This window comes from Fodinicola acaciae, assembly GCF_010993745.1.
Lineage (GTDB): Bacteria > Actinomycetota > Actinomycetes > Mycobacteriales > HKI-0501 > Fodinicola > Fodinicola acaciae.
Genome location: NZ_WOTN01000002.1, coordinates 1,708,901 through 1,766,571 on the forward strand (window position 1 = coordinate 1,708,901; position 57,671 = coordinate 1,766,571).

47 protein-coding genes, 1 tRNA gene and 1 pseudogene (2 of these 49 running past the window's edge) are annotated in these 57,671 nt (G+C 66.8%); 17 read left to right on the forward strand and 32 right to left on the reverse strand.

Annotated elements, in window-relative coordinates:
- On the forward strand, positions 1-2,511 hold the 3' portion of the coding sequence (locus GNX95_RS23240; protein ID WP_163509497.1) for an AfsR/SARP family transcriptional regulator. The gene continues 123 nt to the left of window position 1, outside the view; the window shows 2,511 of its 2,634 coding nt (coding positions 124-2,634); the start codon falls outside the window, past its left edge; the stop codon is at positions 2,509-2,511.
- On the opposite strand, the gene GNX95_RS23245 is transcribed toward GNX95_RS23240, so the two are convergent.
- Entirely contained in the window at positions 2,492-3,589 is a 1,098-nt protein-coding gene (locus GNX95_RS23245; RefSeq protein ID WP_163509498.1) for an FAD-dependent oxidoreductase, read from the reverse strand. The two genes, GNX95_RS23240 and GNX95_RS23245, sit on opposite strands and share 20 nt — an antisense overlap.
- Positions 3,590-3,658: 69 nt before the next feature.
- On the opposite strand from GNX95_RS23245, the gene GNX95_RS23250 reads away from it, so the two are divergent.
- Entirely contained in the window at positions 3,659-4,348 is a 690-nt protein-coding gene (locus GNX95_RS23250; protein ID WP_163509499.1) for a TetR/AcrR family transcriptional regulator, read from the forward strand.
- On the opposite strand, the gene GNX95_RS23255 is transcribed toward GNX95_RS23250, so the two are convergent.
- A complete protein-coding gene (locus tag GNX95_RS23255; protein WP_163509500.1) occupies positions 4,306-5,250 on the reverse strand; it encodes a GlxA family transcriptional regulator in 945 nt (314 codons plus the stop codon). The genes GNX95_RS23250 and GNX95_RS23255 overlap by 43 nt on opposite strands.
- Positions 5,251-5,321: 71 nt before the next feature.
- Between GNX95_RS23255 and GNX95_RS23260 the strand changes: the two genes are divergently transcribed.
- Both GNX95_RS23260 and GNX95_RS23265 read left to right on the forward strand, forming a co-directional pair.
- Positions 5,322-5,639 (forward strand): cupin domain-containing protein, encoded by a 318-nt coding sequence (locus GNX95_RS23260; RefSeq protein WP_163509501.1) that lies wholly within the window; start codon positions 5,322-5,324, stop codon positions 5,637-5,639.
- A 38-nt stretch (positions 5,640-5,677) separates the two neighbouring features.
- The gene (locus tag GNX95_RS23265; RefSeq protein ID WP_163509502.1) at positions 5,678-6,004 is read left to right on the forward strand and encodes a cupin domain-containing protein; all 327 of its coding nucleotides are present in this window, start codon (positions 5,678-5,680) and stop codon (positions 6,002-6,004) included.
- Here the strand turns inward: GNX95_RS23265 and GNX95_RS23270 are convergent.
- Positions 5,977-6,555: an HNH endonuclease signature motif containing protein gene (locus GNX95_RS23270; RefSeq protein WP_163509503.1), complete on the reverse strand. Its 579-nt coding sequence runs from the start codon at positions 6,553-6,555 to the stop codon at positions 5,977-5,979. The genes GNX95_RS23265 and GNX95_RS23270 overlap by 28 nt on opposite strands.
- Positions 6,556-7,346: 791 nt before the next feature.
- On the reverse strand, positions 7,347-8,192 hold the full coding sequence (locus GNX95_RS23275) for an EamA family transporter (protein ID WP_163510180.1): 846 nt from the start codon (positions 8,190-8,192) through the stop codon (positions 7,347-7,349).
- Between the two features lie 107 nt (positions 8,193-8,299).
- On the opposite strand from GNX95_RS23275, the gene GNX95_RS23280 reads away from it, so the two are divergent.
- Positions 8,300-9,181 carry a LysR family transcriptional regulator gene (locus GNX95_RS23280; protein WP_163509504.1) on the forward strand — a complete coding sequence of 294 codons (882 nt, stop codon included), beginning with the start codon at positions 8,300-8,302 and terminating at the stop codon, positions 9,179-9,181.
- A gap of 63 nt (positions 9,182-9,244) precedes the next feature.
- Here GNX95_RS23280 and GNX95_RS23285 read toward each other — a convergent pair whose 3' ends face one another.
- The 8 genes from GNX95_RS23285 to GNX95_RS23320 form a co-directional block, all read right to left on the reverse strand.
- Positions 9,245-10,705: an alpha-amylase gene (locus GNX95_RS23285; protein WP_163509505.1), complete on the reverse strand. Its 1,461-nt coding sequence runs from the start codon at positions 10,703-10,705 to the stop codon at positions 9,245-9,247.
- Positions 10,706-10,774: 69 nt separating this feature from the next.
- Positions 10,775-12,136, reverse strand: coding sequence for an ABC transporter substrate-binding protein (locus tag GNX95_RS23290; RefSeq protein ID WP_163509506.1), 1,362 nt, complete (start codon positions 12,134-12,136; stop codon positions 10,775-10,777).
- A 119-nt stretch (positions 12,137-12,255) separates the two neighbouring features.
- Positions 12,256-13,095 (reverse strand): carbohydrate ABC transporter permease, encoded by an 840-nt coding sequence (locus tag GNX95_RS23295; protein WP_163509507.1) that lies wholly within the window; start codon positions 13,093-13,095, stop codon positions 12,256-12,258.
- Positions 13,092-14,033 carry a carbohydrate ABC transporter permease gene (locus GNX95_RS23300; protein WP_222853834.1) on the reverse strand — a complete coding sequence of 314 codons (942 nt, stop codon included), beginning with the start codon at positions 14,031-14,033 and terminating at the stop codon, positions 13,092-13,094. Before GNX95_RS23300 ends, GNX95_RS23295 begins: the two co-directional genes overlap by 4 nt.
- Before the next feature lie 181 nt (positions 14,034-14,214).
- Positions 14,215-14,871 carry a response regulator gene (locus tag GNX95_RS23305; protein WP_163509509.1) on the reverse strand — a complete coding sequence of 219 codons (657 nt, stop codon included), beginning with the start codon at positions 14,869-14,871 and terminating at the stop codon, positions 14,215-14,217.
- A complete protein-coding gene (locus tag GNX95_RS23310) occupies positions 14,868-15,920 on the reverse strand; it encodes a sensor histidine kinase (RefSeq protein ID WP_163509510.1) in 1,053 nt (350 codons plus the stop codon). Before GNX95_RS23310 ends, GNX95_RS23305 begins: the two co-directional genes overlap by 4 nt.
- A gap of 4 nt (positions 15,921-15,924) precedes the next feature.
- Positions 15,925-17,343, reverse strand: coding sequence for an FAD-dependent monooxygenase (locus GNX95_RS23315; protein ID WP_163509511.1), 1,419 nt, complete (start codon positions 17,341-17,343; stop codon positions 15,925-15,927).
- Positions 17,340-17,909, reverse strand: a complete 570-nt coding sequence (locus GNX95_RS23320; protein ID WP_163509512.1) for a TetR/AcrR family transcriptional regulator — start codon at positions 17,907-17,909, stop codon at positions 17,340-17,342. The genes GNX95_RS23315 and GNX95_RS23320 overlap by 4 nt, the downstream gene beginning before the upstream one ends.
- 93 nt (positions 17,910-18,002) lie before the next feature.
- Between GNX95_RS23320 and GNX95_RS23325 the strand changes: the two genes are divergently transcribed.
- Together GNX95_RS23325 and GNX95_RS42235 are read left to right on the forward strand one after the other, a co-directional pair.
- Positions 18,003-18,074, forward strand: a tRNA-Arg gene (locus tag GNX95_RS23325).
- 672 nt (positions 18,075-18,746) lie between these two features.
- Positions 18,747-20,813: a hypothetical protein gene (locus GNX95_RS42235; RefSeq protein WP_187369677.1), complete on the forward strand. Its 2,067-nt coding sequence runs from the start codon at positions 18,747-18,749 to the stop codon at positions 20,811-20,813.
- 18 nt (positions 20,814-20,831) lie between these two features.
- On the opposite strand, the gene GNX95_RS23335 is transcribed toward GNX95_RS42235, so the two are convergent.
- Positions 20,832-21,272: a DUF4383 domain-containing protein gene (locus GNX95_RS23335; protein ID WP_425483910.1), complete on the reverse strand. Its 441-nt coding sequence runs from the start codon at positions 21,270-21,272 to the stop codon at positions 20,832-20,834.
- Between the two features lie 349 nt (positions 21,273-21,621).
- On the opposite strand from GNX95_RS23335, the gene GNX95_RS23340 reads away from it, so the two are divergent.
- Positions 21,622-23,115 (forward strand): family 43 glycosylhydrolase, encoded by a 1,494-nt coding sequence (locus GNX95_RS23340; protein ID WP_163509514.1) that lies wholly within the window; start codon positions 21,622-21,624, stop codon positions 23,113-23,115.
- 174 nt (positions 23,116-23,289) lie between these two features.
- On the opposite strand, the gene GNX95_RS23345 is transcribed toward GNX95_RS23340, so the two are convergent.
- The 4 genes from GNX95_RS23345 to GNX95_RS23360 form a co-directional block, all read right to left on the reverse strand.
- A complete protein-coding gene (locus GNX95_RS23345) occupies positions 23,290-24,651 on the reverse strand; it encodes an XRE family transcriptional regulator (protein WP_163509515.1) in 1,362 nt (453 codons plus the stop codon).
- Between the two features lie 108 nt (positions 24,652-24,759).
- Positions 24,760-26,088 (reverse strand): helix-turn-helix domain-containing protein, encoded by a 1,329-nt coding sequence (locus GNX95_RS23350; protein ID WP_343034936.1) that lies wholly within the window; start codon positions 26,086-26,088, stop codon positions 24,760-24,762.
- A 60-nt stretch (positions 26,089-26,148) separates the two neighbouring features.
- Entirely contained in the window at positions 26,149-27,996 is a 1,848-nt protein-coding gene (locus GNX95_RS23355) for a glycoside hydrolase family 9 protein (protein WP_222853835.1), read from the reverse strand.
- A gap of 326 nt (positions 27,997-28,322) precedes the next feature.
- Positions 28,323-30,458 (reverse strand): alpha-N-acetylglucosaminidase, encoded by a 2,136-nt coding sequence (locus GNX95_RS23360; RefSeq protein ID WP_163509518.1) that lies wholly within the window; start codon positions 30,456-30,458, stop codon positions 28,323-28,325.
- 794 nt (positions 30,459-31,252) lie between these two features.
- Here GNX95_RS23360 and GNX95_RS23365 point away from each other — a divergent pair.
- The 7 genes from GNX95_RS23365 (at position 31,253) to GNX95_RS23395 (ending at position 43,951) form a co-directional block, all read left to right on the forward strand.
- Entirely contained in the window at positions 31,253-31,786 is a 534-nt protein-coding gene (locus tag GNX95_RS23365; protein ID WP_163509519.1) for an FKBP-type peptidyl-prolyl cis-trans isomerase, read from the forward strand.
- A 188-nt stretch (positions 31,787-31,974) separates the two neighbouring features.
- Complete coding sequence (locus GNX95_RS23370; RefSeq protein WP_163509520.1) at positions 31,975-36,450, forward strand: LamG-like jellyroll fold domain-containing protein; 4,476 nt, start codon at positions 31,975-31,977, stop codon at positions 36,448-36,450.
- Positions 36,451-36,571: 121 nt separating this feature from the next.
- A complete protein-coding gene (locus GNX95_RS23375; RefSeq protein WP_163509521.1) occupies positions 36,572-37,084 on the forward strand; it encodes a hypothetical protein in 513 nt (170 codons plus the stop codon).
- A 17-nt stretch (positions 37,085-37,101) separates the two neighbouring features.
- A complete protein-coding gene (locus tag GNX95_RS23380) occupies positions 37,102-37,833 on the forward strand; it encodes a DJ-1/PfpI family protein (protein WP_222853836.1) in 732 nt (243 codons plus the stop codon).
- 100 nt (positions 37,834-37,933) lie between these two features.
- Positions 37,934-40,555, forward strand: coding sequence for a DUF7402 domain-containing protein (locus tag GNX95_RS23385; protein WP_163509522.1), 2,622 nt, complete (start codon positions 37,934-37,936; stop codon positions 40,553-40,555).
- Between the two features lie 170 nt (positions 40,556-40,725).
- Positions 40,726-42,603, forward strand: a complete 1,878-nt coding sequence (locus tag GNX95_RS23390) for a S53 family peptidase (RefSeq protein WP_222853837.1) — start codon at positions 40,726-40,728, stop codon at positions 42,601-42,603.
- Between the two features lie 199 nt (positions 42,604-42,802).
- The gene (locus GNX95_RS23395; protein ID WP_163509523.1) at positions 42,803-43,951 is read left to right on the forward strand and encodes a serine hydrolase domain-containing protein; all 1,149 of its coding nucleotides are present in this window, start codon (positions 42,803-42,805) and stop codon (positions 43,949-43,951) included.
- Positions 43,952-43,954: 3 nt separating this feature from the next.
- Here the strand turns inward: GNX95_RS23395 and GNX95_RS23400 are convergent, their stop codons facing one another.
- Both GNX95_RS23400 and GNX95_RS23405 read right to left on the reverse strand, forming a co-directional pair.
- Complete coding sequence (locus GNX95_RS23400; protein ID WP_163509524.1) at positions 43,955-45,193, reverse strand: RNA polymerase sigma factor; 1,239 nt, start codon at positions 45,191-45,193, stop codon at positions 43,955-43,957.
- A 20-nt stretch (positions 45,194-45,213) separates the two neighbouring features.
- On the reverse strand, positions 45,214-45,633 hold the full coding sequence (locus GNX95_RS23405; protein ID WP_163509525.1) for a YciI family protein: 420 nt from the start codon (positions 45,631-45,633) through the stop codon (positions 45,214-45,216).
- A 179-nt stretch (positions 45,634-45,812) separates the two neighbouring features.
- Here GNX95_RS23405 and GNX95_RS23410 point away from each other — a divergent pair, with 179 nt between their 5' ends.
- Together GNX95_RS23410 and GNX95_RS23415 are read left to right on the forward strand one after the other, a co-directional pair.
- Positions 45,813-46,232, forward strand: coding sequence for a DoxX family protein (locus tag GNX95_RS23410; RefSeq protein ID WP_163509526.1), 420 nt, complete (start codon positions 45,813-45,815; stop codon positions 46,230-46,232).
- A 12-nt stretch (positions 46,233-46,244) separates the two neighbouring features.
- On the forward strand, positions 46,245-47,105 hold the full coding sequence (locus tag GNX95_RS23415) for a phosphotransferase (RefSeq protein ID WP_163509527.1): 861 nt from the start codon (positions 46,245-46,247) through the stop codon (positions 47,103-47,105).
- On the opposite strand, the gene GNX95_RS23420 is transcribed toward GNX95_RS23415, so the two are convergent.
- The 13 genes and pseudogenes from GNX95_RS23420 to GNX95_RS23480 all read right to left on the reverse strand — a co-directional run.
- Positions 47,092-47,571, reverse strand: coding sequence for a DinB family protein (locus GNX95_RS23420; RefSeq protein WP_163509528.1), 480 nt, complete (start codon positions 47,569-47,571; stop codon positions 47,092-47,094). The genes GNX95_RS23415 and GNX95_RS23420 overlap by 14 nt on opposite strands.
- A gap of 21 nt (positions 47,572-47,592) precedes the next feature.
- Entirely contained in the window at positions 47,593-48,882 is a 1,290-nt protein-coding gene (locus tag GNX95_RS23425) for an FAD-binding oxidoreductase (protein ID WP_163509529.1), read from the reverse strand.
- A 3-nt stretch (positions 48,883-48,885) separates the two neighbouring features.
- A complete protein-coding gene (locus GNX95_RS23430; RefSeq protein WP_163509530.1) occupies positions 48,886-49,224 on the reverse strand; it encodes a YciI family protein in 339 nt (112 codons plus the stop codon).
- 36 nt (positions 49,225-49,260) lie between these two features.
- Positions 49,261-49,857 (reverse strand): dihydrofolate reductase family protein, encoded by a 597-nt coding sequence (locus GNX95_RS23435; protein WP_163509531.1) that lies wholly within the window; start codon positions 49,855-49,857, stop codon positions 49,261-49,263.
- A 194-nt stretch (positions 49,858-50,051) separates the two neighbouring features.
- Complete coding sequence (locus GNX95_RS23440) at positions 50,052-50,246, reverse strand: hypothetical protein (RefSeq protein ID WP_163509532.1); 195 nt, start codon at positions 50,244-50,246, stop codon at positions 50,052-50,054.
- A gap of 805 nt (positions 50,247-51,051) precedes the next feature.
- Positions 51,052-51,285: pseudogene (locus GNX95_RS44375) on the reverse strand (DUF222 domain-containing protein); the annotation flags it as partial.
- A gap of 40 nt (positions 51,286-51,325) precedes the next feature.
- Positions 51,326-51,865: an RNA polymerase sigma factor gene (locus GNX95_RS23450; RefSeq protein WP_163509533.1), complete on the reverse strand. Its 540-nt coding sequence runs from the start codon at positions 51,863-51,865 to the stop codon at positions 51,326-51,328.
- 85 nt (positions 51,866-51,950) lie between these two features.
- Complete coding sequence (locus GNX95_RS23455) at positions 51,951-52,961, reverse strand: acyl-CoA dehydrogenase family protein (RefSeq protein ID WP_163509534.1); 1,011 nt, start codon at positions 52,959-52,961, stop codon at positions 51,951-51,953.
- Complete coding sequence (locus GNX95_RS23460; protein ID WP_163509535.1) at positions 52,961-53,893, reverse strand: VOC family protein; 933 nt, start codon at positions 53,891-53,893, stop codon at positions 52,961-52,963. The genes GNX95_RS23455 and GNX95_RS23460 overlap by 1 nt, the downstream gene beginning before the upstream one ends.
- A 17-nt stretch (positions 53,894-53,910) precedes the next feature.
- The gene (locus tag GNX95_RS23465) at positions 53,911-54,657 is read right to left on the reverse strand and encodes an enoyl-CoA hydratase/isomerase family protein (RefSeq protein WP_163509536.1); all 747 of its coding nucleotides are present in this window, start codon (positions 54,655-54,657) and stop codon (positions 53,911-53,913) included.
- Between the two features lie 7 nt (positions 54,658-54,664).
- Complete coding sequence (locus tag GNX95_RS23470; protein ID WP_163509537.1) at positions 54,665-55,897, reverse strand: acyl-CoA dehydrogenase family protein; 1,233 nt, start codon at positions 55,895-55,897, stop codon at positions 54,665-54,667.
- On the reverse strand, positions 55,894-57,486 hold the full coding sequence (locus GNX95_RS23475) for an AMP-binding protein (RefSeq protein ID WP_163509538.1): 1,593 nt from the start codon (positions 57,484-57,486) through the stop codon (positions 55,894-55,896). Before GNX95_RS23475 ends, GNX95_RS23470 begins: the two co-directional genes overlap by 4 nt.
- Before the next feature lie 138 nt (positions 57,487-57,624).
- Positions 57,625-57,671: the end of an SDR family oxidoreductase gene (locus GNX95_RS23480; RefSeq protein WP_163509539.1), read on the reverse strand. It continues 697 nt past the right edge of the window; the window shows 47 of its 744 coding nt (coding positions 698-744); its start codon lies off the right edge, out of view; the stop codon is at positions 57,625-57,627.

Here is a 57,671-nt window from a genome sequence, read left to right on the forward strand (position 1 = left end):
CTGCGTGCCATTCTCGGTGACGGCAGCATCGACACCGTCGGAGACGGGTACGCGCTGCGTACGGATGCGGTCGAGGTCGACCTGCTGAGGTTTCGCGCGTTGCTGAGAGACGCGCGTACCAACGAAAACGAACGCGACCTGTTGGACCAGGCGTTGCGGTTGTGGCGCGGCGATCCGTTGGTCGACGTCGACTCGGATTCCTTACGTGACACGGCGATCGCGCCGTTGCGTGAGGAATGGCTGGCCGCCACGCTGCGCCGGATCGACCTCGACCTGGCCGACGGCCGGCACCACGAGGTGGTCGGTGAGCTGCGCGAGCTCGCCGCCGCTCAGCCGCTGACCGAGACGGTCTGGTCGCGGCTGGTGACCGCGTTGTACGGCTCGGACCGCCGAGCCGAGGCTTTCCAGGCATATCACGACATTCGGACCGCATTGCGCGACGAGCTCGGCATCGATCCTGGCGACGAGCTGGTCACCTTGTATCGGACGATGTTGCGCGGCACCCCGCAGCCACAGCCCGAGCTGGTGGCGATCCCCAGGCAACTTCCGGCCGACCTGGCCGATTTCGTCGGTCGAGAACAACTGCTGGCCGATCTCCACGCGACCACGCAACGCGTCTGTGTGCTGCGCGGTCCGGCCGGCATCGGCAAGACCGCCACCGCCGTCCACTTTGGACACCGGATCGCCGGACGGTTTCCGGACGGCCAGCTTTACCTTGATCTGCGCGGATTTTCCGGTGCCGCGTCGATGGAGGTGGCCGAGGCGCTCGGTCAGCTGACGCGCGCACTCGGCCTGCGCGCCGACCGGGTGCCGGCCGACGAGCAGGAGCTGGCCGCCACGTACCGGTCGCTGACGGCCGGCAAGCGGCTGCTCGTCGTGCTCGACAACGCTCGCGGCGCCGAGCAGGTGCGGCCGCTGATCCCGGCCGGAGCGCAGTCACGCGTGCTGGTCACCAGCCGTACGATGCTCACCGCGCTGGATGGCGCGGCCGACTTTTCGTTGCGGTTGCTGGTGGAAACCGAGGCCGTCGAGCTGCTGGCGCGCGCGGCGGGCCGGCAGACCGAGGCACCGGAGGCGGCCAGGTTGGTACGCCAGTGCGCGCACCTGCCGCTGGCCGTACGGATCGCCGGCGCTCGGCTGGCCGCGCGGCCGGGCTGGTCGGCCGGCACGCTCGCCGAGCTGCTCGACGACGAACGTGGCCGGCTGGACGAGCTGACGGTCGGCGACCGGGGCGTACGCGCCAGTTTCGCGGCGAGCTATCGCGCGCTGGCGGCCAGCGACGATCCGGTCGACCGGACGGCGGCCAGCCTGTTCGCGCGGCTCGGCCTGCTGCACTGGGCCGAGCTGACCGTGCCGGTCGCGGCGGCGCTGGCCGACATCGAGCAGCCGCGGGCGCGGCGCGGCCTGGAGCGGCTGGTCGACGACCACCTCCTCACCTCGCCGGCGCCTGGCCGCTATCGCACGCACGACCTGCTGCGTGTGTATGCGCGCGAGCTCGGCGCGGCGGCCACCGAACCGGTTGAGCGCGCGCTGACCTGCTATCTCGCGGCGGCCGAGCAGGCGACCCGGCTGTTGCTGCCGGACGCACGCCGGCGCGTGCCGGCCGAGCCGACGGTGAGCCCAGGTGGCGGTTTCGCGCTGGCGACCGTCGCCGACGCGCACGACTGGATCGAGGCCGAGCAGGCCAATCTGATGGCCGCCGTACGGCAGGCCTCGGTCATCGCTCCTGAGCTGGCCGTACGGTTGACCGTCGCGCTTTACGCGCCGCTGGACAACCACGGCCGCTGGGTCGACCTGCTCGCCGTGCGGCAGCTTGCCGCGTCCATCGCCGATCCGAGCGGCAGAGCCTACGCGCTGCGCGACGCCGGTTTCGCCGCGATGCGTCTGGGTCGGTTTGCCGACGCGACTGGCTTGCTGGAGCGAGGTTTGGCCGCGTACGACGATCTGGGCGACCGCTATGGCCGGTTCAGTTGCATGCTGCAGCTCGGCCAGGCCTTTCTGGCGCAGGGCAGGTTTGTCGAGGCGACCGGCATTCTGGAGAAGTCGTACGCGCTCTGCCAGGAGATGGGACACCGGGTCGGAGAGTGCAACTCGCTCGACGTGCTCGGCATGGTGCACCGGAAGATGGGCCGGCTGGCCGAGGCGATCGACTTTCACCGCCGTGCCGTCGCGATCGGCCAGGAGATCGGCAACCGCCGCGCGGAGGCCAGTGCGGTCGCCAACCTCGGCTGGGCCTGCCTGCGCGCGCACCGTGTCGAGGAGGCGATCGCCTGTCACAGGCGCAGCCTGATCGCGTATCAGGAGCTCGGCCAGCGCTATGGCGAGGCCGAGTCGCTGTGGGGCCTCGGCGAGGCTTATCGACTCCTTCGCGACATGGAGGAGGCGGAGATGTTCCTGTCCGCCGCGGTCGCGCTGCTGCGGCAGATCGACGCGCTCACCGAGGAGGAGGCCGAGACGCTGCCACGGCAGGCCGTTCCCGACATGCCCGCCGTCATCCGGCGGAATCTTTAGCGCCGGTGAAGAACGCGAGCAGCTTGCGCGCGGAGCCGGGGGAGTTGAGCATGTCGTGGATTCGCGAGGCCTCCTTGCCGACCTTGCTCGTACGCTGCCACATCTCCTGCTCGTATTTCTTGACCGCGGTGGAGACGTCGTCGACGATCGCGCGGCCGAGCACGGCGCCGTCGTACATGGCCATGTTGGCGCCGTCGCCGGACGGTGGCATCAGGTGTGCCGCGTCGCCGATCAGCGTCACGCCGGGATTGGTCGGCCAGGTGAGGCCGATCGGCAGCGAGTAGATCGGACGTACGACGGCGTTGTCGTCGCAGGCCTCGATCAGCTCGAGGAACCGCGGATGCCAGCCGGCGAACGACTCGATCAGCGCCGCCTTGCCGATGTCGCGGCCGTCGAACCAGCCTTCCGGTGTCTGGAAGGTGAGATAGACGCGTACGGAGCCGTCGCCGTTGCGCTGGGCCCCCAGCGAGAGGTCGTCACCGCGGACCCAGTAAGTGCCGCGGCCGACCATGGCGGCGAGGTCGGGATGCGTGCGGTCGATGTCCGGGATCCGCAGCTCGACGATGTTGACGCCGAGGTGGTGCGGACGAGCGTCGGTGAGCAGCGGCCGTATGCGCGAGTTGGCGCCGTCGGCGCCGACGATGAGGTCGGCCGTCGCGGTCGTGCCGTCGGTGAAGTGCAGGACACCGTCGCGTACGTGGTCGAGTCCGTGTCCCCACCGCACGGTGCCAGCCGGCAGGGAGTCGAGCAGGATGTCGCGCAGGTCGGCCCGGTCGATCTCCGGGCGGGCCATCGGCGCGTCGTCCGGTGTGTCCTCCTGGAGCAGCAGCGTGCCGTCCGGCTCCAGCAGCCGCATGTCCTGGCCCTCGCGGCGGGCCTTGGCCAGGAACTGGTCGGTCAGGCCGGCCGCCTCCAGCGCGTACTGGCCGCCTTCCACATACAGGTCGAGCATGCCGCCCTGGCCGCGCGCGGTGCGCGACGCTTCGCGTTCGTACACGGCCGACTCGATGCCGTTGACGTGCAGGACGCGCGCCAGGGTCAGGCCGCCGGGACCGGCGCCGATGATCGCTATCGTCATGATCCACCTCTCAATACGTTGTATCGTCCAATACACTGTATCGCGAGAGGCAATGTATCGTTTTGAGTTGTGTCCGACCTCATCTGGGACCGGCCGGAGCCGCCGAGCCGGCCGGCGCTCGCGCCGCTGAGCCGCGAGCGGATCGTACGAGCCGCGATCGCGTTGGCCGACGAGCACGGCTTGGAGGCTGTCTCGCTGCGCAAGGTCGCGGCCGCGCTCGATGCCGGCCCGATGCGGCTTTATGGCTATCTGGCGACGAAACAGGAGCTGTTGGATCTGCTGGTCGACGCGGTGTACGCGGAGATCCGGCCGGTCGGCGACGACTGGCAGTCGCTGCTGCGGTCGCATGCGCGGCAGCTCCGCGCCGCTGCCCGCCGGCACGAGTGGCTGGCGGATCTGCTCGGTGGTCGGCCGCAACTCGGACCGAACGCGATGGCGAGCGGAGAGGCCGTGCTGGCCGGACTGGCTGAGCTCGACCTCGACGCGGTGATGCCGGTGATGGCGGCGGTGACCGCGTACGTGACCGGGGCGGTGCGACGCGAGATCGCCGAACTTCGGGCCGAGCGGTCGACCGGGATGGACGAGCGGCAGTGGCAGGCCGCGACCGGGCCGTACCTGAGGCGGATCTTCGCGAGCGGCCGGTTTCCGGCGCTGGAGAAGGTGGTCAGGGACGCCGTACACCTGACCGCTGACGAGACTTTCGAGCTCGGCCTGGACTATGTCATCGACGGCATCGCGGCACGGAACGTGCGCCGATAGGCGGCTGGGGTCGTACGCACCGCCCGGTGGAAACGCCGGCGCAGGTTGGTGGCCGATGCAAGGCCGACCCTGCCGGCGATCGTCTCGACCGGCAGGTCGGTCTCTTCCAACATCGCGCGCGCCGCGTCGATCCGTTGGGTGAGCAGCCATTGGCCTGGACTGACGCCGAGCTGGGTGGCGAACCGCCGTGCCAACGTGCGCGGGGACATGCTCAGTCGCGCCGCCATGTCGTCGATCGTGATCGGCTCGGCAAGCCGCTCGGTGACCCAGTCCAACAGCGGCGCCAGCGACTCGCGCGGTGTCGTTTCGGTGGTTTTGGCGGCATACTGCGCTTGGCCGCCTTCGCGGTGCGGTGGCATCACCATCTCGCGGGCCACCTGCGCCGCGTACGCGACCCCGTGGTCGCTCCGCGCGAGATGCAGGCACAGGTCGATGCCGGCGCCGGCGCCGCCGCTGGTGGCGATGTCGCCGTGGTCGACGTAGAGCACGTCTGGATCGACGCGTACGCGTGGAAAACGCTCGGCGAGGTCTGCTGCCGCCGACCAGTGTGTGGTGGCGCGCCGGCCGTCCAGCAATCCCGTCTGCGCCAACGCGAACGCTCCCGTACAAATGCTGACCAGTCGCGCGCCGCGCTCGTGTGCCGCGATCAGTTTTGCCTTTACAGCCGGTGAAAGTGGCTGGTCGTGCGTTGTCCAGCCGGGGACCACGATGGTGTCGGCGCTGTCGAGCAATGGCAGGCCATGGCGTACGACCATCGGATAGCCGTCGGTGGTCGGGACCTCGCCGGTTTTCTCAGCACACACCCGGAAGTCGTAATGCGGCCGGCGAAGAATCCTTGCCGCGCAACTGATCTCGAACGGCGACTGGGGCGGACGTACGAATGCCACCACGCGATGGGTCATGACAAGAAAATACCCGACAATGTCGTTTCTGACACTGGCTGACCGGCGTGATGTTGGCCAGATTGGTGGTCATGGCAGATGGTTACGTGTGGTCGGCGGTCGAGGACGCGCCGATCCGTGAGTTGTTTCCCGGCATCCGGCTGCGTTCCCTGTGGCGCGGCGACAACGGTGCGACGGCGCACGTGCTGGAGATGGATGCCGGTGCGGCATGGCGCGGCATCGACGTACACGAGCCCGGCCCGGAGGAGGTTTTCGTGGTGTCCGGCACGTTCAACGACGGCGACCGGGACTATCCGGCCGGCTCGTTCATCCACGCACCGGCCGGCTCGTCGCACGTCCCGCAGAGCGCGACCGGCTGCACGCTGTTCCTGTTCTATCCGGGAGGCTGATCTGCTACTGTACCTACTAGTAGGTACGAGGAGCTGACATGCGGATTGAACGGAAACACCTGTCGACCGGCGAGGTCGGCCGCGAGGTGGAGCGAGTCGAGACGTATCGGGTCGAGCTGCCACCTGGCGCCGGCACCGGCCTGCATGTCCATCCGGGTGGCGTGAGCGGCTACATCGTGAGCGGCCGCGCGGCGTACCAACTGGAGGGTCAGGACGTCGAGGAACTGTCGGCCGGCAGCGGATTTTTCGAGCCGGCCGGCGCCCGGGTCGCGCGTTTCGACAACCTGTCCGCGACCGAGCCGGTCGTTTTTGTCGCGCACTATCTGCTAAGTGGCGATCAGGAGTTGTTGGTGCCGGTCGAATAGGTGACGTAGGTGCGGCCGAGCGGCGAGGTCCAGGCGTACGTCACTTGCGTGACGTCCCAGCCGTGGTGCGTTTTGGCTTCATGGTGATACTTACAGAGGGGCTTGAGATTGTCGGCCGAGGTCGGGCCGTCCGGGAAGGGCACGGTGTGGTCGAGCTCGCAGCTCCTGGCTGGCCGGTTGCAGCACGGGAAGATGCAGGTGGGAGCGTTGGCTCGGACGTAGTCGGCGAGCGCGGTCTTTTCTGCCGGCAGCAACGCGCTGAGCCAGGCCATGCCGTCGTCGGCGTCGATGATCTCGGTTTGCTCGATCATTGTCCGCGCCTTGGCGATGTCGATGATGCCGGCGCACAGCGCCGCGAGCGTGCGGGGGAGAGTGCTGGTCAGATGCTCACCCCACTCCAACCGGCTGGCCGCGGCCCTGGTGGTCCATTTCAACGCTGAGGCGACCTCGGCGGCCGCGTACCGCCGCGCCAACGGATCGTACTGGGTGATGAACCGTCCCATCGACGCCAACTGCATCCCCTGAATCGCCGCGATCAACCGATTGGTCACCTCCATCACGGCAAGACATTCATACCGATCCGCGGCCGAAAGATCCAACCCCTGCAAACCCGAACCGTCTCCGCATCCGGCGCCGCATCGACAAAATCCAACGCGAACAACGGATCCCCGATAACCCCTATGCCACCATCATTCCGCACCACCACACATTTCAGAACCCCATTTCCCAGCAACCGCAACGAAAGACGGGTGCTTTTCACCATGACGGCTTTGTTTGTTCTCCCCTCGGCGTGCGCAGCAACCACACTCCCGATCCAGGCGGCGGCAAACCGAACCCAGCCACGTACGAAAGCTCCACCGCCTGGATCGGAAGTGTGGTTCCCTCCAGGGCGCCGAGGGGAGAACAAACAAAGCCACCCCGCACCAAACCCGCACCTCGACGGTCCTTCCCCCATCTCCCTGAGGTAAAGGTCTTAATCCCTAAACGCAACCACAAACGCACCGCAACAACCGACGCCCCAACCACTTCCAAACGTAACCTGACGTCTTTCGGCGCCGGCAAACAAGAAGTCTCCGCACGCTATCCGGTGCGGCGGTCATACAGCCAAAACTGGGCCACGATCATGACCGACGCCGGCTTGGCGTGTCCGACACTGGAGCGCAACGGCATGCTCGGGGCGGCACGTGCCGACCTTCGGGTACGAGTTCGCCGACCGCACGGCCCCGCCGGTGCTGCCGCGCGTCGGCTATCCGTACGACGCCTACCATTCGGCGGACGCCACTCGCACCTGACGCCATCAGGCCAGTCAATTTCGGCCGCGAACACCAGTGCGCCTTCTGGCTCAGCCGCTGACGACCGATTTCTCGCGCACCTGTGGCTGGTCCGCGCGTGCTCCGCTCCTCTCGGCACCGACACCGGCGATCACCACCAACGCGATCCCCAGCATCGCCAACACACTCGGCACCTGGAGCAACACGACCAAACCAACCACCAACGCGATCGCCGGTTCCAAGCTCATCAAGGTGCCGAAGGCAGCCGTGTTGAGCCGTCGCAAAGCGAGAAATTCCAGTGTAAACGGCACAACCGGCAACAAGATCGCCAATCCGAAGCCAATCAACAAAACCTGCCAACTGACCTGACCGAGAGCCCACGGTCCGACCGCGATGGTCGACACGATCCCGGCGACCGGCATGGAGACACCGAGCGCGGTCACGCCGGAGACCTCGTCGCCGGCGAGCTGCGTGAGCAGGATGTACGCGGCCCAGCACGCCGCGGACGCCAGTGCGAACGCCACACCGATCAGGTCGATCGTGCCGCGCCAGGGCTCGGTGAGCAGCACCACACCGGCGGCGGCGAAAACCGGCCACGGCCGCCATTTGTTGGGGCTGCGGACGATCGCGACGGTGAGCGGACCGAGAAATTCCAGCGCGCTGGCCGTTCCGAGCGGCAGCCGGGTGATCGCGGCCATGAAAAACATCGTCACCGCACCGGTCACCACGCCGAGTGCGACACAGATCAGGAAGGTGCGGCGGGTGAACGCCGACCGGCGCGGTCGTACGACCAACAGCACGATCGCGCCGGCCCAGGCCAGTCGCAGCCAGGCGGTCGCCTCCGCGCCGATTTGGTGCGACAGCTGGACAGATGCGGCCAGTCCGATTTGTACGGACGACATCGAGGCAAGCGCCATCGGTGCGCCGACACGAGAATTCACGTCGTCCAGTAAACGTCCCGCGACCGTTCATGTCCACGTGTTGGTGATTGACAAACCGTTCGAAATTACTGAACAGTGGAGCGATGGAGACGCGTCGTCTGCGGTTGTTGTTGGAGCTGTCCCGGCTCGGTTCGATGCACGCGGTCGCGGAGTTCCTGCAGACCACGACCTCCACGGTCTCGCAGCAGATTGCCGCTCTCTCCAAGGAATTCGGCGTGCCTCTCATCGAGCCGGACGGCCGCCGCGTACGGCTCACGCCGGCCGGCCGCCGCCTTGCCGACCACGCCGTCCGCATCCTGGCCGCCGTGGAGGCGGCGAAGGTCGACTTCGATCCGCGGGCCGAGCCGGCCGGCACGCTCCGCGTTTCTGGATTCGCGACCGCCATCCGCCGCGGAATCCTGCCGATCATGGCAAAACTGGCACAGACGCATCCGCGCGCCGAGCTGATCGTCTACGAGCACGAGCCAGCCGAAGCCGTGCAACTGCTGACCTCCGACGACATCGATCTCGCTTTGACTTACGACTACAACCTCGCGCCAGCGCCGCTGGATCCGGCGCATGAGGCCACCCGGCTCTGGTCGACCGACTGGGGTCTCGGCGTGCCGGCCGACGCGGCGACAGCAGGCGACACGCTGGCGATTTTTCGTGAGTTTGCCAGCCATCCGTGGATCGGCAACTCACGCAACCGGGCCGACGAGGACGTGGTACGGACAATCGGCTCGATGGCGGGTCGGCAACCGCGGCTGACCCATCAGGCGGACAGCCTGGACCTGGTCGAGGACATGATCATCGCCAACCTCGGTGTCGGCCTGCTGCCGGGCGACCGGCCGACCCAACCAGGCGTGCGCGTTCTTCCGTTGCGCAGCCCCGAAGTGCAGATGCGAGCGTATGCGCTGACCCGCCGCGGCAGGGAAATCTGGCCGCTGCTGGCGCTGGTCCTGCGGATGCTCCGCGATCTCAGCTGAGAGCCTGTTGGTAACCGGTGGCACGCGATAGCCGTTTGGATCTCGACTCTCACGCACCACCGTTTACCAACGGGCTCTGAGCTTGGAACCGGTGTAGATCGCGGCGGCGGTCATGCCGGTCAAGGTGAGGTGCGCGGTGCCGTCGGCGGCGACGGAGATCGTACGACCGCCGCACGCGCGGCTGGCCAGGTCGAAGTCGCCGGACAGGACGTCACAGTAGGTGCCGGCGGCCAGGCCTGTCTGCAGTGTCTGGTCCATCCCGAAGGATTCCCGGTTGATGGCGACGAAACCGAGGTTGCCGCGGCTGAAGGCGATCTGCTGATAGCCGTTGTCCCATTTGTTGTCGACCGACCAGGCGCCGGTGGTGGCGGCGCGGAAACCGAACATGTTGGCGATGTTTCCCCACCGGTGGTCACACACCCACGGACGGATGTTGGTGCAACCGCTCGGATAGGTCGTGTCGCCGGCGGCGTACGGTCCGATCGTCATGCCGTTGGCCGCCGTCGGTGGCGCGTCATCCTTGCCCGACCAGTTGAAGTCCGAGGTGACCAGCGGATTTCCGTACGGCCAGGCCAAAGTGAAGACCTGCGCGAGGTTGTAGAGCGAGCCGTCCTTGTAGTTGAGCGCGCTGCCGTCGCGCTCGGTGTCGTGGTCGTCGACGAACGGCACCGCGTCGGAGCTGCCGAGCAGGCCCCAGTTGTTCCAGCTCTGCTCCGGATGCATCAGGCTGGCCAGCGTGCCGGACCGGAACACCGAGGTGATGTTCTTGCCATACTTGAACTCCGTCACGTTGCCGATGCCGGTGTACTCGTCGCGCGACACCGCCTCGCCGCCGTAGTCGATGACTTCGCTGTAGACGTACGGTTTGGTGACACGGCTCAGAATGGCCGCCAGGTCACCGGCCGCCATGTGTTTGGCCGCGTCGATCCGGAATCCGCCGACTCCCAACGACAACAGGTCGTTGAGATAGCCGGCCTCGGTCTGGCGGACGTAGTCGGCGCCGGTGTTCAGGTCGGCGAGCTCCACCAGCTCACAGTTCTGTACGTTGGCGCGGTCCTGGTAGTTGCTGACCTGGCAGGTCGGCTGGTGGAAATCCTGCGGTCCGTAGCTCGGATAGTGATATTTCGTGTACGCCGTGCCGACAATGCTGGTGCCGTCGGTGCCGGTCATGTGGTTGAGCACCACGTCGGCGATGACGACCACGCCAGCGGCCTTGCAGGTGTTGACCATCGCGGCGAACTGCGCGCGGCTGCCGCTGCGGCTGTCCAGCCGATAGCTGACCGGCTGGTAGACCTCCCACCACGGATCGCCGGAAACCCTGGCGTGCTCCTGCGGAGGAGTCACCTGGACGGCCCAGACGCCTTTGGGGCCAAGGAAGTTCGTACACTCGCGGCCGACATCGGTCCACGGCCACTGAAAGAGCTGGACGATGCCGGCTCGCGGTCCGCCGTACGCCGGAGCCGCGGCGGCCGCGGGTGCTGGCGCCAGCAGAAGGGCGGCAAGCAGGAGCGCGGGCAGCTTCATGGCTAGATGGTCGCATGGCCACCATGCCTGCGTCAGATGCAAGCATGGTGGCCATGCGACCAGAGGCGGCTAGCCGGAGACGGACTGGTTGTACTGGCTGATCGTGTTCTTCAGCGTCCCCTCGGTGGCGTCGAGGGTCGCTTTCGGGTCCTTGCCCTGCAAGACGATCGCCTGCATCGCGTTTTCCACCGCTTTACGGGTCTGCGGCATCGTGCCGAGGTTGCAGCCCTGCGTGGCGGTGGTCAGCTTGGTCTGCTGCAGCTGCGTGATGGCGGTCTTGAACTGCGGCCGCTGCGCCACCCACTGCTGGTCGACGCTGGTGTTCAGCGCCGACTTGCTGATCGGGAAATAGCCGGTGGAGGTGTGCCAGGTGGCCTGCGAGTTGGCGCTGGCCAGATATTTCACGAACTCCCACGACGCCCGCTCGGTCTCCGGCTTCTTTTCCTTGCCGACGACCCACAGCGAGGCGCCACCGATGATCGGTCCGCCGGTGTCGGTCGGGTTGACCTTCGGATAGAAACCGGTGCCGATGTCAAACTTTCCCTTGGTGGCCTTGAGGAATCCACCGAGCGAGCCGGTCGACTCCAGCGTCATCGCCACCTTGCCGGCGGTGAAGGCGTTGTCGCCGTTCTCGGTGTTGCTGTCCAGCTTGAGCGCCAGGCCCTGGTTGACCATCTGCGTCCACCACTGCATGAGCTTGACGTGCGTCGGCGTGTCCAGCTTCACGCTGTCCGCGCGGCCGGTGCGGCCGTTGGCCGGCGCGCACATCTCCTCGTTCGCGGCGGCCGTCCACTGCTCGAAGAACCAGCCGTAGAGCGAGGCGCCGAAACCGTACTGGACGACGTTGCCAGCGGCGTCCTTGACGGTCAGCTTCTTGGCCGCCGCCATGATCTCGTCGAGGTTTTTCGGCGGGTTGTTGGGATCGAGGCCGGCCTTGGTGAAGGCGTTCTTGTTGACGTACATCAACGGCATGGAGGTGTTGAACGGCATCGAGTAGAGCTTCTTGTCGACGGTGTAGTAGCCGGCGATGTTGGGCTGGATGTCGGAGGTGTCGAACTTGTCCTTGTCCACGAACGACTGCACCGGCAGGATCGACTTGGAGTCGATCATGAAACGCGTGCCGATGTCGTAGACCTGCAGGATGTCCGGCGTCTGTCCGTTGCCCAGCGCGCTCTTGTACGCCGTCAGAGTGTCGTCGTAGGTGTTCTTGAACTGCAGGTTGACCTTGATCTTCCCGGCGTGCGCGGCGTTGAAGGCGTCGGTGAGCTTCTTCAGCGCCTCGCCGTTGGCGCCGGACATGGCGTGCCAGAAGGTGACGTTCACCAGGCCCTTGCCGTTCAACGCCTCCGCGCCTGGCGCCTCGGCGGTGCTGGAGTCGCCGCTGGACGCGGCCGAGCTGCACGCGCCCAACAGCGCCACCGCGGCGGCCATTGCCACGGCAAACTTGAATTTCCCGCGGGGGTGCAGGGGGCGCAGCCCCCTGACCGGGGTCTGGGGGTCGGACCCCCAGGGCAGTTGTCGCACTTTCCCCTCCGGTTTCGTGGGACTGATCATTTCACCGCGCCCGCGGTGAACCCCCGGATCAACCACCGCTGGCCCAGGATGACCAGCAGCAATGTCGGCACCAGGGTAATGGTGATCCCGGCCAGCAGAATGGCGGGGTCACCGAACTCGTTGCTCTTCAAGGCGAAAACCGCGGTCTGCAGAGTGTTCAGCGAATTGTCACCGGACGCGATGATCAGCGGCCAGAAATACATGTTCCAGCCCTGCAGGAAAGACCACACCGCGAGCGCGGTGAGCGACGGGCGTACGGCCGGCAACAGGATGGTGAAAAGAAACCGCAGGTGGCCGCAGCCGTCGATCTCGGCGGCCTGGCGCAGCTCGGTCGGAAACTGCCGGAACGCCTGCCGCATCAGGAAAACACCGAAGCCGACGGCCAGGAACGGCAGCACCAGCGCCAGCCGGTTGTCGCCGATGCCGAGGCTGCGGACGAAAAGCGCGTTGGGCACCACGATCGCCTCGTACGGCACCATGATCGTGGCCATGAAGATCCAGAACAGCAGCTTGCCGATCGGGTTGCGCATGAACACCAGCGAGTACGCGGCCAGGCACGAGGTGACCACCTGCGACACCATCATCACCACACCGACGAAAAGCGAGTTCACGAAGGCCGGCAGCAGCGGTACGGTCGTCTGCCGCATCGCGCTGAGATAGCTGTCCAGGGTGAAATGGCCGAACAGGTTCGGCGGTTGCTGCAACAGATCCGACGACGGCAGGAAACCGCCGACCACGGTCAGCAAAACCGGAAACAGCAGGACGATCGCGGCGACCACCAGCCAGACGTAGATGATCGTCGTGGACGTCTTGCTGGGCTGCGTTGCGCGGCTCACCGGTAGTGCACCCGCCTTTCGATGACACCGAACTGGACGACGGCGATCAGCACACCGACCACCAGCAGCACCAGGCCCTGTGCGCTGGCGAGGCCGAAATTGCTGTTGTTGTTATGGAAAGCGTTGTCGAAGATGGCGTAGACGAGCGTCGAGGTGGCGCCGTTGGGGCCGCCGTCGGTCATCACCTGCACTTGGCCGAGGCTTTGCAGCGCGGTCAGCGTCGTCGTGACGATCGCGAAAAACAGGCTGGGCGAGATCATCGGCAGCGTGACGCTGAAAAACTGCCGAAAGCCGGACGCCCCGTCGATGGTGGACGCCTCCAACACGTCCTCGTCGACACCGGCCAGGCCCGCGCTGAGCACCAGCAGGTTGAAGCCGGACACCATCCACACCGTCACACCGGCGACGGTGACCATCGCCCAGTTGGAGTCGGTGGTCCAGCCGGGAGCGGAGATGCCGACCAGCCGCAGGACCCAGTTGATCGGCGACATCGCCGGGTTGAGCATCAGCAGCCAGACCACGCTGGCGGTGGACGCGGAATAGGCGAACGGCAGGCTGAACAGCGTACGGAAAACCCGCATTCCTTTCAGCGGCTGCGAAATCGGCGCCGCGAGCGCCAGCGGCAGTACGACTCCGGCGACCACCACGATCGCGGTGAATTCGGCGGTTTGCAGCAGAATATGGCCGAATTGCGGCGTCAGCAGCTGCTGGAAATGTTGCAGGCCGACGAACCTGGTTGGGTTGCCGAGAATGTCGCTGCCACGGGTGGACAGGAAAATCGCCTGAAACAGCGGAAAGACGACGAACGTCCCCACGCCGGCGAGCGCCGGCACCACGAACAGCACCGCGAGCGCGATTTCGCGCGGGCTTCGGCGGCGTCGGTTTCGGCTGGTCAGCGCGGTTTTCTCGGTCGCTGGTGGGGTCAGTGCGATGGACACGGCTGGCGAGTCTGCGTCACGCAGCGTACCGGTTGGCGAAGCCGCGCTGTCCGTGTCGTGACGGCTGTCCGAACGGATCGCGTCGGGGGAGTCCCCAGAATTCACTCTTTTCGCCTTTTGTGTCGATGTGAATGCTCGTACAGAACGCGGAGTGTAGCCGCTCCGACCAGGGAGGACCGCCCTAGTCCGGAATAGGCAGGCCGGCGCGTACGGCGAAGACCACGAGCTGTGCGCGGTCGCGCGCGTTGAGCTTGACCATCGCGCGGCTGACATGGGTGCGTACGGTGTCCGGGCTGACCACGAGCGCGGCGGCGATCTCGGCGTTGGACCGGCCGGTCGCGACCCAGGCCATCATCTCGCGTTCGCGCGCGGTGAGGCTGTCCAGCGCCGGCGCCTCGCCGCGCTGCGGCACCTGGTGCGCGAACAGGCCGACCACGCGCCGCGTCACCGACGGCGACAGCAGCGCCTCACCGGCCGCCACCACGCGTATCGCGTGCACCAACTCGCCGGGGACGCTGTCCTTGAGCAGGAATCCGCTCGCTCCCGCCTGCAGTGCCTCGACCACATAGCCGTCGGTCTCGAAGGTCGTCACCATCACGACCCGCGTCGCGAGGCCGTCGTCGGCGGTGATCTGCCGCAACAGCTCCAGGCCGTCCATGCCCGGCATCCGGATGTCGGCGAGCAGCACGTCCGGCCGTTCGCGGCGCACCAGCTCGACCGCCGCGCGTCCGTTGTCGGCCTCGCCGACGAGGCGCAGGTCGGCCTCGCGTTCGATGAGTACGCGCAGGCCCATCCGGACGACCGGCTCGTCGTCGGCGATCGCCACGGTGATCGTCATCCGAGTGGCAGCCTTGCGCGTACGCGAAAACCGCCGGTGGCGACCGGACCGGCGGTGAACTCGCCGCCGGCCGACTCCACCCTGCTGCGCATGCCGGTCAGCCCTTGACCGGCTACCGGCTCTGTCGCCGGGGGACCCGTGTCGGTGATCTCCACGAGCAGATCTTCGTCCACCGCCGTCAGCCGCACCGACGCCGGTGCCGCGTCGGCGTGTCGAAGGACGTTGGTCAGCGACTCCTGGACGACGCGGTATGCGACGGTCGCCACCGCGGGCGGCAGCTCCGACACGTCGATGGCCAGGTCGACCGGCAGGCCGCCGGCGCGTACGCGCTCGACCAGGCCGCGTACGTCCGGCAGCGACTCGCCGCGCAAAGCCGCCAGACTCGCGCGCAGCTCGTCCAACGCGCGCGTGCTCGTCTCGCGGATCGCCGCCAGCGACTCGCGCACCTGGTCAGGCTGCTCGTCGAAGACGACCTCGGCGACGCCGGCCTGCATGGCGACCACCGCGAAGCCGTGACCAGCCACGTCGTGCACCTCGGCGGCCAGCCGCATCCGCTCCTCGAGCGCACCGCGCAGCAGCAGCTCCTTGCGGCTGCGCGCGTTGGCGGCGACGAGCGCGCCGAGCGACCACGGGATGATCAGCCAAGCCGGCCACAGCACCGCGAGCAAGGCCGGGGTGTGCACCGCCTCGACCAGAAACCGGGGCACCGCGGCGCCAACGGACAGCACCGCCATCACCGCCGTGACCAGCGCGGACAGCCGGACCGGCCGGAGCCGCGCCAGCTCGAAGACGGCCAGCATCATCGGCAGCTGGACCGGACCGTACGGCTGGTCGAGCAGCTGGTAGACGCCGTTGAGCGCGACGGTCGCGACGACCGTGACCACCGGAGCGGTCCGGTGCCAGGCCAGGGCCAAACCGGAGAGCGCGGCCAGCGTGAAGCCGGCGGCGTCGATCCGATGGCCCTGTCCCCACGCCGCCGGGACCGACGCGAGCACCAGCGCGACGGCGGCAGCGACCGCCACCGCCGCGTCGAGTGCTCGGATCCTCACCACCTCATGGTGCCGCAACCCGCTTCAGATAGCCGTGGATCGCCTCGGCCGAGCCGCTGATCGCGCCGACGTAGCCGTCCGGTCGTACGAGCACCAGCGCCGGCGCGGCGATGTCGTACGCGTCTGACGGCTCCATCGGCTGGACGCGTACGCCGGGCAGGTCGGGCGTGGCCATGCCGAAGGCCAGCAAGGTGAAGTGCGGTCCGCGGAGCACGTCGAACAGCCGCCGGCCGTCCGGCAGCGGCACGTCCGGCGCGCGGTCGCCGGCGCGCAGTCGTCCAGGCTCCGCGCGGTCGTCGAGCGCCAGCGGTCCGTGGCGATAGGTGATGTCGAGCTGGTGGATCGCCGGTGCCGGTTCGAGCGTCGGCCGGAAGTCGGCTTTGTGCAGCGTCGTACTCACGCCGAGCACCTGCGCCGCGACCGGCATCCGCTCGGCCTCGTACGTGTCGAGCAGCTCCTCCGGCGCGCCGGCCAGCACCGCGGCGAGCTTCCAGCCCAGGTTGTGCGCGTCCTGGACGCTGGTGTTCAGGCCCTGGCCGCCGGCCGAGGAGTGAACGTGCGCCGCGTCGCCGGCCAGCAGGACGCGGCCGAGGCGGAAGCGGTCGACCATGCGTACGTTCACCTTGTAGAGCGAAATCCACCGCAGGTCGGACAACTCGATGTCGTGCCGGCCGGACCGGTCCACCAGCAGCTGGCGCACCGACTCGATGGTGAGCGGCGGCACCTGGTCGGCCGGCATGTTCGTGACGAACTGGTAGTAGTGGCTGTCCGGCAGGTTCCACAGCGCGAATCGTTCCGTCACGTCGCCGGTTTTGCTGAGAATATGGCAGAAAACACCGTCGAGACCGGTCACGCGTACGTCCCCGATCAGCGTCCGCTCGGACGGAAACGTCTCGCCGGCGAAGCCGACGCCGGACGCCTTGCGGATCGTGCTGCGGCCGCCGTCGGCGCCGACCAGATAGTCGGCGCGCGCGGTCTCGGTGCTGCCGTCGCGCGTCACCGTGGCCGTGACACTTTCGTTGTCCTGATGGAAGTCTGTGACCTCCGCGCCGAAAACGACCTCGCCTCCCAGGCTCAGCAGGCGGTCGTACAGAATTTTGTCCGTGCGCCACTGGGGAATCAGCCGGTGCTGAGGTCCGTCCGGCACGGGTGTGCCGAACATCTCGGCGAGCGTACGCTCGGCGACGACCTCTTTGCCGCTATAGATCCGAAACGACGGGAACGGCATGCTGCCGTCGCGGATCTGCTCGCCGACACCGAGCAGATCGAAGACTTCCTGTGTCCGCGGGGTGAGGCCTTTTCCGCGCGATCCGACGAAAAGTCCGTCGGCCTTGTCGTACACGCGGCACGGCACGCCGCGGCTGACCAGCTCGCAGGCCAACGTGAGGCCGGTGGGTCCCGCCCCTGCGATAATGACTGTCATGATTTTCCTTTCCGTAAAAGGACAAGCAGCACGTCGTCGACCAGCCGCGCGATGAACGCGTCGTCCAGCTCCGCGCGTTGCAGGCGGTGCACGACCATCGCCTCGGCCACGTCGTGGACCAGCTCGGCGTCGACTCCGGGCGGCAGCTCGCCACGCTTCACGGCCCTGACGAGCGGGTCGTGGAACGGCGAGATCTCCTCGTTTTCCAGATGTTTCTTGAGAGCGCTGGCCAGCTGCGAGTCGGTGCGCATCAGCTGCGCCAGCTCCGCGTACACGGCGAGCGGAAACTCCGTCGCCTTGCGCCGTACCGTTTCCAGTGCGGCGATGAGGTCCGTACGCAGCGCGCCGGTGTCCGGCGCCGACGCGTTGAACGCCGCGTCGTGCGCGTCCAGTGCGGCTTTGACCAGCTCCGCTTTGTTGCTCCAGCGCCGATAAATCGTCGTCTTGCTGGCGCGCGCCTCGGCCGCCACCGCGTCGATCGTCAACGCCTCGTAGCCGCCGCTGGCGAGCAGCCGCATCGTCGCGTCGAGGATCGCGTCCTCGCGCGGCTTTCCTCGGACCATCATGAGTGGAAGTGTACGGTACGCGTATCGTACACTTCAAGAGGCGGACCCGCTGCGCGGCGAGAATGCCCGCTCGTGTAGTGTTCTCTGAGCTGAGCCCCCGTAGCTCAGGGGATAGAGCACCGCCCTCCGGAGGCGGGTGCGCAGGTTCGAATCCTGCCGGGGGCACCCAGACCAGGGAAATGGTCTCCCGCCGAGGTAACCCGTGAGCACCGCGCCGCGCCAGATGGGCGGGTGCGCAGGTTCGAATCCTGCCGGGGGCACCCAGACCAGGGAAATGGTCTCCCGCCGAGGTAACCCGTGAGCACCGCGCCGCGCCAGATGGGCGGGTGCGCAGGTTCGAATCCTGCCGGGGGCACCCAGACCAGGGAAATGGTCTCCCGCCGAGGTAACCCGTGAGCACCGCGCCGCGCCAGATGGGCGGGTGCGCAGGTTCGAATCCTGCCGGGGGCACCCAGACCAGGGAAATGGTCTCCCGCCGAGGTAACCCGTGAGCACCGCGCCGCGCCAGATGGGCGGGTGCGCAGGTTCGAATCCTGCCGGGGGCACCCAGACCAGGGAAATGGTCTCCCGCCGAGGTAACCCGTGAGCACCGCGCCGCGCCAGATGGGCGGGTGCGAATCCTGCCGGGGGCACCACACCAAAAGACCCTCACCAGCCGATACGCTGATGCCGCCCACCAACCTGGCGTGTTCGTCGTCCAGGCAGCTGACGTAGGTCTTCATGATCTTGTCCGCGTGGCCGACAATTGTCGCCGTCGGCGGGATAGCCCCTTGACGGAGCGGGCAGCCGAGCGTACGACATCGGTGGCTTCTGAAATCGATCCCCAAGGGAGCGCTGATGCGGCGTCGGACCTTTCTGCTGTCAGTGGTCGCGGCCAGCGCCGCGTTACCGGCACTTGGGACATCCGCCGCCTCCGCGACCACGACGTGCGCCGGTCTGCAGTTGCTGAGCGGACCGGAATTTCCCATCGGCGCCTTCTGGCCGCCGTCGATGCAGCCGCGGTTCAACTCCCTCGATCGCTTTCAGGAAATGAAAGACGCCGGGTTCACGTTCTCGTTTGTCGGTGCGGGTGACTCCGACGACCCCGCGTACGTTGGGTCGAGCCTCGATTTCGCCGCCAGGGTGGGCCTGAAGGCGCTGGTGGTGAACGGGCCGGACCGCGCACTGCAGGTGGCCGACACCTACCAGAGTTACCAATCCTTCGCAGGGTTCCGGCTGTCCGACGAACCAGGTCCGGATCAGTTCGGTTCGCTGGCCAACGGGCTGGCGGCCGTGCGCTCGAAGGTGCCGGGTTTGTTGCCGTACATCAATCTCTATCCACAAGACGGTGACGGGTTCCGCGCGTACGTGCAGGGTTTCATCAACACCGTGCGACCAGTGATGCTTTCCTACGACAGCTATCCGCTGTTTGCAGACGGATCCGACGACCCGAACTACTTCTCCCGATGGCAGATCTTCCGCGCGATCGGCCTGGGCAGCGGATTGCCGACCTGGCACTACATCCAGAGCATCTCCTACAATGGCCACCGGTTGCCGACCGCGCCGGAGTTGGCTTGGCAGATCAACGTCAACCTCGCGTACGGCTGCAAGGGCATCCAGTATTTCTGCTACTGGCAGCCACCGAACACCAATGAAACCTTCGGTCCGGCGCTTATCGACTACGACGGTGACCGCACCGCGTTGTACGACGCGGCCAAGGCGTTCAACCTCGGTTGGCTCGCACCCGTCGGTGCCGAACTGAAGCCGTTGGTCTCCGAAAAGGTGACACATGCCAACGAATCCCCGCTGCCGGCTGGGACGCTCGGATTCACCGCGGATCCCTATGTGACCGGCACCTCCGGCAGCGCGGTGATTGTGTCGCGATTCCGTGCTGTCGCGCGAGGGCAGCGGACCCGCTGGCTGTTGTTGGCCAACCGATCCCACAATGCCGTCGCGCGCACGAATGTCGCGATCAACACGGCAACCGTGTCCAGCGTGTCACGGTTCGATCCGGCCACGCGTACGTACAACCCGGACAGCACGACGGTCTCCGTATCGCTGGATCCTGGCGCGGCGGCTCTCTATCGCCTCGACGCCTCAGGTGAATGGCTGGATCCGCAACTCCATCTCGTTCTGGTCGGCAATGGCGCTGTTTACCACGCACTCCAGGAAACGGCCGGCGGTTGGGACGGGCCAAACGAGCTCGGCGATGCCAGCCGGTTGGTTGCCACCGCGGAGGTCAATGCCGAGCTGCACGTCGTCGAAATCGACGGCAACACGATGTATCACCGCATACGATTCATCGACGGCAGCTGGGCTCCACACAACGCGTTCGTCACGATGAGCGGAATCAGCTCGGTTGCGGCGGCATCGGTGGCCGGCGAGCTGCACGTCGCGCTCGTGACCAATCGCGTTGTCTATCACGCGATCCGGCACGCCGACGGCACCTGGGACGGATTCAACCGTCTCGGTGACGCCGCCGATCTCATCGCGATCGCCGAGGTGGACGGAGAGCTGCAGGTCGCCGAAATCGACGGAAACTCGATCTATCACCGCGTACGATCGGCGGATCGCAATTGGAGCAGCCGAAACCTGCTGGCCAGTCTCGGATCGGTCACCTCCGTCGCGGCGACCGGAGCCGGCCGCGAACTGATCCTCGGCATCGTGGCGGCCGGAAACCTCTGCTATTCGGTCAAGCATGCGGACGGCAGCTGGATTTTTCCCACCGCGACCGGAGACGTGGCGGCTCAGGTTTCGGTGGCGATGGTCGGCGGCGAAGTCGCCTTCATCTTCACCGCGAATGATGGCCTCCAGCAACGAATCCGTCACTCTGACGGCGGTTTCGGTGCCGTGAGTGCCATCGCGACACCGGTGCGTCCGACCGCACTTGCCGCGACCGGTCGTTCACCCGATCCCTGCGCATAATTCCTTTTCCGCGCCGCATCACACCGTCGTCGACCGCGCGGATCGACCGAAGACGACGCCGAGAATGATCATCGCTACGCCGAGGCCGAAGTGCAGCCAGTTGTCGGCGGTGTTGATCGGAACGAAGTTCGCCATGCTCGCTTGGTCGATCACCAGACCGTAGATCCACAGGATCAGGTAGACGATGCCTCCGCCGATCAGGAACCAGTATGCGCCGGTCATGGTGCGGGCCAGGACCAAGCCGACGACGCCGAAAGCCAGGTGCACGATGTTGTGCAGCACCGAAACGGTGAACAGGCCGAGCAACATGGCGCCGGAGTGATGGCCGGCGAACATCAACATCCCGTAATTGCTCGTCACACCGGGAATGAACCCCAGCACACCGACCAGCAGAAACGCCGCCGACACGATGGTGGCGACCAACCGGATCGGGGCGAGCCGGCTTGTCGTGGTGGCCATGGCAATCATCTCCTCAACACTGGATGGAAGAACCGGAACAACCCGGCTGCGCGATGTCACCCGCTGAGCCGTTCTGTCATTCGCCTCACATACGCGTTCGTAGCAGCGGCACATTTGGATGGGACCGAGGCTGTAGGCCGGGGCACCCAGAACGAGGGACCTCCCGCCGAATCGCTCCGCTTTATCGCTCCCACGCGTGACTGGCTCTTGTCGTCGTGCCGCGCATCGCATACCCTCATCTTCCAAATCACAAGGCTATCTTCGATATACAAGAGAAAGGTTTCACCTCGCCGGCATGGCTGTAGCCGGAAATGTCCGGATCTCGAGGTTTTGGCTGTGTGGAGGTGCGATGCGACGCGTACGAATGCTGGTGGCGGCGCTGATCGCGGTGATGGTGTGTGTCGCCTCGGTCGGCCCGGCCGGTGCCAGTCCGGCAGGTGGGACGTTCCGTAACCCGATCAAGTTGAACGCGCCCGATCCGCAGATCGTCTACACCGGCGGCTACTACTACTTGACGTACACGCAGGGCGATGTCATCACGTTGACGCGGGCGAGGTCGGTCAAGGGGCTCGCTACGGCGACGCCGACCAAGGTCTGGGACGGTGCCAGTGGCGCGGCGATGGGTGCCTGTTGTGACATCTGGGCGCCGGAGCTGCACCAGATCGGGAATCGTTGGTATATCTACTACACGGCCGACGCGAGCAGTGGTGATTTCGGCAGCCACAACATGTACGTGCTGCAGTCCGCCGGCAGCGACCCGCTCGGACCGTACACGAACCACCAGTTGACCAGCGACGGTGCGTTTTCCATCGACGGTACGGTGCTGCAGCAGCCCAACGGTTCGCTTTATCTGATCTGGTCCCGGATTCCACCCGGCGACCCGAACAACGAGCAGGACATCGTCATCGCGCCGATGAGCGACCCGGTGACCGTCAGCGGCCCCTTCGCCACCCTGTCCCGGCCGACCAACACCTGGGAGCAGAGCCGCGGCTGGGTCAACGAGGGCCCGACCGTGCTGCAACACGGCGGAAAGACCTACATCGTGTTCTCGGTCAGTGGCTGCGCCTCGCCTGATTACGGCCTGGCGATGCTGACCCTGACCGGCGGCGATGTCCTGGATCCAGCGGCGTGGACCAAGTCGTCATCGAAGGTTTTCGCGCGCGCGGACGACAACTGGGTGTACGGACCCGGCCACAACAGCTTCTTCACCTCTCCGGACGGCACCGAGGTGTGGAACGTCTACCACGCGGTCGGCAACTCCGCCGGAAGCTGCGACGACGACCGATCCGCCCGCATACAGCGGGTCAACTTCCGTGCCGACGGCACACCCGACTTTGGCATACCAGCGGCCACCTGGCAGACACTCGCCCTGCCCTCCGGTGACCCCGATCTAGCGACGGTGCCTACGGGCACGTACCGGCTGACGCCGCAACACGACACCGGGAGGGCACTGGATGTCGGCGGCTGCGTGACGACACCCAACGCCACAGTGGACACCTACAACTACTGGGGTGGCGCCTGCCAGAAATGGAACATCACCCCGGCAACCGGCGGCGCGTACAAGATCACCGCGGTGAACAGCGGTCTGGCGCTGGAGGTGCTGGGCTGCAACCCGGCCCGCGCATCACAGGTCGATGTGTATCCCTACCGCTCCGGCGACGCCTGCCAGCAGTGGTATCTCGACCCGGTCGGCGACGGGTCGTACCGTATCAGTCAACAGTCCACCGGACAGGCCCTGGACGTGGGCGGATGCACCAAGAACGAGGTGAACCCCGTCGACATCTGGCCATACTGGGCCACCGGCTATGGCACCTGCCAGCAGTGGCGGCTCGACCCCGTCTGACCGCTGTCGACGGCAGCGGCCGAGGGCCGGGGGAGTGCAGCCAGATGATTTGATCAGTTGCGGCGCGCTCGTCAGGTTGGCGACGAAGCTGTTCTGGAAACGCAGCGAGATATCGCAGTCCGCGGCTTTGGCCGACATCCTCGGTCGCGGCGGATCCGCATTTCTCGCGCCGCATCACGCAGTCAGGCCGACGCCGGCGGACATTTCCTTGGGCGGCGGCGCTGGCGCCCGATCAGTGGTGGCGGCTCTCAGAGCGTCTCGCATCAGCCGGTGAAACGTGTAGCGATCTGGTCCCTGTTCGATCACCACGTTGTCCTCGACCAGTACGTCCAGCCATCGCCTCGCGCGCGAAAGGTCATAGCCACCAAGCGTGGCCAACACGCGGGCGTCGAAGGCCTCGGTGCGGCGGAGGCTGAGTTCTTGGAGAATCCCGCGCTGAGCGGCGGAGAACTTACCGAAAGACTGGCCGAGGGTTTCGCTGACACTGCGATCGCCGAGCACCAACTCGGCCAGGCGAGAAGAGTCACGTGCCAAACGCGCCGCCTGGTGCGTGACCGTCCACGACGGCCTACTGCGCAATCGAGCGCCGGCAATGCGGATTGCCAATGGCAGATAGCCACACATTTCGGTGACGATGTCGATATCGCGATCGGTGGTAGCGCCAGGTGCGATGCGGGCCACGCGCATGAACAGGCAAGCCGCCTCCGCAGGTGTGAGTACGTCCAGGGAAATGGTCGTGTCCGCGTCGAGGTCCGCGAGCTTTTTCCTGCTTGTCACCAACACCATGGACGCGCCGGCGCCGGGCAGCAGGGAGCGGATCTGATGCGAGTGTGTCGCGTCGTCGAAGATCACCAACATGTGCCGGGTGGCCATGACGGCGCGCCACAGAAGCATGCGGTCCGCGATGCTGTCGGGGACACGGTCATCGGCGACTCCCACTCGGCGCAACAATGACGCGAGGACCGCCGCCGTCGACGGTGGTCGCGCGTCCGACGCGTGTGCGCGCAGCTCGGTATAGAGAATTCCGTCCCGGAAATGGTCACCGACGCGATGGGCCGCATGGACGACCATGGCGGTTTTTCCGATGCCTGCCATCCCGTCGACGCAGAGGAGACCAACGGTGTCCGCCGCGGCCTTCTGGCTGGCGACGGTTGCCTGCGTGAGTTGAGCCAATGGTGATTCTCTGCCGACGAAATCGGTGATCCCCGCCGGCAGTTCGTTGGTCCGCGCCCTGGTCGCCGCCGACCGATCGTCCTGCCCACAGGCATTGTCCTGCGTACCGGCCGACTGGGAATAGGTCGGATAGGCGGCTCGCATGAGCTCGGTGAACCGTGGACGCGAAAGGTCAAGTGCGTCCGCCAGCGCCCGCATCGACTGCCGGTATGGCACAAGGGTGCGGCCACGCTCTATGTCCCCCAGAGCGCGAAGGCTGAGTCCAGCCTTTGTCGCGAGTTCGTCCTGGGTCATGCCGGCGGCCAGTCGCAACCTGCGCAACAGTTCGCCCAACGCCGCGGGTGGTTGTGCGGTAACGTCCACAGTAACCATGGTCTTTATGCCATTTCTGGGAAATGCCGCCGGTCGGTGACCAGACGGTGCTTGACGCGCCTCGGTGCTCCGAAGCCCGTTGATGGCGACTTGGGAAGATCAGACATGAATGTCTCCGCCGCTCGCCGCACTCCGAGCGAATTGGCGCGTGAGGCGGTGAAACGCGTATCGTCCTGATGGTTCGGCGGTCAGGAAGTTGCCGTCCACCAGTGCATCGAGGATGTCCTCGATTCTGCCGTGTTCAACGCCAGCAAGGATCGCCGCCGAACCGGCATCGAAGGTCGGCTCCGGGTGGAGGCTGAGGCGATGAACCAATCCGCGGTAGGCCACCGGAAGCGTCCGGAATGACGAGGCGAGACTCGCGCGTACGCTCAGACCGTCCGCGGCGAGCTCTCCGAGTGCGCCGACAGGGTCCGCGAGTCGCGCGGCGAGATCGGCGGGGTCGAGCCGCTCTCGCAACAGGGAGGCGCAAATCCTCAGTGCCAGCGGCAGGTTTCCACATGCGTGGACGATCGAGAAAACGGTCGCGTCCGCGTCCAGGCCGGCGATCCCGGCGGCTTCGGTGAATGTCATGAACAGCTGAATGGCCTCTGCGCTCGACGGTACGTCCAGATGGAACGCCGTCGCGGTGTCCAGAGCCGACAGCTTTCGCCGGCTGGTGACCAGGACGAGGCAACGGCCGGCACCGGGCAGCAGCGGCCGCACTTGGGCCGGATCGAGTGCGTCGTCCAGAATCACGATCATCCGGCGATCCGCCATTTCGGCGCGCCAGCGCAACACGCGGTCATCGAGCCGGTCCGGGATGTCCGCCCGATCGACTCCCACGCGGCGGAGCAGGGATGTCAGGGCGTTCGTCGTGGGCAACGGCGGATGGTCAGGTGTGTGGCCGCAGAGGTCGATGTACGCGATTCCGTCGGGGAAACAGTCGCGGAGAAGCCGCGCGAGGTGAGTGACGACCGCTGTCTTTCCGACCCCGGCCATTCCCTCGACGACATATATCGCGACCGTGTTGCCAGGTCTCCCAGATGCCTCAATTATCGTACGAAGAAGCCCCGCGAACTCGCCTTCGCGCCCGATGAATTCAGGTGCGCCGGACAGCAGGTTGCGCTCGGGCCGGCAAAGCTGTTCGTTGTCCCGGCCGAGTGCCTGAAGGTCGTCGTTGAGGGAAATGGGAGGGCGAGCCGCGGTCATCAACGCGCTGGCAGGCGCCGCCGGCAACGAAAGTGCGCTCGCGAGCGAACGCACGGACGTGGGATGCGGCCGTCTGGTGCGACCGGTCTCCATGTCGCTGACGGCCCGCGGTGACAGGCTTGCGTGCAGAGCGAGCGCCTCCTGGGACATCCCGGCCGCCTGCCGCAGCCTTTTCAGCAACTCCGCAAATGCCGGATGGGAGGGCAATGATGGTTCAGGGGTCGTGGCGTCGGTCAACGGAACAGTCTTTCTGATGGGCGCACATCATGTCGGCGGTCTGGGTACGCATTATGAGACCTACGGTTCCTGCGCCGCGGTGGAAAGGAACGCCGCCATCCAGACGAGCGCGGAGTTCCAGTTGATGGCTATTTCGTTGGTCGAGTACGACTGAATGTCGTCGACATAGCAGAGCTGCGGAGCGCATCCGGCCAGGTGGGCGGCGGCGTATGGGTCCTGCAGGCCAGGATTCGCGCCGCCGGCGAGCGATCCGACTGGAGGTGCCGGCAGCGCTGGATTGAGCTCGTGCGCATAGATACGGGTGTGCTGATTGTGCGAGCTGTTCTCGCCCCATCCCGTGACATAGGACTGGTTGAGTGCGTTGCGGCCTAAGACATAGTCCATGGCCTGGACGGCTCCGGCGCGATACCGTCGGTCCTTGGTCAGGTCGTACGCGGTGGCGATGACGATCGCGTTGTTGATGACCGCGCTGTTGCTTCCCCATACATAGCCGGTGGCGGGCAACGGCAATCCGTACGCCTGGCCGTTCAGGGTGCCGAGGAGCCTCGTCGCCGCGGCAGCCACCGATGCCCGCGCGAGGTGTCTTTCCGAGATCGGCAACAGACTCGGAACGGTCGCCAGGTCCAGCCGCCCGAGTGCGGCGGTGCGCCCCCAGGAGAATTCCCGCGTGAACACGTCGTCATCGTGATGGGACGAGGAGACGACGTCAGCGAGATATGCCGGTTCGGCCGTCGTGATGGCCAACTCCGCCGCGGCCCAGTAGAACTCGTCGCTGACGTCAGCGTCGTCGTACGCGCCGCCGCCGATGTTGTCGTCGCCGGCGGCGATCATGTTCGCGTGCGTTTTTGCCGCCGTGTAGGCGATACGCGCGGCGTGCAGGCAGGTGTTCGCGAACGTGTCGTCGTATGGCCGGAACAGCCTGGCGGCCTGTGCCGCGACCGCGGCGAGGTTGAGTGTGGCCGCGGTCGAGACCTGATGCAGTTCGCGCGGCATCGGGTCGTCCTGGGGCTGTGTGGGCAACGCGGTCCACTGGTTGTCGTGGACCTTGTGGTGGGCCATGCCCGCGTACGGCCTGCCGGCCGGCACCTGCATCCGCAGCAGGAATTCGACCTCCCAGCGCGCTTCGTTCAGGATGTCCGGGACACCGTCGTGGTGTTCGGGAACGCTCAGCGCACCGTCGCCGAAAATCCCACCCGGATCACGGACATGTGTGCCACGCTCAAAAGCGCTGAGTAGCTGATAACCGGAGATGCCGCCGTTGACCACATATTTGCCGTGGTCGCCGGCGTCGTACCAGCCCCCACGTACGTCCTGCCGGTAGTCGCAGACACCTGGCTGGCAGGGCACCTCGGTGTCGCCGCGATTGGGAGCCAGGCCGAGGTGCCCGGCCGGCCGGGCATACGCGGCGCCGGCCAGCGACGCGTCGATCGCGATCCCGCTTCGCTGGAGATAGAAAAACCGCATGGAGTCGGCAAAAAGGCGGTCATAAATCGTTCTGCCGATGCTGAACGGATAGCTGGCCTTGTCGGCGACTGCCAGCGAATATCCCCGACCGGGTCGCCGGAATGTGTCGAACGCGATCGTCTGGACGTTGTGCCCCGACGCCCGATCGATGCCACGTTCTGTTGTCAGGCCGGTGGTGACCGTCCGACCGGCCGCGTCCCGCAGCCGCCACATCAGGGGAGTGGTCGCCGCGGTGACCACGGTGGCGCGCTTGGGGCCGGCCGGCAGATAGCCGACCTGGTTGACCATGACGCTGTCCACCCTGGCGCTCGCCGGTCGACCCTCCGGCGCTGGACCTGGTCGGGTGGCCGCCGAGGTGGCGTCCTGAATCGAGCTCCCGACCAGCACAGCGATGCCGGCGGCGGACGCGACGACCGTGGTCCATCGGCGCCTGGTTCTCCTCATGGGCATCTGAAACCCTCTCGATGTGGAGCGCTCCCATGTCGTCGCCGCCTCGTCGGCCTCAACAGTTACGAATCTTTACAACGTCGTAATGGGAGCGCTCCCAACAGCATGTCGCAAACTGCCCAACGAGGCAACTATCCGTTTCGAATCGCCTCCGGAAACGAAACTGTCCGTAAGCTCATGAGAGCCAAGGTTGCCTGTCGCGTCGGCTGCTCGCGTCCTCCACCGACAGACAAATGCGCGTACTCCCGAGGAAGTAGGACGCTACTCCCGGTGGAGTTCCCGGACGCGGACGACTCCCGTCTCGGAGCTTGCGTGCGTCGTTGTCAGACGGGGTCGCCGGCGATCTCAGCGGCGATCCGGCTGGCGACCGCGTACGGGTCGCCGGATGGCTGAGTCGGGTGCGCCTCGGTCTGCTGGCTCCACGCGTCGCCGCGTGCTCCCCAGTCGGAATAGGTCGGCGGGTGGCCGCTGGCGATCGTCGCCGGCAGATCGTCGAAGAAGCGTTTCCACCGCGGCCGGTAATAGCCGCTGAGTAGTCCGAGCCAGTCGCGGTTGGCATAGTCGCGCAGGACAGGTTGGGCCTTCGACGTCCAGATAGTGAGGATCGATCGCGCGTTCCATTCCAGGATTTTGCGTTCATCGTCGTCGGTGGCCCAGCTCTTTGCCTGTTCCAGCCAGGTTCCCAGGAGCCAGTCCTTGTTGGTTGCCAGGATCTGTTCGGTCAGGTCGAGCGCGCGCAGGAAACGGTCGGTGTGCCGGCGTACGTCCGCCTCGTTCTTTGCCTGGTACGCAGCCCTTACCTTGTCGACCAGCAACCGCGCGCGGTTGGCCAGTTGCTGACGGGTCACGTCCACGAGGTCGTACTGGTAGGTGGCAAGTGCACGCACCTTGTCGTCGATCGCGAGCATCTCCGTGAGGCATGGCGCGAAAACAGCCGGGTCGTATCGCCACTGGTCGGGGCCGAACACGCAGGCCGAGCCCGGTGTGAGCGTGGGTTCGACTGCGAACGGTGTTTCGAACGGCCCTTCGCCGGTCGTATGCCCGGTGGCGGCGTACGAATACGCGGTCTTCAACAGAATGCGCCACGCGGCGGCGGCATGTGGGTCGTCGACGCCGTAGCGGCGTCGAGCGTAGTTGACGATCCACGTTTCGAGGTCGACCGGACTGTGTCGCCAGGCCACCTCGCCGAGCAGGTCGGCGACGACGGGATTCTGGTGCGTTCCCTCCGGCACCCAGGCTGTGCCGACCAGCCGGCGGCGCGCCGGGTCGGTCCGTACGGTCTGCAGAGTCCGGCCGGGTTCGATGAGGTTGCCAAACATTCCCAGCCGGCCACCGAAGTTCGCGATCGTCCCCCAGGACCACGGCACTCCCCAGTATGCTTCGGTGTCCTGCCATTTCCGGCTGTCGTCAGAATCCAGGTCCATCACGACGACGCGATTCTCGTCGACGGCATTGAGCACGTCGAGCCGGGGATTGTCCTGCCATCCCTGCAAAATCCAGATCGCGTCGGGGACAGCGCGGTTCAGCGCGTCCTGGACGGCCTTGGCCGCCTCGCCCAGATCCGCGCCGTCCAGAAACGAGGGCAGCACGTCGTCGCCAACCTCGAAGAACAAGTCGTTGGAGTAGTGCGTTGTGGTGCCGAAATGTGTCTTCTGCGCCGCATAGAACCGCGCGGCGACCTCGGGAAAAAGTGCTTCGGTGGTGTCCAGCCAGTACGGTCGTGGATGGCCGGCATAGTCGGACTGCGCCGGAATGTGGGTGCCAGGGTGCAGATCGGCGAACGCCTCGTCCGGCACATGCCCCACAAACGCGGGAAAGACCGGCGTGATGCCCAGTTCCTTCATCCGGTCGATGATTTTGTTGCCGAGCTCGGCCCGCTTGTTCATCAGCGCTACGCTGACCGGGCCGCTGTATCCTGACGCGTCCGCGTCATATCCGGTGATCTCGCCGTACCATTGCCACGGCTGGTGCGCTGGTTGCGCGATCCACTGCCGGACGGCGAGTTCGTCCATTCCGAAGTCGCGGAACGTGTCATACCAGACGATTTCCTGGCCGACCAACGCCAGTGCGCGGTTCGTGCCGCTGGCCGCGAGATAGTCCAGCTCCCGTGTCCACTCCGACCAGGTCCAGAACGGCGTCGTGTAACCGAAGACCGTGAAGTTGTAGGCATACCGTTCCGCCAGTTCCGTCGACTGGCGAACAGGCGTGGCGGGTGCCGGCAGCACGTCGGGCAACGAGATACGGTCGCCATTGGTGGAAAGATGACCGCCGGCGACGTACTTCAACCACCAATGCACGCCGGAGATCGCGGCGACCGTACTCGTCGCGTTGACAGTGATATGGCCAGCGGTGCCACCGATCTCGAACGCGTCCGCTTCGCCGGCACCTCGGGTCAGCGGGCCGATCGCGAACTGGCGACCGGCATTCGTGCCGACAAGGCGGAAGATCGCGGCCTGCACGGGGGCTACCTCGGCCGGTGTGGCCGACCAGGCCGATGCTGGGACTGCCGGGATTGCCAACGTTCCCGCCGCCGCCAACGAACTGAGGAGAAACGTACGTCTGGGAATGTTACCCATTGATGAAGTCCTTCCGCCGGAATGGCTGAACGTGGCGCGAGCTTACTGGTGCGTACCTCTTGTGTCACCCAGTTCGGGGCTGTCTCGCCGATTCCCGTTGTGAACGAGCGCCGCGCCAAGAGGAAGGAGAGTGCCTAGCCAACCAAAATGCCGGCGATCAGACACCGGGCATTGTCGACAGAAGATGGCCGACGACCGCGGGCCAGTCGGCAACGTGGGCAATGGCCTGGTGAGAGACACCTCTGCCGCACCTGTCGGCGAGGGCAGGCTCGCACAGGTGGGCAGAGGCGGCTCACCCCCCATGCCACATGAGTGAGCGGGATCGGGGGAGCGCCGCCCGCTCATGTGACAAGGACCAGAGGCCACTTACCTGGTCGCGCGGCATGGGGACGATGGCCGCGCGCCGGTCTGAAGCTACGGCGGCGTTGCTTATCCCGTCGAGGAAGAACAGGAGGAAGTCTTGCGGAGGAATGCGAACGCGGCAGGCGAGGAGGCGCGATGGCGAGCGATTCTCCAGTGGGATTACGGAAAACCGTGGGCGGTCTGTGAGCCATCGCTTGACCCGCCGGCAGGCAGGCAAATACTGATCTGCAGCTGGTGGGTTTCTGTCGCGGAAAGACCCAATGTGCGACAGCCGGATGACTCCGAAAGGAAATGTAACTGTGAGACGGCCCGAGATGATGGTCGGTCTGCCTGTGCTCGTCATCGTGGGATCCCTGGCCTGCGGCGTCGTGCCCGCTGGTGCTGGTGAAATCTCGTACGCGCAAGGCATCGCCACGTATGCTGGGACATTCGGCAGGCCCTGCCATACCCGCGACGTGAGGGTGTCCGGAGCGGTGGCGACACCGCCGACGATCGACATCCCGAGGTACTGTTCGGCGCCACTGGCCCTGTTGACCAGGGATCTGGCCAAAGGGATCGGCCCGGCCGCCATGGCCGGCAGCTCGGTCACGGTCAACTACGTGCTGGTGACCTGGTCAGACGGACGAGTCGCCGACAGTTCATGGCCCGACAAACCGTTCGTGGTCGATCACCTTGGCGGCGGCGAGGTGATCGCCGGCTGGGACCAGGGCCTGGTCGGGGTCCGGCCCGGGACCCGGCGACTGCTCGTCATTCCGCCGGAGCTCGCCTATGGCAGCAAAGGCGTGCCTCCCGTGGTCAAGCCGAACGAGACGCTCGTCTTCGTCGTGGACGTGATCGCTGTTTCATGAGGATCTCCCCGTACGCCTGACATCTTGCGTTCCCGGAAAGAATGCCTGTCATTGTTCGTGGCGTCGGGTGGCGCCTGAGAATATTTCGACGACATCGCGCGATTTCCCGGCCGGCCTCTTGACGCGCCTGACCGTGTTCCGATACTGGTGCATACCTGTTTTCGAATCCGTCGTACGGAGAGTCTTTGATGAAACGTCCCAGTCGCGCTCTCCTGGTCGCCGCGGCTCTCGGGCTGGTGACCGCGCTGGCTGTTCCCGTCACCCCGGCCGACGCGGCCCGGCCCGCGGCGACGGTCAGGCCGCACGTCACGCCACGCGGCACGTTGTCGCCCGACGCGGTCGCGCGGATCAACGACGCGGTGAACAACACCTCCGACCAATGGGGAAACGAGCTGGTCAATGCCCCGAACGGGCCGAGCCTCGCGGCGGTGCGGCCACTGCTGCCGCCGGTGACCAACGCCGGACCGGGCCATTCCGCGTCGGGCTATTACTACCTGCCGATGACCTATCCGAAGCCGACCGCGGCGACCTGGCAGGCCACCCGTGCGTTCGCGCTGCAGGTCGCCGACGGAAGCCAGATCCTGTCCAACTATTCCGAGGGTGCGGCCACCCAGACGGTGAGCTTCGGGGTCGGCGCCGACGGCAACGAGGCGTACGGCAGCCAGCAGGCCCACCTCGCCGACCCGCAGCTCGCCGGCGGCTACCTGCCGATTCTGGTGAACAGCTACACCGACGGCACCGGGACCCGCTTCGACCGCGAGTCGTACGCCATCCGGGTCGGGTCCGACACCGGGCCGCTGGTGAGCTTCGTGAAATTCACCGTCCATCCCGGAAACTCGGCCACGACGCTGCGGTTGAACCTGAACAACCCACAGATCGGCGGCATCGGTGTCAGCGGCAACACGCTTTCCGCCAACGGCCAGTCGTACGTGAAGTTCAGCGGCTCGCCGTCGTGGAGCTCGCCAAATCTGAGCTATGGCATCGATCCCTCGGCCGGTGTCCAGGACATCTACCTGATCGTCGCGAACACGCCGGCCAACCTGTCGTCGGTCGGCGCCGACGCGACCGGTTATGCCAACGCCCGCCAGCAGGTGTCCTCGTACTGGCAGAACGTGCTGTCCGGCGGTGCGACGATCAACGTTCCCGAGGCGTACGCCCAAAACGCCATGCGAAACCTGCTTCTGCAGGACCTGGTGATGGCATTCCAGCAGAGCATCGGCGACGGCTACGAGAGCCCCGCGAGCGATTTCGCGTTTGTTCCTGAGCTGGACAGCTCGGTGAGCACCCTGGGCGAGTTCGGCTACGACACCGACTTCCGGCAGGACCTGTCCGCGCTGCTCGTTCGTGGCCAGGGAGACGGTGCCTTCCCGGACTGGGAGAAGGGCTTCAAGCTCCAGGAGGCGGCCTCGTACTATTTTCTCACCAACGACTCGTCGTACATCTCGCAGAACCTGAACACGTTCACCGGTTGGCTCACCGGTGCCGGCGGCTTCCAGGCACAGATGGCGGCGAACAACAACCTGGTCGAGAAGGAACAGTATGTCTCCGACATCGCCACGCCCGTCTACGGACTGAACCACCAGTCACAGGTCTGGCGCGGCATGCGCGACTTCGCGATCGCCCTGCGACAGATGGGAAACACCTCGCTCGCCGATCAGTTCGCCGCCCAGGCGACCACGTTGCGCACGGCGATCCTGTCGGCGGTCCGGCAGTCCGAGACGAAGCTGTCCGACGGCTCCATCTTCGTGCCCATCCCGTTGCTGGACCCATCCGAGAAACAGCCTTTCGAGCCGATCACCGGGTCGCGTTTTGGCAGCTACTGGAACATCATCATCCCGTACGCGCTGGGCACCGGGATTTTCCCGGCCGGCAGCCCGGAGGCGACCGGCATCGCGACCTACATTCGCAACCACGGTGGCCTTTTCCTCGGCATGACCAGGTTCAATTTGTACGGCGGCGACGCGGGCAACTGTGAGGTCGACGCGCCGCTGAACTTCCCGGCCAACGCGCCCGGCTACAAGACGACCGGCGTCGACCAGCAATATGGCTTCGGCTGGACGAAATACCTGTCCGACCAGGGCGACGCGGGCGGGCTCAACATGCAGTTCTACGGGCAGCTCGGCCAGGAGCTCGCTCCGAACACGTTCATCGGCGGCGAGGGAGCGACGCTTTCGCCCTGCCCGGGCGAGTACGACCGCAGCATGTTCTTCCCGCCGCTGGCCGCCGGCAATGCCGTGCCGCTGCAGGCGATGCGCGGCATGCTCGTCTCCGAGGGACTGGCCGACGACGGCACCCCGCGGACCTTGAACATCGCGCCGGCGACGCCGCAACAATGGCTGTCGGACGGGCAGAACGTCTCGGTCGGCAAGCTGCCGACCGACTTCGGTCCGCTGACGTACAGCATCGCTTCCCAGCTCTCGCAAGGAAAAGTCACCGCCTCCATCACCCCGCCGGCGGCCGCGCCGGGGCGGCTGAAGCCGACCGACGTGGTCCTGCACCTGCGTACGCCGGCCGGCTCTCGGCTCTCCGGGGTCACCGTGAACGGCGCGTCGCATGCTTTCGACGCGACCGCGCAAACCGTGGACCTCGGCGCGATCTCGGCCAACGTCACCGTGCTGGCGCAGTATTCGAGCGCGGCGGTCGGCGCGAACCAGGCGGTCCCGACCGTGCTGTCGGCCGCACCCGATGTCGTACGCCCTGGCCAGGGCCTGCCGGTGTCGGGCACGGTCGAGGCGGTGGGCAGCGGCACGGTGACCGGCACCGTCGCGGTCTCGGCGCCGACCGGCTGGACCGTACCGTCGCCGGCCGGGTTCTCGGTCGCCAGCTCTGGCTCGATCGGCTGGCAGAAGTTTCAGACCTTCGTTCAGCCGCCACCGAACACGCCGGCCGGCACCTACCAGGTCACGGTGACGACCACGCCGTCGGGCGGCAGCCCGGTGTCCCGAGCGCTGAGCGTCACGGTCGCCACCCCATCCACCTCTGACTACGCGAGCCTGGTGGAACTGGACCATCCGACCGCGTACTGGCGGCTGGACGACACCGGCTCGACCGCGGTCGACTCCTCGCCTTACCACACCAATGGCACCTACCAGGCAGGTTCGGTGACCAGCTCGTCCGGGCCGTTCGCCGGCGACACCGCGGTCTGCCTCAACGGCAACGGATACATGTCGGTGCCGAACTCACTCGCGGTGTCGCCATCGGCGGCGACGTCGTGGGAGGCATGGGTCAAGGTCAACACGACGCAACAGCAGTCGATTGTCGAGAAATACGACGGTCCGCACTACAACGGCTTCGGCGTACGGCTGATCACTGGCAACAAGCTCCAGGCGTTCATGTTGGACCGCAGCGACACGCTGCCGCCGGCCATCACCAGCACCCGGTCCGTCCAAACTGGACAGTGGTATCACGTCGCGGTCAGCTACGACGGGACGACCATGGTCCTCTACCTGAACGGCCAGCCGGTCGGGTCGGTCGCCAGCCCAGCGCCGACGTTGGGCAGCAACAGCCTCAAAATCGGCGCTCGTGGCGACGACGCGGGGACCCGGCTGAACGGTTGTGTCTCGCAGGTCGCGATCTATGACCACGCGTTGGCATCGGCGACCGTACGGGCACATTACCTGCGTGGCATTCTGCAGGCAGGCGGTGGCGCTGAGGGCTCGCAGGCGATGGTTTTGCAGAGCCAGCAACAACATTTCTTCGGCACGACCGCGTCCGGCAACGCCGAACACTGGTTCTGGGAACCGTCGAACAACACGATCCTGCACGACGTGTGGGCCAGCGGTGTCACGGGTGTGCCGACCGCGGGTCTCGCGGACACCGGGCAGCAGCACCTTTGGGCCCGCGGAACAGACGGCAGCATCCGGCACGCGTACTGGACCCCGTCGGACAACACGATCCGGCAGGACACCTGGGCGCCCTCCGGGTCGGTCGCCGCCGACCCGGCCAGCGCGATCGTCGGCAGCCAGCTGCACGTGTTCGGCATTGACCCGAACGGGACGCTGCAACACTGGTGGAAGGACGAAAAACAGGGCTCAGTCACCCACGACACCTGGACCGGTGGTGTCGCACTCACTGGCCGCCCGACCGTACTGGTGGACGACAACGGGACCATCCACGTCTTCGGCCGCGGCACCGACGGAAGTCTCCAGCATCTCTGGGAAACCCTCGCGACCGGCACGGTCCAGCACGATGCGTGGGCGCCGGCGGGTTCGATCGCCGCGGACCCGGTCGCCAGGACAATCGGCCACCAGGAACATGTTTTCGCGGTGGACGCGGCTCACGGCCTGCAGCACTGGTCCGTGGAGCAGGGACAGGCCACCCCCGGGCACAACACCTGGGCCACCGATGCCGGGTTGGCCGGCCGGCCGACGATCATGGTCGACGACACCGGTGCCCAGCACGTCATGGTCCGCGGTGGTGACGGCAGCCTCCAGCACTTCTGGTGGACGCCGGCCGACAACACGATCCGGCACGACACCTGGGCGCCGGCGGGCTCGATCGGCGCCGACCCGACCGCGATGTTCATCAACCGCCAGCAACACGTCTGGGCGGTCGACGGCAGCGGGCACGTCCAGCACTGGTTCTGGGACGAGAACACCAACCAGCTCAACCACGACGACTGGACCGCGAGAGCAACTGCCGCCGGCAGCTCGAAGAGACACTAGTGGCGTGTTTCCGAAATGGCATCCCGTTTCAGAAACACACCATTAGCAACGACACATTCGCCGAGAAGGACTCGGCGGGTGTCTCCCAGCACTGACTGACGAACATGTGGAAAGGTGACAGATGAAACCCGCACGGATTCTCGCCATTGCGCTGAGTTTTGGCTTGACTGCTGCCATCTGCTCGGTCGGCGTACCCGCGTCCGCGGCGCCGCCGCAGCACGACGTGGACGTGCGGCTCGCCGCCGTGAAATATCTGACCGACGACGGCAACCCCGCCGACTACTGGTACACGCACGTCGGCGTGCGGCCGGTGTTCGCGGTGAAGCTGGTCAACAGCGGCCAGAGCACGGAAAAGCGGGTGACCGTACGGATAACCACACCGGCCGACTGGGACGTACGCGCTCTCACGACCGATGGTGATTACTGGTCGTGCCACGACGACGATGCGGCGGTCATTTGCGGGAGCACGTTCACCGCCGCACCCGGCGGGGAGTGGCCGGACCTGAACGTCCAACTGAACTATGGCAAATACGGTCGCGGCGAGATCCACGCCGGCGCGCGGCTCGGCGGCAAACCGCCGGTCGCCGGCGAGAACGAGGCCGTCCACGGCCTCTTCTGGGACACCAGCGCCTGATCAGGCAGGAGTAATTCGTGGCCAAGAGGCGAGATTTGTTGCGTTCCGCGGCTGTGGCGGCCGGTACGTCGGTCACCGCGGCGGCCATCGCCAGGACCGTACCCGCCGCGGCGGCTGCCGCGCCCGGTTCGTCGGCGCAGGCCCCGCTGCGGGTCCACCTGCTGATGTTCGAGGGCGTCGAGGAGCTTGACTACGCTGCGCCCTACGACGTGCTGTCGCATGCGAACCGAATGGGCCGGCCGATCGAGGTGAGCACGGTCGCGGTGGATCGGCCGGGCACGGTGGTTGCCTGCTATGGCACCCGTATCGAGGTGTCTGGACGCTGGGCGCCGCGTACGGCCGACCTGATTCTGGTGCCAGGTGGCGGATATGGCAGCCCGTCGGAGCCCGGTGTGGCGCGCGAGGTCCACCGTGGTGTGATCCCGGCGGCGCTCGCCGCGGCCAAACGTCCAGGGCTGGTCTTCGCATCGGTGTGCACTGGGACGATGCTGCTGTCGGCCGCAGGCCTGACCAGGGGACGGCCGTGCACGACGCACCACCTGGCCAAGCAGGATCTGGCGGCGCAGGGCGGGAAAGTGGTCGACGCGCGGGTCGTCGATGACGGCGACCTGGTCACGGCCGGCGGCATCACCTCCGGTCTCGACCTGGCCCTGCATCTGCTGCAGCGTACGTTCGGCTCGGAGGCAGCACTGCACGGTGAGACCATCCTGGAGTACGAGCGGCGCGGCATTGTGTGGAAACGCGACTGAAAACAGCTGACGTTGGCTCCGGCAACAGGCGAGCACGTCGTTGCCGAGCGTCTGGATGCACCGCCGCAGCATTATTCCCATTGGTAAGGGGAAATGACCGATGCATGGACGCCTTTCCCGAGTGTTCTTGGCCGCCGCGCTCGCGGCCGCGGCTCTCGTCGGCCTTTCGCCGGCGCCGGCCGTGGCCGACGGCCCGGTCTCCACCGTGACGGCCGACTTTTCCGTCAACGACGGCACCGGCTCGCCGTACGTTTTCGGCGGCACCATCAACCACCTGGACGAGCCCGCGCAACTGGACGCGCTGCGCCAGTCCGGCGTGAAACTGCTCCGCCGTGACGCGTACCTGTCCGAGATCGTCCCGAACACGACGATCGCCGACTGGAACGCCAACGTCGGCAACGTACGCGATCCATCCACCTGGGACTGGAGCAAATACGGATGGGTCGACCTCTATCACAACCGCGGATTCAAAATCCTGCTCATCATGAGCTACAACACGACGTGGTTGTGCACGAGTCATCCCGGTCGGGCCGACTGCGCGCACCAGCCGCCGTCCGACTTCGGCATCTACGAGGACATCATCGGCAAGATCTACCAGCACTTCACCGGCAAAGTGGACCTGGTGGAGATCTGGAACGAGCCAAACCTGAGCGGCTTCCTGAACGTCCCGGAGGCCGACGCCATTCCGGTCTACGAGGACATCTATCGCCATGCGGCGCACGCGATCCGCGGCGTCGACGCCGGTATTCCGATCGGCGGACCGGTCATCTCCGAACCTGACGCGACGAACAAGGTGTGGGCGAACGCGCTGCTGCAGGACACCCGCATTCCGCGCGAGGACATCAACTTTCTCAGCTATCACCACTACACACCCGTCGCCAACGACACCGTTGCGCTTTGGCAGTCGATCGCGCGGGACAATGGCCGGCCAGACCTTCCGGTCTATGTGACGGAATGGAACTACACGGCCGCTTTCAACGTGAACCCCATCGTCGGCGACCACCCGGACATGGTGAGCTACGACGCCAACCGCCTCACGGCGCTCTATCGCCAGCACGCGGCCGGCGCGACCTTTTACGCCGACAACGTGCAGTCCTCGATCGACACGAGCTTTTTCACGACGTACGCGAACGGGACGCTGACTCCGAAGGCACGCACCTTCCGGATGATGTCCACCGATCTCGGGCTCGGTGCCGGCAACGGGACGCTCGGCGGCATTTCGTACGGCAACCCGGTGACCAACGCCGGCGCGGCGACCAATGCCGCCGGTGACCGGGTCGCCTGGGTTGTCAACGATGGCACCGATCCACTGCAGGTCGATCTGCGGCTGCTCGGCATGGGAAATGGCAGCGGTCCGGTGTGGGCCAACGTTTTCGAGGCCAGTGCCAATCAGGCGGTCACCTCGCCGCGCTCGACGATGTCGTTGGCTGTCAGCGACGGCGCGGCGACCCTACCGCTTGGCGTGCCAGCGAAATCGGTCGTCGGCGTGCGGCTCACGCCGTACGCGATCGCCGACCAGACCAATCTGGCGGCGACCGCGACCGTCACCGCCTCGTCGCAGACCGCCGGCCTGGAGGCCAGCAGGGTCACCGACGGCATCACCGGCCGATGGGGCGTCGGGGAATGGGCATCGGCCGGGGAGCGTACGCCCTTCGTGCGGCTGAGCTGGCCGGCGGAGCAGTCGATCGGACGGGTCGTGCTCTATGACCGGTCCAATCCGACCGACCAGGTTTTGGGCGGCACACTGACCTTTGGCGACGGCAGCACCGTACATGTGCCGGAGCTTCCCAACGACGGCACCGGAAAGTCGATCACCTTCGCACCGCGTACGACTGATTCGGTGACATTCAAGGTCGACTCGGTCAGCGGCGGCACGCTGAACGCCGGACTCTCGGAGTTTCAGGTGTTCCACGGCGAAAACGTCGCGCCGGACGCCACCGTCACCTCGTCGTCCGAGCTGGACACCGAGGCGCACGCGCATGGCGACGCGGTCGACGGCATCGTCGGCCAGCCGAACGGGCAATGGGTGTCCACCGAGTCGACGCCGTGGATCCGCCTCAGCTGGCTCAATCCGCGGCCGGTCGACGAGGTCGTGCTGACCGACCAGGTCGGCTCGGCCGGCCACGCCAACAGCGGAACGCTCACCTTCAGCGACGGCAGCAGTGTGCCGGTCACCGGCATCCCGACCGATGGCACACCGAGGTCGGTGCCCTTCGCCTCGAAGTTCGTCAGTTGGGTGCAGTTCCACGCCTCTGGCGGAACCGGCCCGAACGTCGGCCTGTCCGAGATGCAGGTTTTCCAGGAGGAAAACCTCGCCTCGTCGGCGGACGTGACCGCGTCGTCGGTCTATCGCGACCCCACCACCGGTCTCACGCTGCCGGCCTCGATGGCGACCGACGGCACCATCAATCAGTGGTACGTCGGCGAATGGGCATCCAACGGCGACCCGCGACCGACCTTGTCCCTCGATCTCGGCGCCGCGCGGTCGGTCGGTCGTGTCGTCCTCTACGACCGAAACAATCTGATCGACCAGGTCACCGCCGGCACGTTGCGGTTCGGCGACGGCTCCACTGTCGCGGTTCCCAGCCTCGACAACAGTGGGTTGGGCACGTCGGTCACCTTTCCCGCCAGGTCGACCACGTCGATCACCTTCACCGTCACCGGCGCTCGTGACGGCACGCTCAACAACGGTCTGTCGGAGATCCAGATTTTCGCCGCATGACAGGAATCTGACATTTCAGAAGGCGGAAAAGCGCTCACGTTCCGCCGTTGTGCTCATTAATCAAAGGGAGAAGAATGAGATTTGGTCGTGCAGCCGTGGCTGTTGCCGCCGCGGCCCTCATGTTGCCGCAACCCGCAAGCGCGTACGCTGCCGGGAAACATGACCCCGTCATGGCTCAGCCAGGTGTGGACGCCCGGCCAGGGTGGGCGCTGGCAGCGGCGGACCAGGGCCAGACAGACCAAAGCCAGCCGGTCGACGCGCGGGTTTATCTGGCAGGCCGCGACGAGGCGGGGCTGACGAGATTCGTCAACCAGGTGTCCGACCCGGCGAGCCCCGGGTTTGGCAGGTATCTGTCGCCGGCTGGGTTCGCTGACAGGTTTGGTCCAACCGCAACTCAGGTTGCCGATGTGACGTCGTGGTTGCGAGGCGCTGGACTGGCGGTCACCGGTGGCGATCGGCATTACCTCGCCGTACGCGGCTCGGTGGCACAAGCCGAGCGGGCTTTTGGCGTCTCCTTTCACAATTACCGGCATGCCGGCAAGCTCTACCGGGCGCCGGCCGCTCCGCTGGCCATTCCCGCGGCGGTCCGGCCCGCGGTGCTGGCGGTGACCGGGCTGGACGATGCCCCACATGTGGCGAAGCCGACGAGCGACTCACCGCCGATCTCGCCGGTGCGGATGCTCGCCGACCCGTGTTCGAAGTACACCGGTGAAAAACTGGCGACGACCGAGCCACCGGCCTTCGGTCGTACGCAGCCGTGGACCAACTGCGGATACACCCCGCAGCAGATGCGTTCGATGTATGGGCTGGACAGACTGCCGCAGACCGGCGCCGGGGTCACGGTGGCGATCATGGATGCGTACGCCTCCTCGACGATCACCTCTGACGTGACCGAATACTCCCGCCATTACGGCATCGCCGACTTCGCTCCCGGCCAGTTCGTACAAAACCTCCCGTCCAAACCTTTCAGCGGGATCGACCATTGCGGTGACTGGAACCGGGAGGAAACGCTGGACGTCGACATCGTGCACGACCTGGCGCCGGCTGCCAAGATCCAGTACGTGTCGGCGGCGTCCTGCTCGGACGAGGACCTGCGGGACGCGTTGAGCCGGATCGTCGACGGTCATCTGGCTGACCTGATCAGCAACTCCTGGACCAACGGCCTGGAGTCCGCCGAACCGGCACCGGACCGGACGGCCTACGAGGCCGTCTTCAAACAGGCGGCCGCCGAGGGAATCGGGGTCTATTTCGCCACCGGTGACTGCGGCTACCTGAACAATGCCTGTGACGGCAACGGCGGCACCCAGGGCGCGAGCTTTCCGGCGAGCGATCCGTTCGTGACGGCCGTCGGGGGCACCACCACCGCTCTCGGGCCGACCGGCCGGCCGTTGTGGCAGACGAGTTGGGGGACCAACTTCTCCTCACTGACCGCGGACCATCAGGGCTGGACCCCGGCGCCGGGCACGGGATATCCGGCCAGTTTCGACGCGGGCAGCGGCGGAGGGGTCAGCACGTTGTACGGCCAGCCCGCCTACCAGCAGGCAACGGTGCCGGCGGCCCTGGCACGGGCTCTGCCCAACGGACAGACCGCCGCCACGCCGATGCGAGTGGTGCCCGACGTGTCGGCCGACGGGGACAACCACACCGGGCTTCTCATCGGGCAAACCCAGCGATTCGTCGACGGCACCGCCAAGTACTTCGAAAACCGGATGGGCGGAACCAGCCTGGCATGTCCGCTGTTCGTGGCCATCCAGGCGCTCGCGCAGCAAGCCGGCGGCGGCCACCCACTCGGGTTTGCCAATCCGCAGCTCTACGCCAGGCACGCGACGCCGGCCTTCGACGACATCACCGACACACCATTCGGCCCGAACTATCACTTCGCCGCGGTCGTCAACAACTACACCAACCCACAGGACCCGACCAGCCCGACGCGCGTCACCCTGTCCAGTTTCGGCTCGGACGGCCCGCTGCACGCTGTTTCAGGCTACGACGACGCCACCGGAATCGGCGCTCCCAGCCCTGGCTACGTCAGGTCGTACCAAAAATAGGGTCGCTTGTCGTTTCGGCACATCGAGTGTGGGCAAATCCCGCGCAAGGCCGATTTTACCGGGATTTGCGCACACTCGACGCCCTGCCGGATTCGACTTTCCCGCGCGCTGGGTCTGCGGCGATGTCAAGGAACCAACGTCGGCGACGACTATCTCGCAGCGACCACAGCTGAGCGTGACGACAGATGGAGCGGGACATTTGAACGGGCTTGAGAAGTTGCTGGACCGGTACGTCGCCGAGCAGGCGTTTCCCGGAGCGGTGGCCCTGGTGGCACGCGGCGACCGGACTGAGGTGGCGGCGGTGGGATCGGTCGACGTCGACGGCAGCGCGCCGATGCGGCCGGACTCGATCTTCCGGGTCGCCTCGATCACCAAGACGGTCGTGGCGGCCGCGGTCATGATGCTCGTCGAGGACGGCCGGCTCACGCTGGAGGACACCGTCGAAGCCTGGCTGCCGGAAATCGCGCGGCCGCGCGTCGTACGCACGCCACAGAGCCCGATCGACGACGTTGTGCCTGCTCGCCGCGCGATCACCGTCGACGACCTGCTGACCTCACGGGCCGGCTACGGGTGGCCGTCGGACTTCACCTATCCAGCCGTGCAGGCCTTGTTCCCCGTCCAGCGGGACGGCCGGCAACCGCGGACCTACCCTACGGCGGACGAGTGGATGGCCGAGTTGGCCGGTGTCCCGGCGCTCCACCAGCCCGGCGAGGCGTGGCTGTACGACACCTGCTCGACGCTGCAAGGTGTGCTGATCTCCCGGGTCACCGGTCAGTCGCTGGCGGACTTTCTGGCGGAGCGGCTGTTCGAGCCGCTGGCCATGGCCGACACCGGCTTCCACGTGCCCGCGACCAAACGCGACCGGATGACCAGCTACTACCAGCCCGACGCCACCGGTCGCCCGCGGCTGGCCGACGGCCCCGACGGCCAGTGGAGCACTCCGCCGGCGTTCCCGCTCGGCCACGGCGGGCTCGTGTCGACCGCGACCGACTGGGCCGCCTTCACCAGGATGCTGGTGGCCGGTGGCGAGCGGTTGCTGTCCGCGGAGTCCGTACGCCAACTGACGACCGACCACCTCAGCGCCGGTCAACGGGAAGGCGGCAGGTTGTTCCTGGACGGGCAGGGGTGGGGCTTCGGCGGCTCGGTCGACGTCGACGCCGCCGAACCATGGCGGATCCCCGGCCGCTATGGCTGGGTCGGCGGCACCGGCACCTGCGCCCACGTCATCCCGTCGACCGGGACGACCGCCGTGCTGCTCACCCAGCGCGGCGCCGTCAGCCCCGACGCGACACCCAGCTGGCTGACCGACTTCTGGACGTACGCCGCTCGTTTCCCGGCCACCGACTGAAGATCATCCAGGCAGCCGTGCGGCACGGGAGCGGAGGTGACGTTGGTGGGCCAGGCTCGTCGTACGTCGTGCGGCAACTTCGTAAAGCTCTCGCGCTCTCGCATGGTCTCCGGTCATCTCGGCCAGGTGTGCGCGAGCGGCGTAAAGCCGGTGGTCATCGGTCAGTCGCTGGTCGAGCTCGAGCCGGTCCAACAACTCGATCCCCGCCTCCGCGCCACGTGACATCGCCATCGCGACAGCATGGTTGAGTCTGACCACCGGGTTGTCGGAGAGACGCATCAGGACCTCGTAGAGGGCCGCAATCTGGGCCCAGTCGGTCTTCTCGGCGGCCGGCGCCTGGTCATGGAGCGCGGCGATCGCGGCCTGGATCTGGTACGGCCCGACATCACCTCGCGGCAGCGTCGCCTCCAGCAGCGCGGTGCCTTCGGCGATCTGGTCGGGCCGCCAGAGACCGCGGTCCTGGTCGGCCATCGGGATCAGCGTCCCGTCTGGTCCGACGCGGGCCGGGCGGCGCGCGTCGGTGAGCAGCATCAGCGCGAGCAGCCCGGCCACCTCGGCGTCCTCGGGCAGCAGGCGGTGAACCAGGCGAGTCAGCCGGATCGCCTCAGCCACCAGATCCGTACGGTCCGCGGGGTCGGACAGCTCGCGATATCCCTCGGTGAAAATCAGGTAGAGCACGTGCAGGACCGAGGAGAGCCGCTCGCCGCGCTCGTCGGGTGTCGGCGGCCGGAACGGGATGCCACTGGCCCTGATGCTCTGTTTGGCCCGGCTGATCCGCCTGGTCATGGTCGCTTCCGGGACCAGGAAAGCGCGCGCGATCTGGCGTGTGTCCAGTCCGGCGACCGCTCGCAGCGTGAGCGCGATCTGCGATGCCGGCGACAATGACGGGTGGCAACAGAGAAACAGAAGGACGAGCGTGTCGTCCGACTCACGCGCCGTACGGTCGGCCGGCGGTGACAACCACTGCTCCGGCGGTGTCCACCTCGCGACTCGGTCCTCGCGCCGCCGGCGAGCCTGCTCGCTCCTCAGCAGATCGGTCAACTGACGGGACGCCACCGTGATCAGCCAACTCCGCGGACTGTCGGGTACGCCGTCGGACGGCCATCTGGTGGCGGCGGCCAGGAGTGCTTCCTGCACCGCCTCCTCGGCGAGATCGAAGTGTCCATAGCGGCGCACGAGCGCGCCGAGGACCTGCGGCGCGAGCGTACGCAGCAGGTCCTCGGTGGGATTTCTCGGTGACATCGACGGGAGCCTCGGTCCGATCAGATTTCCGGCTCTGGCGGCCCATCCAGCGGACGTACGTCCACATACCACTCGTGCTGCAGCGCCGTGCCGGCCGGATGCGGCGTCCGCGCCAGGCGCGCGGCGATCTCGGTCGCGCGGTCGAAGCTGTCGGTCTCCACGATCGTGTATCCGGCGAGCACTTCCTCGGTTTCCGCGTATGGGCCGTCGGTCACCACCGGCGCTCCCTCGCGGAGACTGACACGCCGGGCATGCACCGGCGCGCTCAGGCCGCGGCCGTCGACGAACTCCCCTGACTCGACCAGCTCGTTGTTCCATTTCCCCATGAACTCGTGCAGCGCGGCGACATCCTCCGCCGACCAGGCAACGCCATCGCCGGCCTTTCCGGTCAACATGTCGTAATCCCGCTGTGAACCAAACAGCATGATGATGTATTTCATCGGATCCGCTCCTCTCGCTGGCGCCACCGTAGCGCCACATACATGACGACGGAGCCGCCCCGGCCAACCGGACATCGACCGAACGTGGATTTTGTGTCCGATGAACTGGCGCGGCTTCGACGTCCCAGGTGGATGACTCACGCCGTACGACGTCACGAGAGGACACGATCATGCATGTAATGACGCGAACGCTGCTCCGCAACCGCCTCACCGGGCGAGCATCGGTCATCGCCACGGGGCTGCGGCTCGCCACCGTCCTGATCATGGTTCCGGCCGCGCTCGCCAAGCTCGCGGATCTGCACACCGCCGCGCTGGGACTCGCACGGTTTGGCTATCCGGAGACACCGCTGCTGCCGCTTGCCCTCGCAATCCTGGAGCTCCTCGCCGCGGTCGCGCTCCTGCTGGGTGTCCTCACCCGGCCGGCAGCGCTCGGGCTTGCCATCGTCATGGTCGGCGCGACCATCGCCAACCTGCTGTTCTGGCCTGCGGTCGCACCACTCACCATCGGTATCCTGGCCGGCATGGTCTACCTGCTGTGGGCCGGTCCGGGAGCACTCGCCGTGGACAACTACCTTTCCGGCAAATACGAAGAGGATTAGGGGATCCATATTGTGGACGCGGAGTCCGTTTCGCGTGCGACAGCAGCGGCGGCGGCACTGGCCAGAGAGCTGAGTCTGCGCGTCGACGACATAGTCGTGGTGCACAATTCCAACAAGCTCGCTCTGCGCCTGCTGCCGTGTGATGTCTTCGCGCGAGTAGCCGTGGTGGGGCAGGAGGTGGCTGGGCTTGAGGTCGAGCTGGCTTTGCGACTGGCCGAAACCGGCAGCCCCGTCGCGGCATTGGAGCCGCGGGTCGAGCCGCGGGTCCACGAACGCGACGGCTTCGCGGTGACGTTGTGGACCTGGTACGACGTCGTGGCGCCTGAGCCGGACTCACCAGGCGCGTACGCGGACGTGCTCCACCGCCTGCACGTCGGCATGCGACGCGTACAGCTCGCGACCCCGCACTTCCTGGACCGCGTCGCCGAGGCTGAACGGCTGGTCACGCACCGAGAAAACAGCCCGGCGCTTCCTGACTCCGACCGACATCTCCTGCTCACTACGCTGCGCGACGCTCGTGACCGGATCAACGGCCGCGGCGCCGTCGAACAGCTGCTGCACGGCGAGCCACATCCCGGCAATCTCCTCAGCACCCGAAACGGTCCGCTGTTCATCGACTTCGAAACGTGCTGCCGCGGGCCCGTCGAGTTCGATGTCGCGCACACGCCAGAGGAGGTCAGCGCACGCTATCCAGACCTCGACCAGGGTCTGCTCACGCAGTGCCGGCGACTCGTGCTGGCGATGGTCGCGGCCTGGCGCTGGGACATCGGAGACGAATTCCCCGATGGACACCAGCACGGCCGCGACATCCTGTCCCTGCTCCGCCAGGGCCCGCCGTGGCCCGCGCTCGGCGCTCTCGTCAGCCGGACATGACCTGTTCGCGCAGGATGTCGGCGTGCCCGCAGTGATGCGCCAGCTCGCGAAGGACCTGCAACCAGACCCAGCGCAGCGTACGAGGTCCGGCGCGATGGCCGGTCACCACGGTGTCCAACGGCAGCTCGGCGACCACCGCTCTGGCCGTCGCGCACGCCGCCCGGTGGGCCGCCGTGACGGATGCGATGGTGTCCTCGTCGGTGAGCCGGAACGACTCTTCCGGGCTCCGTGCCAGGCCAAGCTCACGCCGGTCGGCGCCGCGGACACATTCCTCGAACCACACCCGCTGCATCCAGGTGACGTGCTTGAGCAGCCCGAGCAGCGTGGTGGCCGACGGGACGAGCCGGCGGCGGGCCTGCTCGTCGGTGAGGCCGCCGAGGTTCGCCTCCATCGCGGTCCGGTAGTCCTCGACGAGCGCCTCGAGCTGGGTGCGTTCGTCGTCCAGCGACACATCGAAGAAACTCACCAGAGCTTCCTACCACGCCAACTATGTCTGTCCTTGGATCGCTTGCGGGAAATCGAAGAACTGGTGCGGGTCGTACGCCTTCTTGATCGCGGTCAGCCGGCGGAGGTTGCCGGCGTGATATGCGGTGGTCGCGTTTTCCAGGGCCGGATCAGGAAAGTTGGGGTAGACGCGGCCTGACCCGTCGGCGTGAGCGGTCGTCCACGACTCGTCGACCCAGGGGTCTGCCGGCTCGGCGATGTGTTCGACCATGAATCGCTCGCCTCGGTGTGCGTAGGCGGTGGCGTCCTCGGCGACCCGGTTGTAGCTGCCGCCGAGCGCGGTGAAGGCGATCTCCCGTCGACCGCTGGTCGTCGCGAGGCGGCTCAGCAGCGATGCGACGGTGGCACCGGCCATCGGCCGCGAGAACAGCTCGGACCTTGACCGTACGAGCCGCACTCGGGGGTCGGCGAGGCTGTTCTTCAGCTGGTGGAAAGGCAGCCCAGCGCGCAGGTCGAAGCTGGCCGGCACTCCGGCCTGACCGGCGAGCTCACGCAGGAGGGCACGGGTCGGCGCCTCCGCCAGCGTGGCGGCGCCGAAAACCGTGGCCTGGACGGCGGCGCCGGGCTCGGCCACCAACGACAGGTTGACGGTGAGGTCGTCCGGCGCGTCCGGAGCCCAGGCCTGCCAGGCCGAGACCAGCTGCTCGGTCGCTGGCCAGCTCGCCTGGATCCTGGTGGTCGTCGGCTCCGGCACGGTGTCCAAGCGCAGCGACGTGACCACGCCAAACTGGCCACCGCCGGCACCACGAAGGCCCCAGAACAGCTCCGGATCGCGGTCGCGGTCGCGGTCGCAGTCGAGGACGCTGCCGTCGGCGACTACGACCCGAGCGCCGACGAGGCGGTCGCAGGTCAGGCCGTGCTTGCGTCCGAGCAGACCGAGCCCGCCGCCGAGCGTGAGCCCGGCGATGCCGACGGTCGCGCCACAGCCGGCCGGCAGTGTCCGGCCGTGAGCGTGCAGCGCGGCGTACACCTGGCCGAGATTCGCGCCGGCGCCGACCGTCGCGACACCGTCGCCGGCCACGCTGATCCGGTCGAGGCCGGACATGTCCAGCACGATCCCGTCCGTCGACGAGCGGCCGGCGAAACAGTGGCCGCCGCCGCGAGGGACGATCCGGACACCGGCGGCTCGCGCGTACGCGATGGCCTCCACGACGTCCGAGACCGAGCGGCAGCGGACCACCAGTCGCGGCCGTACGTGCCAGAAGGTGGGGTTGACCGGCCGGCGGACCGCCTCGTACCCAGCCGACTCCGGACCGAAGACGTCACCGTCCATGGTTCACGCCGGGAGACCGTCGCCGGGGAAGCCGTGGCAGGGGTGCACGTCGCAGTGCATCATCCCGGCCTGTACGCACGGGTCGGCGGCCATGATCTGGGCGGCCTGCTCGGCTGGCACGGTCATGATCGCGACGCCGGCCACTGTGTCGGAGGCGACCGGGCACAGGACGGCGATCACTCCGTCAGCGCGCAGAGACACCATGCGGCGCTGGTGTTGGCGTTCGATCTCGTCGGCGCCGTCCATGGTCCGACCCGGGCTCCAATGAAGCAGTGCCAGGCTGAAGGATTTCGCGGTCGCGGCCAGCGCCTGGACCTGTTCGTCGGTCACGGTCGTACTCATGTTTTCTCCTGTTTCTGGACGATTCGGCTGGTGAGATCAGTGTCTGACCGTGTAGTGCAGATGCAGGACACGGTCGCCTTGCACCACCTGATCGGGATCGTCCAGCAACACCGTGCCAGTGTGGCTGCCGAAGAAACGTACGCCTTCGCCCAGGACCACCGGCACGACATCCATGGCGACCTCGTCGAGCAACCCCGCCGAGAACGCCTGTCCGCCGACGTCACCGGCGGTCACGCAGACCAGGCCGTCGCCGGCGAGCCGCTTGGCGAGCGCGACACCCGCCTCGACCGAGTCGGCGGTGTGGAACGGCGCGTCGGGGTGGTCGGCGAGCCATTGCTCGGGCAGCGGCCGGTGGGTGACGACGACCAGCTCGTCGGCGGATGCCGGCTTGCCGTCCCAGCCGTTGGTGGTGTCGAACAGGTGCCGGCCGATCACCACGACCTTGACCGCGTCCCAGAACGGCTGCACGAATGCGGACGACGTCTTCGAGACGTTGAACGTCCAACCGCTCTTTCCGGCGGACAACACGCTGTCGCCGTTGAAATACCAGTCGAACAGCGGTCCGACGCTGTCGTCGGGGTAGGCGATGTAGCCGTCCACCGACACGACCGCTTGAATGACAACCCTGGCCATCTCGGTCTCAGTCCTCTCAGTTGACCTCACCGTCTTGCTTGCCACAGGCTGCCACGGCACCGCCGCCAGGCACCTCGTCAGAATTGACGATTTCCCACCCCGGGCGAGACGGCCCGACCTCGTTGCCACGGCACGAGAGCAGGACGTTCTCCGCTGTCCTCGTCAGGTTGGGGACTCGTACGCCGTCGAGTCCGTCAGCGGCCGGAGGTCGAACGCCTGGCCCTGAGCGCGCGGTAGAGCAGGAAGCCACCCGCGGCGAAGCCGATGCACATCCACACGACATCGCGCCAGCCAGCGTCGGAGTGACCGCCACCGAAGTCAGAGATCGCGAATACGGCGAACAACAGGCCGGCGATCAGTCCGACGGCGGCGTACATTCCGTTGCGCATAGGTCCTCCTCAGATCACCACGGATCGATGGTTTGACCGCTGTCTTCGCCCGGGCGGTCGCCGGGCCGTCATGATCCGACTTCGGTCAGTGGCATGGCCAGCTGTTTTCGACACAGCGAAAAGGCACCCGTGGCTGAGGCGAGGAACAAGCTCTGTGTGCCCGGTGATCTGGCGGCGAATCTCTGGCGGCTTCGAGCATAGGACTCGTGTGCACCGGTTTGGTGGGTGTCGATTTCGTCGAGGCTGAAGTGACTTGACGGTGCGGATTTGAGACAGCTCCGTATTCGAATTGCTCCGCTGGGATCGCGTGATGGTGATCGAGAGAAGTTGGTGTCGTTGACGCGGCCGTCGACCGCGCCGGCGGGGTTGGCGCAGCGAGCCGCCGCGGAAGGCGATCGTGCTCTGCGTTGATGAGAAGGCCGCGAGCTGCACCTCGAGCCGAGCGTTCATGTGGACGAAACCACCGACCAAATCCTGGTGAAGGCTGCCCGTAAAACAACTTCAAACACGCACCACTAGTGCCGGTGCGTCCTCGTAGTCGAAAATCGATGTGACGCGGAAGTTGTCGTCTTTCTCGCACGGTTCGGGATTCGATACTCCAAAACGCGGCAGGTGTGCCCGCCTCTTCAAGAATCGATAGGTTTCCGTGCCGCCGTCCCCAGGTCGCGCCTGACGTCTGCGGCCATGGCGAGGGTGCGTTCGGCACCCAAGGAGATGCGATCGGTAAGTCGAACCGCACCAGCGCTCGACACGCCAACCAAGCAATGAGCCTCATGCTGGCAATACTCAGCATCAGGTGGCCAACTTAACTTAGTGGCATTGCAATGTGGTGCGCTCTGGTGTGCCGGACTGGGCGGGTGCATCCGGGCCGGGTGCAGCCTTTGTCGCGGGCGATCAACGCTTTCCGCAACTCTGGACCGGCGAGGCGCTCCTTGCGGCCCACGTCCAGCGGTACGCCTTCGGAGTTGAGGATGACCGGAATGATGTCGGCGTCGCAGGCCAAGCGGCGGGCGGTTTCGGGGCTGATGGTGCGGTAGAGGTCGAGCCACCCTGTGCCGGCTCGGCCTCGTGCGGAATGGTCAGCACCACGGCGGTGACCGTGGCCGCGGCGGTGACCGCCACGCCGGCGACCAGGCCGGCGACAAGCCTCCTGCGGTGCGGTTTGGCTGACCGTACTGAATGTTGGTCATCATCGACTCCCGGATTGCTCGGTGTCGGTCCCCGGGAATCTCCTGCGGGAAAGCCGGGAACGCGCGGTGCTCACCGCGCGCGACCTGCTCCGCGCCGTCGAGCCGAGTCACCACCTCGTCCGCCGGATCCGGCACCACGCCACCGGCCGGCAGCCGCGCCAGCGCACCGTCATATCGCCGCGCGACGCGACGTACGTTGCGGCAGACGTTGGTGGCAATCCCCAACAGCCACGGCTGCAACGACGCGTCGACGCTGCTGTCGATCCGCTCACGCAGCCGCCAGGCCTCCAGGAACGTCAGCGAAACCGCGTCCTCGGTGGTCGACCAGCTGCCGACCAACCGAAAGGCGTGGTCGTACACGACCTTGGCGTATGCGTCGAACAGCTCTCTGAACGCCGCCGGCTCACCAGAGCGAAGCCGTGTCCGCATCGTCCGCATCGTCATGCCCACACTTTGTCGTTGTCCACCGGCCGCGCAGGATCTCGGTGATCTGAGTCACAGGGGAGCCGTGGACCTACAGGCCGAGGTGCGTGGCGAGGCGGTCGAGATGGAAGTCGGCGTCGCCGAAGCTGAGTGCGGCGGCGGTGGCGTGGCCGAGATAGCGGTGCAGATTGTGTTCGGCGGTGAACCCGATGGCGCCGTGCACCTGGTGGCCGAGCGCGCAGATCCGCTCGTACGCGTCGCTGACGACGGCCTTCGCGGTGCTGACCTCGATGGTGGCGTCGGACCCGGTGCCGAGCCGCCACGCGGCCTCGTACGCGGCGAAGCGGGCGCCGAGCAGATCGATCGCCATGTTGGCGCAGTGATGTTGCACGGCCTGGAAAGCGCCGATCGGCCGGCCGAACTGGCGGCGCTGTCCGGCATATTCCACGGTCAGATCCAACACGGCCTGCGCGCCGCCGACCATCTCCGCGCAGGTGAGCACCGTGGCATACGCCATCGCGGTGTCCACTGTGGACCGCCCTGACAGGAATCGCTGCTGTCCAACGGAAACCGCGCCGAAGGTCACCGCGTGGACCGGCTCGTTGCCGACCACGTCGAGGCGTTCGAAGGTGATCCCCGGCGTGTCGCCGTCGACGAGCGCGGCCGACGCGCCGGTGATCACCAGCAGATCGGCGGCCTCCTGAGCGAACGGTACGAACGGCACGCGGCCGTCGATGGCATGGTCGGGTGTCGCGACGAGGTCTGATCCGACAGCGTACGCGATCGTCCGGCCGTCGGCGACCGCTGGCAGCCACTGCTGTTTCTGTTGCTCCGTGCCAAAGGCGGCGATGGTCGACGCACCGGCGACGGTCGGCGCGAACGGTGTCGCGACCCCGGCCCTGCCGAGCTCTTCAGCGACCAGGCACACGTCGAGAAGGTCCGAGCCGACGCCGCCGTATGCCTCCGGGACGGCCAGTCCGGTCCAGCCGAGCTCGACGATTTCCTTCCACAGCTCGGATCCGCCGGCGCCGGAGCGCCTGGCCAGGAAGTCTCGTGCGGTGGCCTGGACGAGCTGCTGGTCCTCGGTCAGCGTGAGGTCCACTACGCGTCCACCGGGATCTTGTCGGAGCGGACCCACACGCCGGGTTTTTCCTCCCAGAACAGCTGAATGAGCACGCCACCGGTCTGCTTCGGGTGTACGAACGTGTGTTTCCAGGCAGCGCCGTCTGTGACGCCTTCCTCATCGTCGAACGGCTCGATGCCATGCTGCGCCAGCGCGGCGCGCGCCGCGTCCCAGTCGGCCACCTGGAACGTCACGTGGTGCACGGACGTCCCGTTCTTGGCCAGGAAACGGTCGATGAACGAGTCCTCGCCCCGGGGCATGATGATCTCCCAGCACACCGAGGATCCGGGAATGTTCAGCACCAGGTCCGCCATGTCCGGCAGCTCGTCGATCGGCGTCTTCCAGATCGGCAGGAAGCCGGCCAGGTCCGCATACCACTGCGCGAGCGCCTCGCGGTCGGGGTAGGCCTGGCAGATGTGGTCCATGGTGACGATCCCGACCGCCGGACCGTCCACAGTGGACTCGGCGACCGGCTCGGCGTTCTCGTCGCCGGCCAGCGCCAGGCTTCCGGTGCCACGCAGCCGAAACCGTACGCCGGGACCGTGGTCCGGCGGGGTCAGCGACGCCTCGATCCAGCCGTGCCCGGAGTCCACATAGGACAGTCCGCGCTTGTCCAGCTCGGCGCGCGCGGCGTCCAGGTCCGGGACCTCGGCGCCGACGTGGTGGAAACCCGGCCGGCCCTTCTGCTGGTCCAATGTGGACTGCAAAGGCGAGTCCGCGCCGGACGGCGAGATCACGACCCAGTCCTGGCCCCAGCTGCCGGGCACGGCCAGCCGTACGCCTTTGACGCCCTGCTCGGGATTGTCCCAGCCACGCGTCGGGCGAAACCCGAAGACGTTGCGCAGCAAGGAAACCTGACCGTCCAGATCGGCGGTCAGCTGTGCGACGTGGTCGATCCGGTAGATCCGCATCTGCTGACTCCTTCAGCTCAGGACGGGTGGGGTTCGATCCAGTCGTAGCCGCTCTGCACGAGCTCCTTGACCAGCCGCAGGTTGTAACGGTTCATCGCGGCGATCCGGTTGGCCAGCTCCTCGACGCGAGCGTCGAACTCGTCGGCGGCATAAACGTCGTTGACCAGGCCAAACTGCAGCGCGCGTGCCGCGTCGAGTCGTACGCCGGTGAACAGCATCTCCATGGCGCGTGCCTTGCCGATCCGCTGCGGCAGCCGCTTGACCCCGCCCCAGCCCGGCGCCGACCCGCCAAACTCCGGCTGGTCCGGATCCTCCTTGCCGTCCATGAACTTCGGCTGGTAAGGCGGACGCGCGGAGAGGGTGATCTCCACCAACCCCATCTTCGCGTTTTCGTGCGCGACAATGAAGTCGGCGCCGAGGGCCAGCTCAAGGCCGCCGCCGACGGCGTATCCGTGCACCGCGGCGAAAACCGGCACGGACATCCGCGCCATCATCGCGAACGTCTTCTCGCCGAGGCGGCCCTGCTCGATCCGGTCCTTCTTGGTCAGCCCCTCCGACCAGTCCAGATCCATGCCGGCGCAGAAGGCCCGCTCGCCGGCGCCTTTGAGCACCGCTACGCAGATGTCCTCGTCGTCGTCGATCTCGGTGAACGCCTGCCGCAGCTCCCGCATGGTGCCGGGAGTCAGCGCGTTCAGCTTGTCCGGCCGGTTCAGCGTCAGCCAGGCAACCCGGTCTTTCACCTGTACGTCAAGGGTCTCGCTCATGTCTCTCCTATTCCCTCGGAAGACCAAGGCCACGGGTGGCGATCACGTTGCGTTGGATTTCCGTCGTGCCACCAAGGAACGTGGCCGCGACGGCGTCCGCGCGCAGATGTGCGTACGTGGCGTGCAACGGCGCGTCTTTGCGTTGCCGCAGCAGCGAAAACTGGCCGAAGGCGGACGCACCGGTGCGCGCCAGCCGCTGCAACAACTCGGCGCCGTACAGCTGGTTCACCGAAGCCTCGTAGCCGGGGACACCACCGGCCGCCTGCACGGAAACCGTGTATCTGGCCAAGTTGTACGCGACCCGGATCTCGGCATAGCGACGGGCGATCTCGTGCCGCAGCGCGCCACGGTCGGCGCGTACGAACCGCTGGCCTTCCGCGGATCGCAGATATGTCACCAAATCAGCGAGCGCCTGCTCCATCTTCACGCACGCGCCGATTCCCGCGCGCTCAAACGAAAGCGCGTCCATCGCCACGTACCAACCTTTGTTCTCCGCGCCGACGCGGTTGGCCATCGGCACGCGTACGTCGTCGAGGAAAATCTCGGCAAACGGTGCCGCGCCGCGGATGTCGGTGATCGGCCGTACGGTCACACCCGGTGTTTTCGCGTCCAGCAACAGAAAGGTGATGCCTCGGTGCTTCTTCGCGTCCGGGTCGGTGCGGACGAGCAGAAAGAGCCAGTCGGCATACTGCCCCAGCGAGGTCCAGACCTTCTGGCCGCTCACCACGTAATGGTCGCCGTCGGCAACCGCGCGCGTACGCAGGCTTGCGAGGTCGGATCCGGCGCCAGGCTCGGAAAATCCCTGGGCCCAGGTCGCCTCGCCGCGCGCGATCCTCGGCAGATGCTCGGCTTTCTGCTCGTCGGTGCCGTGCGCCAGCAGCGTCGGTCCGAGCAGGAAGGCGCCGATGCCGTTCACGGTCGGCACCCGCGCGCGCATCATTTCTTCCTGCAGTACGAATTCAAGCAGCGGGGACAGGCCGGCGCCGCCGTACTCCCGCGGCCAGTGCGGCGCGATCCATCCCTTGTCCGCCAACGCTTTTGCCCACTGCCGCGCGCCGTCGCGGCGCGCCGGATCGTCGCAAACCCGGTCGACCGGCCAGTTGTAGCCCCAGACGTCCTCCGGCTCCATCGAGTGCTCGTCCTCGTGGTCGGGGAGATAACCGGCGGGGAAGTGGTCACCGATGAACGCGCGCACCTCCTGCCGGAACTCCGCCTCCCGTGGCGAGTCCTCCCAGTTCATGCCGTCCTCTCCGCGCCCTGCGCCGCGTCGCGATCCCAGGTCGACGCGGTGAGGCCGTGGTCACCGCGCTCCTTCAGCTTGTATTTGGCGACCTTGTCCGTCGCCGTCCTCGGCAACGCGTCCACGAACTCGACGTACCTCGGCACCATGAACCGCGGCAGCCGCTCCTCGCAGAAGGCGACCAGGTCCTCGTGCTCCAGCGTGGTCCCCGGTCGCAGGACGACGGTCAGCTTGACGTCCTCGTCCTCCAGTTCCGACGGCACGCCGGTCGCCGCGCACTCGATCACGTCCGGATGCAGGTTGACCTCGCACTCCACGTCGAAGGCGGAGATGTTCTCGCCGCGGCGCCGGATCGCGTCCTTCATCCGGTCGAGGAAGAAGTAGTAGCCGTCCTCGTCCCGATAGCCGCGGTCGCCGGTGTGATACCAGAGGTTGCGGAACGCCTCCGCGGTCGCCTCCGGAGCGCCGTAGTAACCGGTGGTGATCACGAACGGCTGCTTGGGACGTACGACGATCTCGCCCGGCTCGCCCGGACCGAGCAGGCGGTCCTGCTCGTCCACCACGCCGACCTCAAAGCGCCGCTCGTTTGGCGTGCCGCACGACCCGAGCCGCCATTCGCCGTACGGACTGCCCGTGACGATGCCGGCCTCGGTGCTGGTGTACGTCTCCGCCGACCGTACGCCGAACCGCTCCGTCAGCGGCGCGTCCAGGACCGACTTCCCCATGTAGAACGTCTCGAGCGGATGCTGTTTGTCCAGCGGGGTTTCCGGTCTGTTCAACAGGATCGGGATCATCGAGAACACGCTCATGCAGACCTTCGCGTCGAACGCGCGTACGTCGTCCCAGAACCGCGACGCGTGGAACCGGTCGGCCACCGCGATCGCGCCGCCGCCGAGCATCGCCGAGAAGACGCCGTCCCACAGGCCGGCCGCGTGGAACAGCGGCAGCGGACAGTAGATCGTCTTGCCCCACCGGTCGAGATAGTCGAGTGAGTCGATCGCGCAGGTCAACGCGAGCGCGTGCGAGCACATCGCGCCTTTGGAGGGACCGGTCGTGCCGGATGTGTACATGATCGCCTGCAGGTCGGAGAACGCCACAGCCCGGCGTACCGGCTCGGCGCCGTGCGCGAGCAGCTCGGAGAACGGCAGCGTCGGCTTGCCGACCGGACGATCGAGGTCACCGCGTACGATCACCCGGCCGAGGCCAGGCAGGCGGTGCGTGAGCGGCGTGACGCGCTCGGCGTACGCGGCGTCGACGACCAGCGTGGAGGAGTCGGAGCTGGCCAGTACGTGTGCCAGCATCTCGCCTCGGTGCGCGGTGTTCACCGGCACGGCGACGGCGCCGAGCCGGGACAACGCGAAGATCGTGAACAGGAAGTCGGTGCTGTTGGGCAGCATGACCGCGACGTGCTGACCGGTGCCGACGCCGTGCGCGGCCAGACCGTTGGCCACCCGGTCGGTCATCGCGTCGACCTCGGCGTAGCTGAGCTCGCCGTCGTGGAACTTGAGGAACACCTCGCGACGGTGTGTCGTCGCACGTCGCCGGAGCACGTCGCCGACGACCAGACTCTCCAGTCCCTCCTCGCGCATGCACACCTCCGTACGGCCTCCCGGCGGCCTTCGAAGCGGGTCAGGTGTCATCCATCCGACCACGAGTGCACCCCCCGTGGCCATCCAGAAGCCCTCATGCCCACTGTCACCGCGGGTCAAACGTGATCTGCGCCGCGATCACCAGTCGTACGTGCCGCCGCCTTCGCGCAGGAACACGCCGGTGG

Coding starts and splice junctions, on each gene's coding strand:
- GNX95_RS23245 (WP_163509498.1), bottom strand. CDS start 3,589: ATGACGATAGCGATCATCGGCGCCGGTCCCGGCGGCCTGACCCTGGCG.
- GNX95_RS23255 (WP_163509500.1), bottom strand. CDS start 5,250: ATGACCCATCGCGTGGTGGCATTCGTACGTCCGCCCCAGTCGCCGTTC.
- GNX95_RS23260 (WP_163509501.1), top strand. CDS start 5,322: ATGGCAGATGGTTACGTGTGGTCGGCGGTCGAGGACGCGCCGATCCGT.
- GNX95_RS23265 (WP_163509502.1), top strand. CDS start 5,678: ATGCGGATTGAACGGAAACACCTGTCGACCGGCGAGGTCGGCCGCGAG.
- GNX95_RS23275 (WP_163510180.1), bottom strand. CDS start 8,192: ATGGCGCTTGCCTCGATGTCGTCCGTACAAATCGGACTGGCCGCATCT.
- GNX95_RS23280 (WP_163509504.1), top strand. CDS start 8,300: ATGGAGACGCGTCGTCTGCGGTTGTTGTTGGAGCTGTCCCGGCTCGGT.
- GNX95_RS23285 (WP_163509505.1), bottom strand. CDS start 10,705: ATGAAGCTGCCCGCGCTCCTGCTTGCCGCCCTTCTGCTGGCGCCAGCA.
- GNX95_RS23290 (WP_163509506.1), bottom strand. CDS start 12,136: ATGGCCGCCGCGGTGGCGCTGTTGGGCGCGTGCAGCTCGGCCGCGTCC.
- GNX95_RS23305 (WP_163509509.1), bottom strand. CDS start 14,871: ATGACGATCACCGTGGCGATCGCCGACGACGAGCCGGTCGTCCGGATG.
- GNX95_RS23315 (WP_163509511.1), bottom strand. CDS start 17,343: ATGACAGTCATTATCGCAGGGGCGGGACCCACCGGCCTCACGTTGGCC.
- GNX95_RS23320 (WP_163509512.1), bottom strand. CDS start 17,909: ATGATGGTCCGAGGAAAGCCGCGCGAGGACGCGATCCTCGACGCGACG.
- GNX95_RS42235 (WP_187369677.1), top strand. CDS start 18,747: ATGCGGCGTCGGACCTTTCTGCTGTCAGTGGTCGCGGCCAGCGCCGCG.
- GNX95_RS23335 (WP_425483910.1), bottom strand. CDS start 21,272: ATGGCCACCACGACAAGCCGGCTCGCCCCGATCCGGTTGGTCGCCACC.
- GNX95_RS23340 (WP_163509514.1), top strand. CDS start 21,622: ATGCGACGCGTACGAATGCTGGTGGCGGCGCTGATCGCGGTGATGGTG.
- GNX95_RS23355 (WP_222853835.1), bottom strand. CDS start 27,996: ATGAGGAGAACCAGGCGCCGATGGACCACGGTCGTCGCGTCCGCCGCC.
- GNX95_RS23365 (WP_163509519.1), top strand. CDS start 31,253: ATGATGGTCGGTCTGCCTGTGCTCGTCATCGTGGGATCCCTGGCCTGC.
- GNX95_RS23370 (WP_163509520.1), top strand. CDS start 31,975: ATGAAACGTCCCAGTCGCGCTCTCCTGGTCGCCGCGGCTCTCGGGCTG.
- GNX95_RS23375 (WP_163509521.1), top strand. CDS start 36,572: ATGAAACCCGCACGGATTCTCGCCATTGCGCTGAGTTTTGGCTTGACT.
- GNX95_RS23385 (WP_163509522.1), top strand. CDS start 37,934: ATGCATGGACGCCTTTCCCGAGTGTTCTTGGCCGCCGCGCTCGCGGCC.
- GNX95_RS23390 (WP_222853837.1), top strand. CDS start 40,726: ATGGCTCAGCCAGGTGTGGACGCCCGGCCAGGGTGGGCGCTGGCAGCG.
- GNX95_RS23400 (WP_163509524.1), bottom strand. CDS start 45,193: ATGTCACCGAGAAATCCCACCGAGGACCTGCTGCGTACGCTCGCGCCG.
- GNX95_RS23405 (WP_163509525.1), bottom strand. CDS start 45,633: ATGAAATACATCATCATGCTGTTTGGTTCACAGCGGGATTACGACATG.
- GNX95_RS23410 (WP_163509526.1), top strand. CDS start 45,813: ATGACGCGAACGCTGCTCCGCAACCGCCTCACCGGGCGAGCATCGGTC.
- GNX95_RS23425 (WP_163509529.1), bottom strand. CDS start 48,882: ATGGACGGTGACGTCTTCGGTCCGGAGTCGGCTGGGTACGAGGCGGTC.
- GNX95_RS23430 (WP_163509530.1), bottom strand. CDS start 49,224: ATGAGTACGACCGTGACCGACGAACAGGTCCAGGCGCTGGCCGCGACC.
- GNX95_RS23435 (WP_163509531.1), bottom strand. CDS start 49,857: ATGGCCAGGGTTGTCATTCAAGCGGTCGTGTCGGTGGACGGCTACATC.
- GNX95_RS23440 (WP_163509532.1), bottom strand. CDS start 50,246: ATGCGCAACGGAATGTACGCCGCCGTCGGACTGATCGCCGGCCTGTTG.
- GNX95_RS23450 (WP_163509533.1), bottom strand. CDS start 51,865: ATGCGGACACGGCTTCGCTCTGGTGAGCCGGCGGCGTTCAGAGAGCTG.
- GNX95_RS23460 (WP_163509535.1), bottom strand. CDS start 53,893: ATGCGGATCTACCGGATCGACCACGTCGCACAGCTGACCGCCGATCTG.
- GNX95_RS23465 (WP_163509536.1), bottom strand. CDS start 54,657: ATGAGCGAGACCCTTGACGTACAGGTGAAAGACCGGGTTGCCTGGCTG.
- GNX95_RS23470 (WP_163509537.1), bottom strand. CDS start 55,897: ATGAACTGGGAGGACTCGCCACGGGAGGCGGAGTTCCGGCAGGAGGTG.
- GNX95_RS23475 (WP_163509538.1), bottom strand. CDS start 57,486: ATGCGCGAGGAGGGACTGGAGAGTCTGGTCGTCGGCGACGTGCTCCGG.